Origin of the sequence: Pseudomonas sp. YY-1 (genome assembly GCF_002843095.1) — a bacterium.
Taxonomy (GTDB): Bacteria; Pseudomonadota; Gammaproteobacteria; order Pseudomonadales; family Pseudomonadaceae; genus Aquipseudomonas; species Aquipseudomonas sediminis_A.
In genome coordinates this window covers 1-57671 of the sequence record NZ_PJLX01000021.1, presented here as the reverse complement: position 1 = coordinate 57671, position 57671 = coordinate 1, and the positions used below count along the sequence as shown (strand labels likewise).

At 62.5% G+C, this 57671-nt stretch carries 42 protein-coding genes, 4 tRNA genes and 1 pseudogene (1 of these 47 running past the window's edge); 26 read left to right on the top strand and 21 right to left on the bottom strand.

What is annotated here, in order from left to right; all coding sequences use genetic code 11:
- From CXP40_RS22520 to CXP40_RS22510, 3 genes are all read right to left on the bottom strand, one after another.
- Positions 1 to 1059, bottom strand: the 5' portion of a protein-coding gene (locus CXP40_RS22520) for an osmoprotectant NAGGN system M42 family peptidase (RefSeq protein ID WP_106735543.1). Its footprint begins 141 nt before the window's first position; the window shows 1059 of its 1200 coding nt (coding positions 1-1059); its start codon is at positions 1057 to 1059; its stop codon lies off the left edge, out of view.
- Between the two features lie 62 nt (positions 1060 to 1121).
- Positions 1122 to 2861 carry an N-acetylglutaminylglutamine synthetase gene (gene ngg, locus CXP40_RS22515; protein ID WP_106735542.1) on the bottom strand — a complete coding sequence of 580 codons (1740 nt, stop codon included), beginning with the start codon at positions 2859 to 2861 and terminating at the stop codon, positions 1122 to 1124.
- Positions 2862 to 2991: 130 nt separating this feature from the next.
- Positions 2992 to 4761 (bottom strand): N-acetylglutaminylglutamine amidotransferase, encoded by a 1770-nt coding sequence (locus tag CXP40_RS22510; RefSeq protein ID WP_106735541.1) that lies wholly within the window; start codon positions 4759 to 4761, stop codon positions 2992 to 2994.
- A gap of 108 nt (positions 4762 to 4869) precedes the next feature.
- Between CXP40_RS22510 and CXP40_RS22505 the strand changes: the two genes are divergently transcribed.
- The 4 genes from CXP40_RS22505 to CXP40_RS22490 all read left to right on the top strand — a co-directional run bounded on the left by CXP40_RS22505 (position 4870) and on the right by CXP40_RS22490 (position 5861).
- Positions 4870 to 5343, top strand: coding sequence for a MarR family winged helix-turn-helix transcriptional regulator (locus CXP40_RS22505; RefSeq protein WP_106735540.1), 474 nt, complete (start codon positions 4870 to 4872; stop codon positions 5341 to 5343).
- A 145-nt stretch (positions 5344 to 5488) separates the two neighbouring features.
- Positions 5489 to 5564 (top strand) — tRNA-Val (locus tag CXP40_RS22500).
- Positions 5565 to 5599: 35 nt separating this feature from the next.
- Positions 5600 to 5676 (top strand) — tRNA-Asp (locus CXP40_RS22495).
- Positions 5677 to 5784: 108 nt separating this feature from the next.
- Positions 5785 to 5861, top strand: a tRNA-Asp gene (locus tag CXP40_RS22490).
- Between the two features lie 193 nt (positions 5862 to 6054).
- Here CXP40_RS22490 and CXP40_RS22485 read toward each other — a convergent pair.
- Positions 6055 to 7140 (bottom strand): AraC family transcriptional regulator, encoded by a 1086-nt coding sequence (locus CXP40_RS22485; protein ID WP_177429709.1) that lies wholly within the window; start codon positions 7138 to 7140, stop codon positions 6055 to 6057.
- Entirely contained in the window at positions 7137 to 8162 is a 1026-nt protein-coding gene (locus CXP40_RS22480; protein WP_106735538.1) for a carbon-nitrogen hydrolase family protein, read from the bottom strand. The genes CXP40_RS22485 and CXP40_RS22480 overlap by 4 nt, the downstream gene beginning before the upstream one ends.
- Before the next feature lie 202 nt (positions 8163 to 8364).
- On the opposite strand from CXP40_RS22480, the gene CXP40_RS22475 reads away from it, so the two are divergent.
- Both CXP40_RS22475 and CXP40_RS22465 read left to right on the top strand, forming a co-directional pair.
- Positions 8365 to 10398: an FAD-dependent oxidoreductase gene (locus CXP40_RS22475; protein ID WP_106735554.1), complete on the top strand. Its 2034-nt coding sequence runs from the start codon at positions 8365 to 8367 to the stop codon at positions 10396 to 10398.
- A gap of 203 nt (positions 10399 to 10601) precedes the next feature.
- Positions 10602 to 11033, top strand: a complete 432-nt coding sequence (locus tag CXP40_RS22465; protein WP_106735536.1) for a nuclear transport factor 2 family protein — start codon at positions 10602 to 10604, stop codon at positions 11031 to 11033.
- An 8-nt stretch (positions 11034 to 11041) separates the two neighbouring features.
- On the opposite strand, the pseudogene CXP40_RS22460 reads toward CXP40_RS22465, so the two are convergent.
- A pseudogene (locus CXP40_RS22460) lies at positions 11042 to 11329 on the bottom strand (TAXI family TRAP transporter solute-binding subunit); the annotation flags it as partial.
- 677 nt (positions 11330 to 12006) lie between these two features.
- Here CXP40_RS22460 and CXP40_RS22455 point away from each other — a divergent pair.
- The 3 genes from CXP40_RS22455 to CXP40_RS22445 are packed head-to-tail and all read left to right on the top strand — an operon-like array spanning position 12007 to position 15450.
- Entirely contained in the window at positions 12007 to 13374 is a 1368-nt protein-coding gene (locus CXP40_RS22455) for a chromosome partitioning protein ParA (RefSeq protein ID WP_106735535.1), read from the top strand.
- 2 nt (positions 13375 to 13376) lie between these two features.
- Positions 13377 to 14318, top strand: a complete 942-nt coding sequence (locus CXP40_RS22450; RefSeq protein ID WP_106735534.1) for a 1-aminocyclopropane-1-carboxylate deaminase/D-cysteine desulfhydrase — start codon at positions 13377 to 13379, stop codon at positions 14316 to 14318.
- Positions 14319 to 14340: 22 nt separating this feature from the next.
- Positions 14341 to 15450 carry a cyclic nucleotide-binding domain-containing protein gene (locus CXP40_RS22445; protein WP_106735533.1) on the top strand — a complete coding sequence of 370 codons (1110 nt, stop codon included), beginning with the start codon at positions 14341 to 14343 and terminating at the stop codon, positions 15448 to 15450.
- 80 nt (positions 15451 to 15530) lie between these two features.
- Here CXP40_RS22445 and CXP40_RS22440 read toward each other — a convergent pair whose 3' ends face one another.
- The gene (locus CXP40_RS22440) at positions 15531 to 16463 is read right to left on the bottom strand and encodes a DUF1853 family protein (protein ID WP_106735532.1); all 933 of its coding nucleotides are present in this window, start codon (positions 16461 to 16463) and stop codon (positions 15531 to 15533) included.
- 97 nt (positions 16464 to 16560) lie between these two features.
- On the opposite strand from CXP40_RS22440, the gene CXP40_RS22435 reads away from it, so the two are divergent.
- The 10 genes from CXP40_RS22435 to CXP40_RS22390 all read left to right on the top strand — a co-directional run bounded on the left by CXP40_RS22435 (position 16561) and on the right by CXP40_RS22390 (position 30825).
- Positions 16561 to 17448: an NAD(+) kinase gene (locus CXP40_RS22435; protein ID WP_106735531.1), complete on the top strand. Its 888-nt coding sequence runs from the start codon at positions 16561 to 16563 to the stop codon at positions 17446 to 17448.
- Entirely contained in the window at positions 17449 to 18423 is a 975-nt protein-coding gene (locus CXP40_RS22430; protein WP_106735530.1) for a metallophosphoesterase, read from the top strand. It abuts the gene before it with no gap.
- Complete coding sequence (locus tag CXP40_RS22425; RefSeq protein ID WP_106735529.1) at positions 18420 to 19280, top strand: rhomboid family intramembrane serine protease; 861 nt, start codon at positions 18420 to 18422, stop codon at positions 19278 to 19280. The genes CXP40_RS22430 and CXP40_RS22425 overlap by 4 nt, the downstream gene beginning before the upstream one ends.
- A gap of 89 nt (positions 19281 to 19369) precedes the next feature.
- A complete protein-coding gene (locus CXP40_RS22420) occupies positions 19370 to 19633 on the top strand; it encodes a YeaC family protein (RefSeq protein ID WP_017679055.1) in 264 nt (87 codons plus the stop codon).
- Positions 19633 to 20469, top strand: a complete 837-nt coding sequence (locus tag CXP40_RS22415; protein WP_106735528.1) for a DUF2797 domain-containing protein — start codon at positions 19633 to 19635, stop codon at positions 20467 to 20469. Before CXP40_RS22420 ends, CXP40_RS22415 begins: the two co-directional genes overlap by 1 nt.
- Before the next feature lie 51 nt (positions 20470 to 20520).
- Entirely contained in the window at positions 20521 to 23178 is a 2658-nt protein-coding gene (pepN, locus tag CXP40_RS22410; RefSeq protein ID WP_106735527.1) for an aminopeptidase N, read from the top strand.
- Positions 23179 to 23651: 473 nt separating this feature from the next.
- Complete coding sequence (locus CXP40_RS22405) at positions 23652 to 25721, top strand: DUF1302 domain-containing protein (protein ID WP_106735526.1); 2070 nt, start codon at positions 23652 to 23654, stop codon at positions 25719 to 25721.
- Positions 25722 to 25788: 67 nt separating this feature from the next.
- The gene (locus CXP40_RS22400) at positions 25789 to 27159 is read left to right on the top strand and encodes a DUF1329 domain-containing protein (RefSeq protein ID WP_045735214.1); all 1371 of its coding nucleotides are present in this window, start codon (positions 25789 to 25791) and stop codon (positions 27157 to 27159) included.
- A gap of 198 nt (positions 27160 to 27357) precedes the next feature.
- On the top strand, positions 27358 to 28452 hold the full coding sequence (locus CXP40_RS22395) for a YCF48-related protein (RefSeq protein ID WP_256579534.1): 1095 nt from the start codon (positions 27358 to 27360) through the stop codon (positions 28450 to 28452).
- An 18-nt stretch (positions 28453 to 28470) separates the two neighbouring features.
- On the top strand, positions 28471 to 30825 hold the full coding sequence (locus CXP40_RS22390) for an RND family transporter (protein WP_106735524.1): 2355 nt from the start codon (positions 28471 to 28473) through the stop codon (positions 30823 to 30825).
- A 252-nt stretch (positions 30826 to 31077) separates the two neighbouring features.
- Here CXP40_RS22390 and CXP40_RS22385 read toward each other — a convergent pair whose 3' ends face one another.
- The 10 genes from CXP40_RS22385 to CXP40_RS22340 all read right to left on the bottom strand — a co-directional run bounded on the left by CXP40_RS22385 (position 31078) and on the right by CXP40_RS22340 (position 42671).
- Positions 31078 to 32718, bottom strand: coding sequence for a BatD family protein (locus CXP40_RS22385; protein WP_106735523.1), 1641 nt, complete (start codon positions 32716 to 32718; stop codon positions 31078 to 31080).
- A complete protein-coding gene (locus CXP40_RS22380) occupies positions 32715 to 34478 on the bottom strand; it encodes a VWA domain-containing protein (protein ID WP_106735522.1) in 1764 nt (587 codons plus the stop codon). Before CXP40_RS22380 ends, CXP40_RS22385 begins: the two co-directional genes overlap by 4 nt.
- Positions 34475 to 35479 (bottom strand): VWA domain-containing protein, encoded by a 1005-nt coding sequence (locus tag CXP40_RS22375; protein ID WP_106735521.1) that lies wholly within the window; start codon positions 35477 to 35479, stop codon positions 34475 to 34477. The genes CXP40_RS22380 and CXP40_RS22375 overlap by 4 nt, the downstream gene beginning before the upstream one ends.
- Positions 35472 to 35966 (bottom strand): DUF4381 domain-containing protein, encoded by a 495-nt coding sequence (locus CXP40_RS22370; protein ID WP_106735520.1) that lies wholly within the window; start codon positions 35964 to 35966, stop codon positions 35472 to 35474. Before CXP40_RS22370 ends, CXP40_RS22375 begins: the two co-directional genes overlap by 8 nt.
- Positions 35963 to 36910: a DUF58 domain-containing protein gene (locus CXP40_RS22365; RefSeq protein ID WP_106735519.1), complete on the bottom strand. Its 948-nt coding sequence runs from the start codon at positions 36908 to 36910 to the stop codon at positions 35963 to 35965. Before CXP40_RS22365 ends, CXP40_RS22370 begins: the two co-directional genes overlap by 4 nt.
- Positions 36911 to 37097: 187 nt before the next feature.
- Positions 37098 to 38057, bottom strand: coding sequence for a MoxR family ATPase (locus CXP40_RS22360; protein WP_003460622.1), 960 nt, complete (start codon positions 38055 to 38057; stop codon positions 37098 to 37100).
- 190 nt (positions 38058 to 38247) lie between these two features.
- Positions 38248 to 39177 carry a biotin-dependent carboxyltransferase family protein gene (locus tag CXP40_RS22355; RefSeq protein WP_106735518.1) on the bottom strand — a complete coding sequence of 310 codons (930 nt, stop codon included), beginning with the start codon at positions 39175 to 39177 and terminating at the stop codon, positions 38248 to 38250.
- Positions 39174 to 39887, bottom strand: a complete 714-nt coding sequence (locus tag CXP40_RS22350) for an allophanate hydrolase subunit 1 (protein ID WP_106735517.1) — start codon at positions 39885 to 39887, stop codon at positions 39174 to 39176. Before CXP40_RS22350 ends, CXP40_RS22355 begins: the two co-directional genes overlap by 4 nt.
- Positions 39884 to 40636 carry a 5-oxoprolinase subunit PxpA gene (locus tag CXP40_RS22345; protein WP_106735516.1) on the bottom strand — a complete coding sequence of 251 codons (753 nt, stop codon included), beginning with the start codon at positions 40634 to 40636 and terminating at the stop codon, positions 39884 to 39886. The genes CXP40_RS22350 and CXP40_RS22345 overlap by 4 nt, the downstream gene beginning before the upstream one ends.
- Positions 40637 to 40787: 151 nt before the next feature.
- Positions 40788 to 42671 (bottom strand): methyl-accepting chemotaxis protein, encoded by a 1884-nt coding sequence (locus CXP40_RS22340; protein WP_106735515.1) that lies wholly within the window; start codon positions 42669 to 42671, stop codon positions 40788 to 40790.
- A 413-nt stretch (positions 42672 to 43084) separates the two neighbouring features.
- Between CXP40_RS22340 and CXP40_RS22330 the strand changes: the two genes are divergently transcribed.
- On the top strand, positions 43085 to 47926 hold the full coding sequence (locus CXP40_RS22330; protein ID WP_106735513.1) for an NAD-glutamate dehydrogenase: 4842 nt from the start codon (positions 43085 to 43087) through the stop codon (positions 47924 to 47926).
- Between the two features lie 210 nt (positions 47927 to 48136).
- Here CXP40_RS22330 and CXP40_RS22325 read toward each other — a convergent pair whose 3' ends face one another.
- Positions 48137 to 49570: a M48 family metalloprotease gene (locus CXP40_RS22325; protein ID WP_106735512.1), complete on the bottom strand. Its 1434-nt coding sequence runs from the start codon at positions 49568 to 49570 to the stop codon at positions 48137 to 48139.
- Between the two features lie 108 nt (positions 49571 to 49678).
- On the opposite strand from CXP40_RS22325, the gene CXP40_RS22320 reads away from it, so the two are divergent.
- Together CXP40_RS22320 and CXP40_RS22315 are read left to right on the top strand one after the other, a co-directional pair.
- A complete protein-coding gene (locus tag CXP40_RS22320; protein WP_106735511.1) occupies positions 49679 to 49918 on the top strand; it encodes a sulfurtransferase TusA family protein in 240 nt (79 codons plus the stop codon).
- Positions 49919 to 50032: 114 nt separating this feature from the next.
- A complete protein-coding gene (locus CXP40_RS22315) occupies positions 50033 to 51097 on the top strand; it encodes an AI-2E family transporter (RefSeq protein ID WP_106735510.1) in 1065 nt (354 codons plus the stop codon).
- Positions 51098 to 51338: 241 nt separating this feature from the next.
- Here the strand turns inward: CXP40_RS22315 and CXP40_RS22310 are convergent, their stop codons facing one another.
- Together CXP40_RS22310 and CXP40_RS22305 are read right to left on the bottom strand one after the other, a co-directional pair.
- The gene (locus CXP40_RS22310) at positions 51339 to 51812 is read right to left on the bottom strand and encodes a peroxiredoxin (RefSeq protein ID WP_106735509.1); all 474 of its coding nucleotides are present in this window, start codon (positions 51810 to 51812) and stop codon (positions 51339 to 51341) included.
- A gap of 22 nt (positions 51813 to 51834) precedes the next feature.
- Complete coding sequence (locus CXP40_RS22305; RefSeq protein WP_072425349.1) at positions 51835 to 52392, bottom strand: glycine cleavage system protein R; 558 nt, start codon at positions 52390 to 52392, stop codon at positions 51835 to 51837.
- Positions 52393 to 52639: 247 nt separating this feature from the next.
- Here CXP40_RS22305 and dapA point away from each other — a divergent pair, with 247 nt between their 5' ends.
- The 4 genes from dapA to CXP40_RS22285 all read left to right on the top strand — a co-directional run bounded on the left by dapA (position 52640) and on the right by CXP40_RS22285 (position 55850).
- A complete protein-coding gene (dapA, locus tag CXP40_RS22300; RefSeq protein ID WP_003460631.1) occupies positions 52640 to 53518 on the top strand; it encodes a 4-hydroxy-tetrahydrodipicolinate synthase in 879 nt (292 codons plus the stop codon).
- Between the two features lie 16 nt (positions 53519 to 53534).
- Positions 53535 to 54659, top strand: a complete 1125-nt coding sequence (gene bamC / locus CXP40_RS22295; RefSeq protein ID WP_106735508.1) for an outer membrane protein assembly factor BamC — start codon at positions 53535 to 53537, stop codon at positions 54657 to 54659.
- Positions 54660 to 54772: 113 nt separating this feature from the next.
- The gene (locus CXP40_RS22290) at positions 54773 to 55642 is read left to right on the top strand and encodes a phosphoribosylaminoimidazolesuccinocarboxamide synthase (RefSeq protein ID WP_072425347.1); all 870 of its coding nucleotides are present in this window, start codon (positions 54773 to 54775) and stop codon (positions 55640 to 55642) included.
- Positions 55643 to 55760: 118 nt separating this feature from the next.
- Positions 55761 to 55850: transfer RNA gene (locus CXP40_RS22285), tRNA-Ser, on the top strand.
- A 1364-nt stretch (positions 55851 to 57214) separates the two neighbouring features.
- Here CXP40_RS22285 and CXP40_RS22280 read toward each other — a convergent pair.
- Positions 57215 to 57671, bottom strand: a 457-nt coding sequence (locus CXP40_RS22280) for a recombinase family protein (RefSeq protein ID WP_177429708.1), incomplete at its 5' end; no start/stop codon positions are given.

Here is a 57671-nt window from a genome sequence, read left to right as displayed (position 1 = left end):
CGGCGGGCTCATCATGTAGGCGGTGAGCAGGCGGCTGAGGGCCTTGAGGCTGTCGATATGGGTGCGTTCATAGCCGTGAGTCGCGTCGCAGCCGAAGGCCAACAGCGCCGTGCGGATGTCATGGCCGGCGGTGACTGCCGATTGCGCGTCGCTGTGGTAGTAGCGGAACAGGTCGCGGCGTACCGGTACGTCCTGTTCGGCTGCCAGGCGCAGCAACTGACGTGACAGGTGATAGTCGTAGGGGCCGCCGGAGTCCTGCATGGCCACGCTGACGGCGTGCTCGCTGGACTGCTGGCCTGGCGCGACCGGAGCGATGTCGATGCCGACGAACTCGCTGACATCCCAGGGCAGGGCGGCAGCAGCGCCGGAGCCGACCTCTTCAGTGATGGTGAACAGCGGATGGCAGTCGATCATCGGTTGCAGGCCGTGATCACGAATCGCCTTGAGTGACGCCAGCAGGGCGGCGACGCCGGCCTTGTCGTCGAGGTGACGGGCGCTGATATGGCCGCTCTCGGAAAACTCCGGCAGCGGATCGAAGGCGACGAAATCACCCACGCAAACGCCCAAGGAATCGCAATCAGCGCGGGTGGCGCAGTAGGCGTCCAGGCGCAGTTCGACGTGATCCCAGCTTACCGGCATGGTGTCGACGGCGGTGTTGAAGGCGTGCCCCGAGGCCATCAGCGGCAGCACGCTGCCGCGAATCACGCCGTTGTCGGTGAACAGGCTGACACGGCTGCCCTCGGCGAAGCGGCTTGACCAGCAGCCTACCGGCGCCAGGCCCAGGCGGCCGTTGTCCTTGATCTCGCGGACGATGGCGCCAATGGTGTCCAAGTGCACGGACACGGCGCGGTCGAACCGCTCGTACTCGCTCTGGCGCCCGCGCAGGGTGGCGCGAATGGTGCCGCGGCGGGTCAGCTCGAAGGGGATTTCCAGCTCTTCGAGCCGTTCGGCGACGTAGCGCACGATGGTGTCGGTGAAACCGGTGGGGCTGGGAATGGCAAGCATCTCCAGCAGCACCTTCTGCATGTAGTCGAGATCGGGTTCGGGTAGTTGTTGCATGCAAGCTCCTCGGCATTCGGGTTTCCCCTCTCCCTGTGCGGGAGAGGGCCGGGGGAGAGTGGTCAGCTCGATACTTGGCTGAGCGGGAACAGCAGGTCGACGAAGCGCTCGGCGGTCGGCTGTGGCTCATGGTTGGCCAGGCCAGCGCGCTCGTTGGCTTCGATGAATACGTATTCCGGCTGATCAGCGGCGGGCACCAGCAGGTCGAGGCCAACCACGGGGATTTCCAGGGCGCGCGCGGCCTTGATGGCAGCGTCGCGCAGGGTCGGATGGAGGATTGCGGTGACGTCTTCCAGAGTCCCGCCGGTATGCAGGTTGGCAGTCTTGCGCACGGCCAGGCGCTCGCCGGCGGGCAGCACACTGTCGTAGTCGAGGCCGGCGCCATGCAGGGTGCGCAGGGTTTCGGCGTCCTTGGGGATGCGGCTTTCGCCACCGGTGGCGGCCTGGCGGCGACGGCTTTGCGCATCGATCAGCTCGCCGATGCTGTGGCGGCCATCGCCAATGATTTCGGCTGGGCGGCGGATGGCTGCGGCCACCACCTCGTAGCCGATGACCAGTACGCGCAGGTCGTGACCTTCGTGATAACTCTCCAGCAGTACGCGCTGATCGAACACGCGGGCGCGTTCGATGGCTTCCTGCACCTCGCCCGGTGTACGCAGATCCACAGCCACGCCCTGGCCTTGTTCGCCATCGACTGGTTTGACCACGACCGAGCCATGTTCAGCGAGAAAAGTGGCATTGTCCTCGGCGCTGGCGGCCAGGCGCTGGGCCGGCACGCTAAGGTCAGCGCGCGACAGGGCACGGTGGGTCAGACGCTTGTCCTGGCACAGGGTCATGCTCACGGCACTGGTCAGGTCGCACAGCGATTCGCGGCAGCGGATGCGTCGGCCACCGTGACTGAGGGTGAACAGCCCGGCCTCGGCGTCATCCACCTGCACTTCGATGCCGCGGCGCAGCGCCTCGTCGACGATGATCCGCGCGTAGGGGTTGAGCTCGGCCTGTGGGCCGGGGCCGAGGAACAGCGGCTGGTTGATGCCGTTCTTGCGCTTGAGGCTGAAGGTCTGCAGCTCGCGGAAGCCGAGCTTGGCGTAGAGCTTCTTGGCCTGCTTGTTATCGTGCAGCACCGACAGGTCGAGGTAGCTCAGGCCACGGCTCATGCCGTGCTCGATCAGGTGACGCACCAGTACTTCGCCGACACCGGGTCGGCTGCATTGCGGGTCGACCGCCAGGCACCACAGGCTGCTGCCGTTCTCCGGGTCACGGAAAGCGCGCTGGTGGTTGAGGCCCATGACACTGCCGATCACCGCGCCGCTGTCTTCGTCCTCGGCCAGCCAGTAGGTCGGGCCGCCCTCGGTGTAAGGCGTGAGCTTGGCCGGGTCGATCGGCAGCATGCCGCGGGTCTGGTACAGGCAGTTGATGGCCTGCCAGTCGGCATCGTTCTGCGCCCGGCGAATACGAAAACCACGGAAGCTGCGACGCGCCGGGCGGTAGTCGGTGAACCACAGGCGCAGCGTGTCGGATGGGTCGAGAAACAGTTGCTGCGGTGCATGCGCCAGCACCTGATGCGGGGCGGCTACGTAGAGGGCGATGTCACGTTCACCGGGCTGTTCGTCCAGCAGGGATTCGGCCAGGACAGTGGCGTCGGGGTAGGTATGGCCGATCAGCAGGCGGCCCCAGCCGCAATGAATGGCTTGTGGCTGGCTGGGCTGGCTGCTGTGATCCTCGGCCAGGCGGGCCTGCAGACGCTCGTAGGATGGTGTCTGGCCTCGCAGCAGGCGTTGGTTGAAGGCAGTGGAGCGCATGGAATAATCCCTGTCCGTGTTCACTACGTCCGGTCTTGGCCGGATCGTCATTGAGTCGCGACACATCCCGGCTTTGCCGGGCTATGACCATTGATCCTGCAGGAGCGGCCCGAGGGCCGCTCCATGTGAGTTACAGACCCTGTTCGCTCAACCACAGATTGAGCGCTGCCAGTTGCCATAGCTTGGACCCGCGCAGCGGCGTGAGCTGGCTCTGCGGGTTGGTCAGCAACTGGTCGAGCATGGTCGGGTTGAACAGGCCGCGATCCTGGCTTGGGTCGAGCAGCAGGTCGCGCACCCAACCGAGGGTGGCGCCCTCCAGATGCTTGAGTCCTGGCACGGGGAAGTAGCCTTTGGGCCGGTCGATCACCTCACTGGGGATGACCTTGCGCGCGGCTTCCTTGAGCACGTACTTGCCGCCCTCCGGCAGCTTGAACTGCGCGGGAATGCGCGCCGACAGCTCGGCCACGCGATAGTCGAGGAACGGCGTGCGCGCTTCCAGGCCCCAGGCCATGGTCATGTTATCCACCCGTTTGACCGGGTCGTCGACCAGCATCACCGTGCTGTCCAGGCGCAGGGCCTTGTCCACTGCAGCATCGGCGCCGGGCATGGCGAAGTGCTCGCGAACGAACTCGCCAGCCATGTCGCCGGTCAGCCAGGCGGGCTGCACGCAGGCCGCGTATTCGTCGTGCTCGCGGTCGAAGAAAGCGGCGCGGTAGGCGGCGAAAGCATCCTTGGCGCCATCGACCTGCGGATACCAGTGGTAGCCGGCGAACAGTTCGTCGGCGCCTTGGCCACTCTGTACCACCTTGCAGTGCTTGGCGACTTCGCGCGAGAGCAGATAGAAGGCGATGCAGTCATGGCTGACCATCGGCTCGCTCATGGCGCGGAAGGCTTGCGGCAGCTGCTCGAGAATCTCGTGCTCGCCAATGCGCAATTGATGATGGCGGGTGCCGAAATGCTGGGCGATCAGGTCCGAATACTGGAATTCGTCGCCACGTTCGCCGCCGGCATCCTGGAAGCCGATGGAGAAGGTCAGCAGGTTCTCCACACCAGCTTCGCGCAGCAGGCCGACCAGCATGCTCGAATCGACGCCACCGGAGAGCAGCACGCCGACGTCGACCGCCGCGCGCTGACGAATCTCCACCGCTTCGCGCATGGTCTGCAGTGTGCGGTCGCGCCATTCTTCAAAGCCGAAGTTCGCTTCCTCGCCTTGCGGGCCGAACTGCAGCGTCCACCAGGTGTGTTGCTCGACCTTGCCGTCGGCATCGACACGCATCCAGGTGGCTGGCGGCAGTTTCTCCACGCCCGCCAGGATGGTGCGCGGCGCGGGCACCACGGCATGGAAGTTCAAATAGTGGTTGAGGGCGACGGCATCCAGCGTCTTGGCGATGTCGCCACCTTGCAGCAGGGCTGGCAGCGACGAGGCGAAGCGCAGGCGCTCACCAGTGCGCGACAGATACAGCGGTTTGACGCCGAGGCGGTCGCGGGCGATGAACAGGTTCTGCTTGTCACGCTCCCAGACGGCGAAGGCGAACATGCCATTGAGCTTGGGCAGCAGTTTTTCGCCCCAGGCGTGATAGCCCTTGAGCAGCACCTCGGTGTCACCGCCGGAGAAGAAGTGATAGCCCAGCGCTTCCAGCTCGGCACGCAGCTCGGGGTAGTTATAGATGGCGCCGTTGAACACCATGGACAGGCCGAGATCGCTGTCGATCATCGGCTGGCCCGAGGCTTCGGCCAGATCCATGATCTTCAGCCGGCGATGGCCCAGGGCGATGGGACCCTGACTATGAAAGCCATGGGCGTCGGGTCCGCGAGGGGCCAGGTGGTGGGTGATGCGTTCGACTGCCGCCAGGTCCGCGGGGCGTCGATCAAAACGAAGTTCTCCAGCTATTCCGCACATAGTTCCTTACCGGTGTTGCCGTTGGGGAGTGGCTCGTGGTCGAGCCTTTTACACCAAAACAAAATAATGCTTTCATGTCAAAGTTTTGGTTGTCATTAATTGGTGCTTATGAGCGATAAAAAAGTTCCTGTTGAAATAGATTTGTCATCTGTCATGGCCTTCGAGATGCCCCTGTTTCAGGCGCTGCGGCGCTTGCAGCAGGCGGGGGAGGTGCACGCCAAGCGTCTGGCTCGCTTTGGCGGGCTGACGCCCATGCAGTTGATGGTGCTGCAGGTGCTGGCCAGCGAGACGCGGATGACCGCCAGCGTGCTCAGCAGCCGCGTTAGCCTGACCGCTGCGACGCTGTCCGGCATGCTCGATCGCTTGGAAGAGCGTGGTCTGTTGCAGCGCCAGCGCGATGATCAGGATCGCCGGCGCCAGTGGCTGTTGATCAGCGATGCGGGCCGTGAGCTGATCCAGCAAGCACCTTCGTTGATGCCACCGGAATTCAACCAGCGTTTTGCCGCGCTGGCCGATTGGGAGCGTCACAGCCTTACGGCCGCGCTGCTGCGCGCCGCCGAACTGTGCGGAGAGATGGAATGAGGTGGGCGATGAATCTGCCTTTTTCAGAAAAAATTCAAGCAGGGTGTTGACTTAGCATCGCCGCCTGCATAAAGTGCGCGCCTCGCTAAGGCACATNGACTTAGCATCGCCGCCTGCATAAAGTGCGCGCCTCGCTAAGGCACATGGGTGATTAGCTCAGCCGGGAGAGCATCTGCCTTACAAGCAGAGGGTCGGCGGTTCGATCCCGTCATCACCCACCATAGCCTTAGAGAGAAGGACGAAAGTCCACCGACGCGCAGCGGTAGTTCAGTCGGTTAGAATACCGGCCTGTCACGCCGGGGGTCGCGGGTTCGAGTCCCGTCCGCTGCGCCATTATTTCCCAGATCGGCACCTTGTCGATTTGAGATGGCAAAGCCCGCAAGGGCGCCATCAGATGCAACAGAGTTCCATGAGTTCTTTGGACGCAAGTCCAACCGACACGCAGCGGTAGTTCAGTCGGTTAGAATACCGGCCTGTCACGCCGGGGGTCGCGGGTTCGAGTCCCGTCCGCTGCGCCATATACGAAACCCGTCGATCGCAAGATCGACGGGTTTTTTATTGCCTGTGATCCGGGGTAATCAATCGCCCTGCGGTTTTTCGTCATCTTGTCTTCACACTGGCAACGTAGCTTGCTAACGAAAGATGAAATGCCCCAGGAGAATGCCCGATGGATGACTATCAGGAAGAACTGCTCGAGCGCGACGTCCTCAGTCAAGACATGCCCGATGTGGACGACGACGCCACCGAACTCTGAGCTTCGCCGCTGGCCCTGCGCTGTGTGCGGCGGTAGTCGCCGGGTGTTTGCCCGAGCCAGCGCTTGAAGGCGCGCTGGAAGGCTTCGGCCGAGGCGAAGCCGAGCAGGTAGGCGATCTCGCCAAAGGCCAGCTCGGTGTCACGGATATAGGCCGTGGCCAGGTCGCGGCGGGTGTCGTTGAGGATGGCGCGAAATTGCGTGCCTTCCTCGGCCAGCTTGCGCCGCAACGTCCAGCTCGGCAGGTGCAGGCTGCGCGCCACTTCCTGCAGATCCGGCTCATGGCCGTGCAGCAAGGGCCCCAGCAGCTGGATGACCTGTTCGCGCAGGCTACGCGTGCGGGTCAGCTGATCGAGCTCTCGTTCACACAGCTCCAGCAGGTGCCGCCAGGTGCCTGGGTAATGCTGTGGATTGCGCAGGGCCAGGGTTTCGCTGCTCAGGCGCAGGCGGTTGGCGCCGCTGGCGAATTCCACCGGGCAGCCGAACAGGGGCTCGTAACGCTCGCTGTAGTCGGGTGGCGGAAATTCGATTTCAACCTTGTCCGCGATGATGGGGCGGTCGACCACCTGGCTCAGGTTGCTCTGCCAGCCGGCCAGCACCGAATCCACCACGAAGCGGTTGTAGGCGTTGTAGGGGCTGATCGAATAGAAATGCAGCCAGGCGCCGCGGGCATCCTCGCTGAAGCCCGAACGGCCGCGATAGTTGGCGGCGTACAGCGGCTCGAAGCGGGTCAGGGTGCGTGCCGCTTCGCGCAGATCAGGCGCTTGCGCGGCGCAGATACCAGCCAGGCCAACCTGGCTCAGGCGGCTGTGACGGCCCATGTCCAGGCCCAGGGCGGGGTTGTTGCACAGGGCAATGGCGCTATGGCCAAGGCGCATGAAACGCGGGATCGACAGGCGCGCGCGCGGCTCGCCCAGGCGTGCTGAATCCAGACCGAACTGTTCGAGCAGCGGCTCGGGGCGCTGGCCCTGTTCGCGCAGTGCGTCGGCCAATGCCTGGGTGAAGCCGACGGAGAGATCGCCGAGGCGAACGCGTGATGCCTTCATAACCATAGATTGATCAGTTGCGCGCCATGCTCGCTGGCGCCGCGTTCGCTGCGTCCGGCATCGAAGGCGAGCGCCTGGGACTGACCGCTACGCTCCCACAATCGGCCGCGCAGATGGACTTTCAGCCCGGCGCGAATGCCATGGGTCTGCAGTTGATCACCAAACTCGGCGTCGTCCGCCTGGCTGTCCAGATCGCTGGGCATTGCCAAGAGCTCGATGGTTTCGTCGCCAGCCGTCGTTGCCTGGCGCAACTGCTGCATGTCACCGCCGAGTAGCACGCCGAGGCGGCCGGCCGGGGTCTCCAACACTTGCACGGCGCCGGTTGTTTCGGTCGTCAGCGCGCCTGCACTGAAGGCGTGGCGTTGTGGCTGGCCGAGCGGGTTGCCGGCCCGGTCGAAGACCAGGCTGACGTTGTACAGCGGCCCGCGGCCGATCTCGAGACGGCCCTGTTCTATATGAGGCTCGGGCAGAACGATGGAACCCGCCACCAGGGTGATCTGGTAATCGCGAGCCAGATCGCCAAACAGTTGCTGATAGTCACGCGCCATGCTCTTGGCCTTGGTTCGCAGCATGGCATCGTCCAGGCGCGCGTCGTCTGCGGCGCCCAGTAGCGCGCCGAGAAAATCCAGCGGGTTGGTTACCGCCAGCCAGTGCATGGCCTGGCGGCGCTCGGTGGCACGATAGAGTTCTTCTTTCTCGCCAACGGCGAGCAGCCAGGTGCCGATATGTTCCGGCAGCACGACGACGGTACGCGCGTTGAGCATGCCCTGGTCACGGGCGTGATCGAGGTAGGCGTTCAGTTTCAGGCGCAGACGGGCGAGGCTCTGGTAGTCCGCTGGGAACAGCTCCGGCTGGATGCCCAGCAGATTACCGCGCGGGCCGGGCTCGCCGATATCCAGCGCGACCTGGCTGCGCAGGTCGGACAGGTAGTGGGTGCTGGGACGCTGCTCGATCCACTGGGCGTAGCTGCCAAGGCCGGCCAGCAGTGCGAACGCGAGCAGAAGGGTGATCAGTAGGCGCATTTCGGGATGTTCGGCTTCGTTGCGGTGCAGGTTAGGTCGGTCGAGCCGTGCTGCCAAGGTGAATTGCTACTTTTGATCATTATCTTGTTAGTTTTGATCATTGAGCATGGTTGGCAGCCTCTTTATCGTCTGGCTCCATAACCGACCGCGTGACCATGAGACCGCGGCAATCCGTGAACTGCACCGCGATGTGGAGAATTCCATGACTGCTCGTTACCCGCACCTGCTGGCCCCGCTCGACCTTGGCTTCACCACGCTGAGCAACCGTACACTGATGGGCTCCATGCACACTGGTCTGGAAGAGAAGCCGGGCGGCTTCGAGCGCATGGCGGCCTATTTCGCCGAGCGCGCCCGTGGCGGTGTCGGCCTGATGGTCACCGGTGGCATCGGCCCGAACGAGGAGGGCGGCGTGTATTCCGGGGCGGCCAAGCTGAGCACGCCGGAAGAAGCCGAGAAGCACAAGGTCGTTACCCAGGCTGTGCATGAGGCCGGCGGCAAGATCTGCATGCAGATCCTCCACGCCGGGCGTTATGCCTACAGCCCCAAATCCGTGGCGCCGAGCGCCATCCAGGCACCGATCAACCCGTTCAAGCCGCGCGAACTGGACGAAGAGGGCATCGAGAAGCAGATCGCCGACTTCGTCAATTGCGCTGCGCTGGCACAGCAGGCCGGATACGACGGTGTCGAGGTGATGGGTTCGGAAGGCTACTTCATTAACCAGTTCCTAGTTGCCCACACCAACCACCGTACCGACCGCTGGGGCGGCAGCTACGAAAACCGCATGCGCCTGCCGGTGGAAATCGTCCGTCGCGTGCGCGAGGCGGTTGGGCCGAACTTCATAATCATCTATCGCCTGTCGATGCTCGATCTGGTCGAGGGCGGCAGCACCTGGGACGAGATCGTGCTGTTGGCCAAGGCTATCGAGCAGGCTGGTGCCACTATCATCAACACCGGTATCGGCTGGCACGAAGCGCGTATCCCGACCATCGCCACCAAGGTGCCGCGCGCGGCCTTCACCAAGGTCACCGCCAAGCTCAAGGGTGAGGTGTCGATCCCGTTGATCACCACCAACCGCATCAACACCCCGGAAGTGGCCGAGCAAGTGCTGGCCGAGGGCGATGCCGACATGGTGTCGATGGCGCGCCCGTTCCTCGCCGACCCGGACTTCGTCAACAAGGCCGCCGAAGGCCGCGCGGACGAGATCAACACTTGCATCGGCTGCAACCAGGCCTGCCTGGACCACACCTTCGGCGGCAAGCTGACCAGCTGCCTGGTCAATCCACGCGCCTGCCATGAGACCGAGCTGAACTACATCCCCACCACCACGGTGAAGAAGATTGCCGTGGTCGGTGCCGGCCCGGCTGGCCTGGCCGCGTCCACCGTCGCCGCCGAACGTGGCCACAGCGTGACCCTGTTCGATTCGGCCAGCGAGATCGGCGGCCAGTTCAACGTGGCCAAGCGCGTGCCGGGCAAGGAAGAGTTCTATGAAACCCTGCGCTACTTCAAGCGCAAGCTGGAAACCACCGGTGTCGATGTGCGCCTGAATACCCGCGTGGCGGTGGACGATCTGGTCAGTGGCGGCTTCGACGAAATCATCCTGGCCACCGGTATCGCGCCGCGCACGCCGGATATTCCGGGGATCGAGCATGCCAAGGTGATCAGCTACCTGGACGCGATTCTCGAGCGCAAGCCGGTCGGGCAGAAGGTCGCTGTGATCGGCGCCGGCGGTATTGGCTTCGACGTGTCCGAATTCATCACCCATCAGGGCAAGGCCACCAGCCTCGATCGCGACGAGTTCTGGAAGGAATGGGGTATCGATACCACGCTCGAGGCCCGTGGAGGCGTGGCGGGTGTCGAGGCGCATCCGCACCCGGCGGCGCGTCAGGTATTCCTGCTGCAGCGCAAGAAATCCAAGGTCGGCGACGGCCTGGGCAAGACTACCGGCTGGATTCATCGCACCGGCCTGAAGAACAAGAACGTGCAGATGCTCAACAGCGTCGAGTACGTGCAGATCGACGATGCCGGTTTGCATATCCGCATCGCTGGTGGTGAGGAGCAGGTGTTGCCGGTCGATACCGTGATCGTCTGCGCCGGCCAGGACCCGCTGCGTGAGCTGCAGGACGGTCTGGAGAGCGCTGGCCAGCGCGTGCACCTGGTCGGTGGCGCGGATGTCGCCGCCGAGCTCGACGCCAAGCGGGCGATCAACCAGGGCTCGCGTCTGGCTGCTGAGCTGTAATGGCGACGCCCCGCCTACAGACCGTTTGAAAACGTAGCGAGCGAAGGTCAGGCAAGGCAAAAAATGGCGAGAAAGCGCAGTTTACGAGTTGTAAATGAGCATTTTGAGCCGTTTTTTAACGCAGCATGGTCGAGCGCAGTAGTTTTCATACGGTCTGCTGCGAGGTGTTGGCTGTCTGGCCTGACAACAACAAGGAGAAGCCGGTGTCTCTCAATGCCCAGCTGCAACCTGCCGCTGCAGCCAGCCTCGCGCGCTGGCACCAATTCGTCGCCGCCAAGGATCTGAGCGCCTTGCCTGAGTTGCTGCACCCACAGGCGGTGTTCCGCTCACCGATGGCACACACCCCGTATCCGGGGGCGCAGGTGGTCAATATGATCCTCAATACTGTACTCAAGGTATTCGAGGACTTCGCCTATCACCGTGAACTGGCCACCGCCGATGGCCTCAATGTGGTGCTGGAGTTTTCCGCGAAGGTTGGTGGGCGCGAGTTGAAAGGAATCGACATGATTCGTTTCGACGATTCGGGGCGAATCGTCGAGTTCGAGGTGATGGTACGCCCGATGAGTGGGCTGCAGGCGCTCGGTGCCGAAATGGCCCAGCGCCTGGCGCCTTTTCTCGCTGCAGCCAAAGGCTGAACGGCGCTCTACTTGAGAACGCCGACTTCTCGGTAAAAGCGCTCGGCGCCAGGGTGCAGCGGAATCGGCAGACCACTGGTGGCTCGCTCCAGCCTAATGTCCTTGGCGGCTGGATGCGCTTCGGCCAATCGGTCGAGGTTCTCGAAGAGCAACTTGGTCATCTGATAGGCCACGGCGTCGGAAACGCTGGTCTGGCTGACCAGAACGTTGGTGATGGTCGCCGTCGTCACGTCGCTGGCCTGGCCTTTGTAGGTGCCGGCAGGGATGGTGCCCGACTGATAGGCGCTGCTGCCGATACCGCCGGTAAGGATGTTGATCGAGGTTGGATTAGCGTGAGCGTTGGGACTACTGGCCAAAATCGCGGCAGCGGCGAACAGGCCAAGGCGCTTGGCTAAGTGCATGGGAATTCTCCGTTGTTGTTATTTTTAGCTAAGGACGCGGCAGTGCTGTGCAGGCAGTCTTCTGGCGCCGGAATAGGCACTCGCGAAGCGGATTGAACGATGAGGGGTTGGCAGTGAGGTGATAGCAGAACATGGCTGACCTCTTGTCTTTTTTATCAGTCCGGCCGCGCGACAGGCGCGCGAGCTTGTACGTGCCAGAGCGGGTGACGTGCCAGGTTGTCGGATCACTGCTCTGGAGCGGATGAGCCCAATGCTATGGGCTGAAATAGGCAAAACTCCGCTTGTGAGGCAGGGTTGAAAAGCAAGAATCCGCCGATCGAGTTGTGTTGGGCAGGCTGTTACTCATCCCGGCGGACCGGACCGCTGGCAGCTTTCGTACTTTCCGGTCTGGTCACATTTTTGCGCCAAGCAGTGGCCTATTTGGGCTGGCTCGCAGAGTGAGTGCCAACCCAGTCACATTGCTGTGGTTGGGTTTTCCCCTAGACTTGCTCGAGGTATCAAGGACGATATCAGTGCAGAGTCTGCGCTGCGCTGGCACGCGACGTATTCCCGGTTGGTCCAGAGGGTCCTCAATGAGCATGCAGAACAAGCCGCAGATGGTGGAAGCCGTGATGTTCTTCAGTGAACGCGGTATCTGCAAACAGATGATGTTCCCTGAGTTCGAGGCTTTGCTCGACGGCGTGGTGAACATGCCCGAGTTCGCCGACGAACAGATGCGTGCGGTGTTCGTGGTGATCAACCCGCGCCTGCTGGTCAGGGCTGCGGTGTTCTTCTTTTTGGATTTCGACGAGGACGGTCGCCCCGACAAGGGCTGGAACATTCCTCTGCAACATCTGGCCGAGCGTGCCGGCCGTGGTCCGGATCTTGGCGCTGGGCCGATCCGCCTGGCCTGCCGCAGCCAGTGTCCGGTTTCCTGGCATCAGATGCACCTTTGGGACCCCAGCCTGGCACCTGCTCAGAATGACCTGGTGTTGCTGCGCGATGCCGTCAAGCGCAATCAGCTTGGGCTGCTGATCGAGGACGACAGTGCTCAGGCGGTGGTTGCCGAGCGTTTGCAGGTGGCCTCCGAAGATAAATGGTATGCGCCGGATCCGGCCAAGGAAGTGGCCGAGCAACTGGCACAGAAGATGGATCATGAGCATCGTGCCAAGACTGCGCAGCTGATTCAGCAGCAGCGCCTGCGCATCAGCAGTCTGACCCAGCAGCATGAAGACGAACTGGCCAAGTTCAAATTGGCCAGCGAGGAGCAGAGCAAGAATCTGCAAGCGCAGATCCATGGGCTGCATCAGGCGCTGCGCCAGCAGGAGGAACTCAACGCCAACCTCAAGGCGCAACTGGCCGCCCAGGCCGAAAGTTTCCAGGTCAGCCGTGAGGAAATGACTCAACAGCTACGCGCCCTCGAGCGTCATGGCCGTACCGAGGGCGATATCCTGCGTGCGCAGTACGATGGTGAAATGCGCGCCAAGGTCGCTGCCGCCGTGGCGGAGTACAAGGAACAGATCGCCATACGCGACGTCGAGCTGGCCTATCGCAACGAGCTGGATGCTCAGTTGCAGGAGGAGGTCGAACGCCTCAAGCGTGAGCGCGATGCATTCGCCAGTCAGGGCGGTGACCAGGTGCTGGATCGCCTGGCCAAGCTTGGTGTGGTGTTCGTGGTATACCATCCCGGCGCCGGGCACCTGACCATTCCCCTGCAGGATGTTGCCCGCTATCAGGACAATCCCATGGCCTACGCCGCTGGCAAATGCTTCGTTTCCGAAGAGCAGTATCGACACTGGTTGGCGCATTATCAGCAGCCCAGCTGCGACGCATCCTTGCCCAGCGGGGAGCGCTGCGCCATTCCCATTGACCGCGTCGATACGCCCAGCCGCTTCACCCTGGGTGATTCGAACTGCTGCGCGCGGCACAAGGCGAGCAGTCGTCTGCGCACCGTCAGCTGACCTTGCCAATACAGATTCCCATCTGGCGCCCGCGGGCGCCGCTACAACTTCTGCAACTGGACTGGCTCGCGGCTGCCGGCGTCGAGCTCGCTTGTCTGCGCCTGGATCTTGTCGACCCCCTGTTGTCCGGCAACAAGTGGTTCAAACTCGCGTCCTATCTTGAACAGGCCTCTGCGGATGGTGCGCAGGGGGTGATCAGTCTGGGTGGGGCGCACTCCAATCATTTGCATGCGCTGGCTGCGGCGGGACAGCGTTTCGGCTTCGCCAGCGTCGGTCTGTTACGTGGCGAGGTGCAGCAGACCCCGACCGTCGATGATCTGCAGCGCATGGGCATGACCCTGCACTGGCTGGGTTATGGCGGTTACCGTGCGCGGCATCAGCCAGATTTCTGGGTGCCCTGGCTCGCTAGATACCCGAATTTTCAGGTGATTGGTGAGGGCGGTCTGGGGCTTCAGGGCGCCAGTGGCTGTAGCTGTCTGGTGGCGATGGCCGAAGCGCAGTTGGCCGATATCGGCTGGTCCGATTTCGATGCCTGGTGGCTGGCTACGGGGACCGGCACTACCCTGGCCGGTTTGCTGCTGGGTGATGGTCAGCGCAGCGTATTCGGCGCGCAGGCGGTACCCAATGATCACGGCGTCGCCACTCAGGTCGCCACGTTGCTGGACGAGGCCGGGGCGTCGGCGTGGCGTTACCAACTGATCGAGGCAGCACGCGGCGGTTTTGCCCGTATCGATGAGCCGCTACGCCAGTTCATCCTGGAAACCGAGCAAGCCTGCGGTGTGCCATTGGAGCCTGTGTATACCGGCAAGGCGCTGATGGCGCTACGCGATTTCTGCGAGCAAGGTCAACTCGCACGCGGCACTCGGCTGATCTTCATTCATACTGGCGGCTTGCAAGGTCGACGGGTGTTGATGGGCGCCAGTGCCGACTACACTCAGGTCTGACCAGCGGAGCCTGGAAATCCTCATGAGCGAACCCCTTACCCCCGCACAACTGCGCAGCCTGACGCCGCTCAACGCGCTTTCCGCGCAGCAGTGGCGCGAGTTGCGTAGCCAGTTGGTGCCGCAGCCGCTGCTGGCCGGGCAACTGCTGTTTCGTCAGGGGGATCAGGCGCGCCTGACCTGCTATCTGCTGGCTGGCGAGTTGCAGTTACAGGATGCCGCGGGCAGGACGCAGACGTTGCAGGCCGGCAGCGAGATCAGCTGTCACCCGGTGTCACCCGGCCTGCCACGGTTGCATGACGCTCGCGCCTTAACCGATATCAGCGTGCTGATGATCGACAGTGTCACGCTCGATCGCCTGTTGACCTGGCGTCTGGCGCATCAGGATCTGTTATTGGCATTGCAACACAGTGGCGCCGATATCGAATGGCTGGAGCGACTGCTGGAAAACCCGCTATTTGCCAAGGTACCGCCAGCCAACGTGCAGAACATGCTGGCGCGGCTGCAGAGGGTCGAGCTGGCTGCTGGCAGTCAGGTGCTTGAAGAAGGCGCTACCGGCGATTGTTGCTACTTCCTGGAAAGTGGTCGCGCCGAGGTGATTCGCGACGCCGGCAGTGATCATCAGGTGCTGGCGGAGCTGGAGGTGGGCGCCTGTTTCGGTGAAGAAGCCCTGCTTGCTGATCGGCCACGCAATGCCACGGTGACCATGGTCGAGGCGGGCAGTGTGCTGCGCCTGGATCGTCAGGATTTCTTTGCTTTGCTCAAGGCTCCAGTCGTGGCCGAGGTGTCGCTGGGCGAGGGTGCCAGGTTGCTGACACAGGGCGCGCAGTGGCTGGATGTGCGGCTGCAGGAAGAGTACGAGAAGGCGCACGCGCCGCAAGCGCTGCATATGCCGCTGCAGCTGTTGCGCCTCAAGGCGCGCCTGCTGGATCGCTCACGTACCTACCTGTGCTATTGCGATAGCGGCAAGCGCAGCAGCAGTGCAGTGTTTCTGCTCTCGCAACTGGGTTACAGCGTTTATGCCCTGCGTGGCGGCCTGGATGCCCTGCCGGCGGTACAGCGCGACGCGCTGCTGTGTGAAAGCGGGGCAGGGTATCTGGCGCGTTCCGGCGGGCGTACCGAGCGTAGCCTTTGATTGGCGCTGGCCCTGCGGCCTATCAACGAGGTGGGTGACGCCCGCGGATTGCCGGTAGCAGCATCCCGGATTGCATCGGGCTACGACTGCGCCGGCCACTGATCGTTGACCAGAAAGATTCGTTCGACCTCTCGCCAATCCCCGGCGTGATCTTCCTCCAGGCGCACCAGCAACTGCGCCTGAGCGTCCGATCGTAACAGCTTCAGCCATTGCTGGAAGGTGTCTGCGGGCCAGGCCTCGCCAGTCTTTACCAACGCCGGTGCCAGCCAGGCCAATCGCGGCAAGGGTTGCCAGCGAGCGTCCGGTTTGGTCGCGGCGAACGTATCCCAGTCGCGCTGGCGTAGCCAACGGCCTTGGCAGTGCTCGGGCGCCGCACCGCGAGGTGATGAGCAATCACCAGGCCAGGGGTAGAACAGGTAGCCGCCGAGCCAGAAGGCGGACCGAGTATCGCCCAACTGCAGCTCGTTCAAGGTCGCGCGTGCCTCGCGGCGCGACGACAGGGGCAACTGGTGCTGCGCGAGGTGACCGAGTTTCAGGTCAAGCCGATCATGGCTGCCGGGGCCGAGCCAGTCCGCCGCGTCGCTACCGCGCGTGCCCAGGTAGAACTTCACCGCCAGCTCCAGGTGATGCTCGCCTTCCGCGTCGCGCAATAGTAGGTCCAACTCGCCCAGTGTCTGGCCGTTCTGACGGATCGGTAGGTTGGCTGCGACCACTTCTACATCCGGCGCCGCGTGCAGGGCGAACTGCCACAGCCGTTCGTAATAGAAGCCGAGGCGGCGCACCGGTTTCGTGGCCAGCCAGGCATGCAGGGCACCGGCATCGTTGTCCTGCTGCACGAGCCAGTCATTCAGTCGCTGCGGTTGCTGCGTCCAGCAACTGGCCTGTAGCGGATGACGCTGGACTTTCGTGGTCTCACCGAGCATGGGTGGCGAGAGCAGCGTCCACGCCAGGTCGCGCACGGCAGGGGTATGCAGGCTTGGCAGCGGGTCATGCATCAGGTCAGGGTCGCTCATTATCTCGAGCATAGCGCAGCAACAGCAGTGGTTTGCTGCGGCCCCGGCGTTTGGCCGATAATCTCTCTTCGTTTCTTATCTGTCTGGCGGGAGTCCCATGGAGCAATTTCGCAATGTCGGCATCATCGGGCGCCTGGGTAGCACGCGGGTGCTGGAAACCGTACGCCGCCTCAAGCGCTTTCTGATCGACCGCCACCTGCATGTGATCCTCGAGGACACCATCGCCGACCTGCTGCCGGGACACGGCCTGCAAACCTCCTCACGCAAGATGCTTGGCGAGGTCTGCGACCTGGTGATCGTCGTCGGTGGCGACGGCAGCATGCTCGGCGCAGCCCGCGCCCTGGCACGGCACAAGGTGCCGGTGCTGGGGATCAACCGTGGCAGTCTGGGTTTTCTCACCGATATTCGCCCTGATGAGCTTGAGCTCAAGGTGGCGCAGGTGCTCGAAGGCCAGTACCTGACCGAGAATCGCTTCTTGCTCGAAGCCGAGGTGCGTCGTCAGGGCGAGGCCATCGGCCAGGGCGACGCGCTCAACGACGTGGTGCTGCACCCCGGCAAGTCGACGCGGATGATCGAGTTCGAGCTGTATATCGACGGTCAATTCGTTTGCAGCCAGAAGGCCGACGGTCTGATCGTCGCCACGCCCACGGGTTCTACCGCCTATGCGCTGTCTGCTGGCGGGCCGATCATGCATCCCAAACTCGATGCCATCGTGGTGGTGCCGATGTACCCGCATACGCTGTCCAGCCGGCCCATCGTGGTCGACGGCAATAGCGAGCTGAAGGTGGTGGTGTCGGCGGACATGACCATCTATCCGCAGGTGTCCTGCGACGGCCAGAACCACTTCACCTGTGCCCCGGGCGACACCCTGCACGTGGCCAAGAAGGCGCAGAAGCTACGTCTGATCCACCCGCTGGATCACAACTACTATGAGGTCTGCCGCACCAAGCTTGGATGGGGCAGCCGCCTGGGAGGGCAGGACTGAATGTCCCTCGACCCCCATCGTGGCTATGACCTGATCGGTGATATCCACGGTTGTGCGCAAACCCTCGAACGCTTGCTTGAGCGGCTGGGTTACAGCCGCCAGGGTGGCGTGTGGTGCCATCCGACGCGCATGGTGATCTTCCTCGGTGACCTGGTCGACCGCGGCCCTGGCATTCGCGAGGCCCTGCACCTGGTGCACGATATGGTCCGCGCCGGCCAGGCGCTGTGCATCATGGGCAATCACGAGTTTTACGCGCTGGGCTGGAGCACGCCGGCACCGCCAGGCAGCGGCCGACAGTACGTGCGCGAACACAGCCCGCGCCACCAGCGCCTGATGCGCGAGACATTGGCGCAGTTCGAGGATCATCCGCAGGAGTGGCGCGAGTTCCTCCGCTGGTTCTACGAGATGCCGCTGTTCATCGATGCCGGGCGCTTCCGCTTGGTGCACGCCTGCTGGGATGATGAGTTGATCACGCCGCTCAAGGCGCAATTCCCCGATGGCTGCATCAACGAACATTTCCTGCAGGCCTCGGCCGTGCCCGGCAGCTTCGCCAACATGGCGCTTGATCGCCTGCTGCGCGGCACCGACATGCGCCTGCCGCACGGCCTGACCCTGACTAGCGGTGATGGCTTTACGCGTTCCTACTTCCGCACCAAGTTCTGGGAAGAGGACCCGAAGACCTACGGCGATATCGTCTTCCAACCCGATGCCTTGCCGGAGCTGGCGGCGCAGACGCCGTTGACCGAACTGCAGAAGGACGAATTGCTCAGGTACGGTGCGCACGAGCCATTGCTGTTCGTCGGGCACTACTGGCGGCGGGGCAAGCCGGCGCCGATCAGGCCCAATCTGGCCTGCCTGGACTACAGCGCAGTGGTCGGCGGCCGCTTGGTCGCTTATCGCCTGGATCAGGAAACACGTCTTGATGCGGGCAAGTTCGTCTGGGTCGATGTCGACCCGCAGGAGGCGCCGCGATGACGGCAGTAGAAGTGCTGCGCTTGCCGCTGGATACCGACTTGAGCGGCTTTGTTGGCCTGTTGCGGCGTTTGAACGTGCCGCACCGGGTGGCGGAAGAGGGCGGGCAGCAGGTGCTCTGGGTGCCAGATGAGCAGCTTGCCGGGCAGGTGCGCGAGCTTTACGCGCGCCATCCGCAGGGCGATGCCGGCGGAGAGTTGCCGGCAAGCCCTGCGCTGGTGCGGGACAGCTTCTTCACGCAGTTGCGGCGCAGTCCGGTTACGGCACTGGTGCTGCTGGCGACCTTCATCGTCTTTGCCGTGACCTTGGCGGGCGAGAATTTTTCCACTATCCGCTGGCTGAGCTTCGTCGATTTTCGTATCGACGGTGAGCGCATCTATCTGACCTATCTGGATGCCACTTTGGGCAGCGGTCAGTGGTGGCGCCTGATCACGCCGATGCTGATTCACTTCGGCTGGCTGCACCTGGCGATGAACAGCCTGTGGTACTGGGAGCTGGGGCGGCGGATCGAGTTTCGTCAGGGAGCCATTGGTCTGTTCGGGCTGACCTTGCTGTTCGGCCTGGCGTCGAACTTCGCCCAATACTGGTGGGCTGGGCCGTCGTTGTTCGGCGGGTTGTCTGGCGTGCTTTATGGCCTGCTCGGGCATTGCTGGATCTACCAGCGCCTGGCACCGAATCCGGCCTACCGGCTGCCGCCCGGCGTATTGGTGATGATGCTGATCTGGCTGGTTGTTTGTATGACCGGCATCTTCGAAACCCTGGGGGTTGGCGCTATCGCCAACGGCGCGCACGTCGGTGGCCTGCTCATCGGCTGCCTGACAGGGCTGCTTGGCGGTATGCTGGCCCGACGTAGCGCTTGATTCGACTTTAGACCTGTAGGGCGGGTGCAACCCGCCAGCTCTGTGTTTCGGCGGGTTTCACCCGCCCTACGATTTATCTGGAGACCTGTATGTCGTCCTTTCTCGATGCGATTGAAAACATCACCCCGGAAATCTACGAAAGCCTCAAGCTGGCCGTGGAAATCGGTAAATGGCCGGACGGCCGCAAGCTGACCCAGGAGCAGAAAGAGCTGAGCCTGCAGGCGATGATCGCCTGGGAAATGCAGAACCTGCCGGAGGAAGAGCGCACCGGTTACATGGGCCCTCAGGAATGCAGCAGCAAATCCGAGCCGGTGCCGAACCTGTTGTTCAAGTCCTCGGATACCCTGCACTGATGGGTGAATTGGGACGTGGCTCGCTGAGCAAAATGAAGGCGCACCTGGACGCACCGGTGCAATACGCTTTCCGCCTGGGCGAGGAAGAAGTACCGGTCAATCCGCTGGTGGGCAAGCACTTGCGCCTGGAATTCCTCGGCGCCATCCATTGCACGCACTGCGGGCGCAAGACCAAGACCAGCTTCAGTCAGGGCTACTGCTACCCCTGCATGCAGAAGCTGGCGCAATGCGATGTCTGCATCATGAGTCCGGAGAAGTGCCATTACGATCAAGGCACCTGCCGCGAGCCGAGCTGGGGCGAGCAGTTCTGCATGACCGATCATATCGTCTACCTGGCCAACTCCAGTGGCGTGAAGGTTGGCATCACCCGCGCCACTCAGGTGCCGACGCGCTGGATCGACCAGGGCGCGACTCAAGCGCTGCCGATTCTGCGCGTGGCCACCCGGCAGCAGTCCGGCTTCGTCGAGGATTTGCTGCGTAGCCAGGTGGCGGACAAGACCAACTGGCGTGCGCTGCTCAAGGGCGACGCCGTACCGGTCGATCTGCTGGCCATTCGCGAGCAACTGTTCGACAGTTGTGGCGCGGGCATTGCCGAGCTGCAGCAGCGTTTCGGTCTACAGGCCATCCAGCCGCTGACCGCTGCTGAGGTGCAGGCGATTCGTTATCCCATCGAGGCCTATCCCGCCAAGATCACCAGCTTCAACCTAGACAAGCAGCCGCTGGCCGAAGGTACCCTGCTCGGTATCAAGGGCCAGTACCTGATGTTCGATACCGGCGTTATCAATATCCGCAAGTACACCGCCTACCAGTTGGCCGTCCACGAGATCGCCGCCTGACACCCGATTGCCACCGGCGCCCGAGGCGCCGCAGACGAGAGGCCAAGAGCCATGCGCACCGAACAATCCAAGACCATCTACCTGAAGGACTATCAGGTTCCCGATTACCTGATCGACGAGACCCACCTGACCTTCGAGCTGTTCGAGGATCACAGCCTGGTGCACGCGCAACTGGTCATGCGTCGCAACCCTGAAGCCGGTGCCGGCTTGCCGAAGCTCGTACTGGATGGCCAGCAACTCGAGCTGCTGGAGCTCAAACTCGACGACCGCGAGCTGGGCGGGGGCGATTACAGCCTGACCGACAGCCACCTCACCCTGCAGCCGACCCAGGAGCGCTTCGTGGTCGACAGCAGTGTGCGCATTCACCCGGAGAGCAACACCGCGCTGGAGGGGCTGTACAAGTCCGGCAAGATGTTCTGCACCCAGTGCGAGGCCGAGGGCTTCCGCAAGATCACCTTCTACCTCGACCGCCCGGATGTGATGAGCAAATTCACCACCACGGTCAGTGCCGAGCAGCATGCCTATCCGGTGCTCTTGTCCAACGGCAACCCGATTGCCAGCGGCAGTGAAGAGGGTGGTCGCCACTGGGCGACCTGGGAAGACCCGTTCAAGAAGCCGGCCTATCTGTTCGCCCTGGTCGCCGGTGACCTCTGGTGCGTCGAGGACAGCTTCACCACCATGAGTAAGCGTGAAGTGGCGCTGCGCATCTACGTCGAGCCGGAGAACATCGACAAGGTGCAGCACGCTATGGACAGCCTCAAACGCTCGATGAAGTGGGACGAGGAGGTCTATGGCCGCGAGTATGACCTGGACATCTTCATGATCGTCGCGGTCAACGACTTCAATATGGGCGCCATGGAGAACAAGGGCCTCAATATCTTCAACTCCAGCTGCGTGCTGGCCAAGGCTGAGACCGCCACCGATGCCGCGCACCAGCGCGTCGAAGCAGTGGTGGCGCACGAGTACTTCCACAACTGGTCGGGTAACCGCGTGACCTGCCGCGACTGGTTTCAGCTGTCGCTCAAGGAAGGCTTCACCGTGTTCCGCGACAGCGAGTTCTCTGCCGATACCCACTCGCGCATCGTCAAACGCATCGAGGACGTGGCCTACCTGCGCACCCACCAGTTCGCCGAGGACGCGGGCCCCATGGCCCACCCGGTGCGTCCGGACGCGTACATGGAAATCTCCAACTTCTACACCCTGACCATCTACGAGAAGGGTGCCGAAGTGCTGCGCATGATCCACACCCTGCTCGGGCCGGAGTTGTTCCGCAAGGGCTCGGACCTGTACTTCGAGCGCCACGACGGCCAGGCCGTGACCTGCGACGATTTCGTCAAGGCCATGGAAGATGCCAGCGGTATCGATCTGACCCAGTTCAAGCGTTGGTACACCCAAGCGGGTACGCCGCGCCTAGACGTCAGCGAAGCTTATGATGCCGCCGCGCAGACCTACAGCCTGACCTTCCGCCAGAGCTGCCCGGCTACGCCGGGGCAGAGCGAGAAGCTGCCGTTCGTGATTCCGGTGGCGCTCGGCCTGCTCGATGCCCAGGGCGTTGAGCTGCCGCTGCGCCTGCAGGGCGAAAGCGCGTCGCAGGGTACTAGTCGAGTGTTGTCGGTGACTGAAGCTGAGCAGACCTTCACCTTCGAGGGCGTCGCCGAGAAGCCGCTGCCCTCCTTGCTGCGCGGCTTCAGTGCGCCGGTCAAGCTGCACTTCCCCTATGACCGCGATCAGCTGATGTTCCTCATGCAGCACGACAGCGACGGCTTCAATCGCTGGGAGGCTGGCCAGCAATTGTCCGTGCAGGTGCTGCAGGAGCTGATTGGCCAGCATCAGCGCGGCGAGGCTCTCAGCCTGGATCAACGCCTGGTCACCGCGCTGCGAACCCTGCTTGAAGACGAGTCGCTGGATCAGGCCATGGTCGCGGAGATGCTCTCGCTGCCGGGCGAGGCCTACCTGACCGAGATCAGCGAGGTGGCAGATGTTGAGGCCATCCACGCCGCGCGCGAATTCGCCCGCAAGGAGCTGGCTTCCGCGCTATTCGCCCCGCTGTGGGCGCGCTACCAAGCCAATCGTGAAGTCTCCAAGGCCACCCCTTACGTGGCCGAGGCGGCGCACTTCGCTCGCCGCAGTCTGCAGAACATCGCGTTGTCCTACCTCATGCTCAGCGAGAAATCCGAGGTACTGGCGGCTTGCGTCGATCAGTTCGACAACGCCGACAACATGACCGAGCGCCTGGCGGCCCTGGCCGTACTGGTCAATTCGCCATTCCAGGAAGAGCAGGGCAAGGCACTGGCCATGTTCGCCGACTTCTTCAAGGACAATCCGCTGGTCATGGATCAGTGGTTCAGCGTGCAGGCTGGTTGCCCGCTGCCGGGTGGTCTGGAGCGCGTGCATGCGTTGATGCAGCACGAGGCCTTCACCCTGAAGAACCCGAACAAGGTTCGCGCGCTGATCGGTGCCTTCGCCAACCAGAACCTGATCAACTTTCACCGCGCGGACGGGGCGGGCTACCGCTTTCTTGCCGACCAGGTGATCACCCTCAATGCGCTCAACCCGCAGATCGCTTCGCGCCTGCTGGCGCCGCTGACCCGCTGGCGCAAGTACGGTTCGGCGCGTCAGGCACTGATGAAGGCCGAGCTGGAGCGCATCCTCGCCTCTGGTGAGCTCTCCAGCGACGTCTATGAGGTGGTGAGTAAAAGCCTGGCGTAAGACGGTTTTGGCTCTACAGGAAGTGTTACCGGCCTATGGCTGGTAACACTTTTTTGTTACCCAACGAAATGTGCGGGCCGCTGGTTATGTATTTGTACGCTTAAATTCGAGTGTCGGTGCTTGACAATGAGACGCTATTTTTGGCCGCTAACCCTTGCATAACAGGGGGTGATTGGCATAAAGCGTCGGATCGTAGGACGAAGTGCGCCACTTTTTCTGGTCTTTTGGTCAGTGGCTGATCAGTCACGAAAAGAAACCACCCAGCGGCTCTCCCACGCCTGTTTGCGCTGATACAACTGTTTGAATTGGCACCATGGTTGCAATGCCGAGCAGGACTTGACCGCGTGCAAGCTCTCGCTGGTCGTTGGAACACGTCGCTACAAAATAAAAACACAAGCCGTCGCCAGTACGGCATATCGCGACCCGGATTCGGGATCGCTCAAGAGAATGATCTGTCCACGGAGTGAGTCTCGATGGAAATTAAGTCCCGCAAGCCCGTTCTACGTTTTGCCCCGGCCAAGGCCGGCTTTGCGTTCGCTGGTGTTCTGCCGTTGCTGGTCGCCGCCCAGGCTCAAGCGGTGGAGTTCAGCTTCGCCGATAACGAAATCACCGGCTCCCTCGATACCACCATCTCCTACGGCCAGCTGTGGCGCGTCCAGGGTCAGGACAAGACCAACAACGACATCAACACCAACGATGGCAACCGCAACTTCGATACCGGCCTGGTTTCCGAAGTGTTCAAGATCACTACCGATCTGGAGGCTTCTTACCAGAACTATGGCGTATTCGTTCGCGGTACCGCTTTCTATGACACCCAGATCATGGACAAGCGCAACGATTACTATGACGCCAACACTCCGGCTCAGCCGAGCCAAAGCTATCCGCGCGATAACACCTTCACACGTGAAACCCGCCACAAGGCTGGCCGTGATGCGCAGATCCTCGACGCCTACGTTTATGGCAACTGGGATGTCGGCAACATGCCGGTTTCCGGTCGTCTGGGTAAGCAGGTTTTCAACTGGGGTGAAGGTCTGTTCTACCGCAACGGCGTAAACACCACCAACCCGGTCGACGCCGCCAAGTTCCGTCTGCCAGGTTCTGAAGTGAAGGAAGTGCTGGTGCCTGTCGAGGCGCTGAGCTTCAACATCGGTTTGACAGACAATCTGTCGATGGAGACCTTCTATCAGTTCAACTGGAAAGAGACTGCCATTGATCCGGTTGGTACCTACTTCTCCGAGACCGATCTATTTGCGGATGGCGGCAATACTGCCTACTCCACTCAATCTCGATTGGTCCCTCTGGCGGGTTTGTACTCCGGTCTTAGCAATGCTGGTGTGGGTGGACTGCAGGGTGGGCGTACCGTTGATGCAAATGGCAACATCAAAGTTGCGAGTATCGGGCCCGACATCAACGCAAAGAATGATGGCCAGTTTGGTGTCGCTTTCCGTTATATCGCGGAAGAACTGAACTCCACCGAGTTTGGCTTTTACTTTGTTAACTACCATGCCAAAGAACCGACTATTTATGCGGATCTCGGAGCGTATGAAGGGCTTGATCTCGCCACCATTGTCGCTGCTGCTGGGGCTCAACTGGATCCGCTGGTTCGCCAAGGTGTTGCTGCCGAGGCCGGGATTCCCGGAGCGGCACTGGACGATATCATCGGTACAGGTGCTAGTGGTGCGACTTTGGGGAGTGCTGCATTAGAACAAGCCATATTGGATGGTTATTTGGATGCTTTATCGAATGCGTCCCAGAACGCGGCCGGTGGGTTGGCTACGGTTGATGTAGCCAACCAAGTCAACGCCCGTCGCGAGTATGCCGAAGACATCCGCATGTACGGTTTCAGCTTCAACACAACCGTAGGTAACGCTTCCGTTTTTGGTGAGCTGTCCTACCGCCCGAACCTGCCGATCGGCATTGCTGCAACCAACGATCTGCTCGGCGATTTGCTGACCCAGGCTCCTCAACTGGCTGGCGGTGGTCGTGTGAATATCGGTGGCCAGCAAGTGCAACTGGGCGATCAAATTCACAACTACACCCGCGTTGAAGCATTCAACACTTCCCTGGGTACCATTTATAACTTCGGTCCGAGCCTGGGCTTCGACTCGTTGTTCGGGATCGCCGAACTGGCCTCCGAGCACCTGCGTGGCGACAGCCTGCAGTACGAGTCCCGCAACGGTACTCGCTACTACTCGGGTCGCGGCAATACCTCTTATATAGGCAACGATGGCCGTGATAATCGCGACGACCAGGTCAACAAGAACGCCTATGGCTACACTCTGGTGCTCTCCGGCACCTGGAACGACGTTTACGCTGGCGTGAACCTGTCGCCATTCGCGGTGTTCAAGCACGATTTCGAAGGTAACTCGCACCAGACCGGCAACTTCATCGAAGGTCGCAAGGCCTACACCGTCGGTATGCGCGCCAGCTATCTGAACAGCCTGGAAGCCGAGCTCCAGTACACCGAGTTCTATGGCGCAGGCCAGAACAACGGTGCGCGTGACCGCGACAACATCGGTCTGAACGTCAAGTACTCCTTCTAATACCTATAAACAGAAATAGGTCGGGCGCTCTCGGGCGCTCGGCAATACTCTTCACGGAGAATTACCCATGCTGAACAAGCACAGGCTGATGGCCGTAGCCGTTGCACTGGCGTTTTCCGCCGGCTCCGCGCTGGCTGCCGTTTCCCCGCAGGAAGCCGCAAAACTTGGCGATACCCTGACCCCCTTCGGCGCCGAAAAAGCCGGCAACGCCGCCGGCACCATTCCGGCCTGGACCGGTGGCATCACTCAGGCGCCGGCTGGCTACACTCGCTCTGGCCAGCACCACGTCAATCCGTTCCCGGACGACAAGCCGCTGTTCACCATCACCGCGGCCAACCTTAGCCAGTACGAGGCCAACCTGACTCCCGGTCAGATCGCCATGTTCAAGGCTTATCCGGAAACCTACCAGATGCCGGTCTACCAGACCCGCCGCTCCGGCTCCGCGCCGCAGTGGGTCTATGACAACACCGCCAAGAACGCCACCAGCGCCAAGCTGGTCGATGGCGGCAACGGCTTCTCCGATGCCTACGGCGGAATCCCGTTCCCGATCCCGCAGAACGGTGTCGAGGCGCTGTGGAACCACATCGCCCGCTACCGCGGCACCTATATTGTGCGTCGCGCCTCGGAAGTGGCAGTACAGCGCAATGGCGCCTACTCGCTGGTCACTTCCCAGCAGGAAGCGCTGTTCAAGTACTACCTGCAGAACGGCTCCTTCGCCGACCTGAACAACATCATGTTCTACTACCTGTCCTTCACCACCAGCCCGGCGCGTCTGGCCGGTGGTGCGGTACTGGTTCACGAGACTCTGGATCAGGTCAAGGAACCCCGTCAGGCCTGGGGTTACAACGCCGGTCAGCGCCGCGTGCGTCGTGCGCCGAACCTGGCCTACGACACCCCGATCGCCGCTGCTGACGGTCTGCGTACCGCCGACGACACCGACATGTTCAACGGTGCTCCGGATCGCTATGACTGGAAACTGGTGGGCAAGAAGGAAATCTACATCCCGTACAACAACTATAAGGTCACCAGCCCCGAGGTTAAGTACAAGGATCTGCTGCAGGTTGGTCACCTCAACCCGGCGCTGACCCGTAACGAGCTGCACCGCGTATGGGTGGTCGAGGGCACGCTGAAGTCCGGCGCCCGCCATATCTACTCCAAGCGCACCCTGTTCCTCGACGAGGACAGCTGGCAAGCCGCGGTGGTGGATCAGTACGACGGCCGTGGTGAGTTGTGGCGCGTATCCATCGCCTACCTGAAGAACTACTACGACCTGCCGACCACCTGGTCCGCGCTCGATGTGTTCCATGACCTGCAGGCGCGTCGTTATCACGTGCAGAACCTGGACAACGAAGAGAGCAATACCATCGACTTCACCCAGGCCACTCCGGACGACGGCTACTTCAAGCCAGCAGCCCTGCGTCGCCGCGGTACGCGATAATAGTCGTGTAGTCTCACGCGAAGGCCGCTACAGTAGTAGCGGCCTTTTCGTATCAGCTTGATGGATAGGCTTCTATCACGCGGGTTTTGCCTTAACAAAACATAACGTCGCGCCAATTGTCAGGGCTTTCCGAAGCTCGCTAGGATGAGCGGCCTGCTAATCAGCAGTACCGCCTATAACAAGAAAGGGGGAAGGTATATGAGTGAGCCCGTCATGCGGCGCACCCAGTCCGGTCTGGCGCCCATCCTGGCGCGCAAATCGGCGCTCCGTGTCCATTCGCCGCTGGCTAAAGCGCTCTCGCTGTGCAGTGTGCTTTCCATTCTGGCTTTCGCTGCCGCACCCTTGCAGGCCGAGACCTCGGCTGCGGCTGATGCCGGCTTCGCCATCGAGTCGCCCAAGGCCGTGCACAGCCTGTTGCTCGATGTGGTCAACACCGGCGAGCGCCTGGTTGCCGTTGGCGACCGTGGCCACATTCTCTATTCCAACGACCAGGGGCAAAGCTGGCAGCAGGCCAAGGTGCCGACTCGCCAGATGCTGACCTCCCTGTTCTTCGTCAATGCGCAGCATGGTTGGGTCGTCGGTCACGATGCGCAGATCCTCGCGACCACCGATGGCGGCCTGACCTGGACCAAGCAGTACGAAGACCTCGAACGCGAGGCGCCGCTGCTGGATATCTGGTTCAAGGATCTTGAGACCGGCTACGCCGTGGGCGCTTATGGCGCGCTGCTGGAAACCAACGATGGTGGCCAGAACTGGGAAGACGTCAGCGATCGTCTCGACAACGAAGACGCCTATCACCTCAATGCCATTGCCGCTGTGAAGGACTCGGGCCTGTTTATCGTCGGTGAGCTGGGCCAGATGTTCCGCTCCGCTGACTGGGGCCAGACCTGGGAACGCATCGAGGATCTGCCCTACGAGGGTTCGCTGTTCGGCGTGCTCGGCACCGACCAGTCGGCCACCTTGCTGGCCTACGGCCTGCGCGGCCACCTGTTCCGTTCCACCGACTTCGGTGATAGCTGGCAGCAGGTCAAACTCAATACGCCGAACAATGGTCCGCTGGAGTTCGGTCTGGCCGATGGCGCGCTGCTCAATGATGGCAACGTCGCTGTGGTAGGGCACGGTGGCACCGTGTTGCGCAGCAAGGATCACGGTCAGACTTTCGGCCTGATCAACCGTCCCGACCGCCTTTCGCTGGCCGGGATAGCTGCACTGGATAACGGCAACCTGATCCTGGTGGGGCAGGGCGGCGTTCACCTCGCCGCCTCGACTGGCGCCGATCTGGGCCAACAATAACAAGCCGGGAGCCTTTGCATGACCAAGCACCAACAACAGCCTGCTTCCTTCCTTGAACGGCTGATTTTCAACAATCGCCCGGCGGTGATCCTGATCTGCCTGCTGATCAGCATCTTCCTGTTCTATCAGGCTGCCCAGGTACGCCCGCAGACCAGTTTCGAGAAGATGATTCCGCTGGGGCACCCCTATATTCAGAAGATGCTCGAACACCGTAATGACCTGGCCAACCTGGGTAACACGGTGCGCATCTCGGTGGAAGCCACCGATGGTGACATCTTCAGCAAGGAATACATGGAAACGCTGCGGCAGATCAATGACGAGGCGTTCTACATTCCTGGCGTCGACCGCTCCGGTCTGAAGTCGCTGTGGAGTCCGAGCGTGCGCTGGACCGAAGTGACCGAAGAGGGCTTCGCCGGCGGCGAAGTGATCCCGCAGACCTACGACGGTTCTGCAGACAGCCTTGAGGATCTGCGTAGCAACATCCTCAAGTCCGGTCAGATCGGTCGCCTGGTGGCGAACAACTTCAAGTCCAGCATCGTCGATATTCCGCTGCTCGAGTCCTACCCGGACCCGAATGATCAGAGCAAGCTGATCAAGCTGGACTACCAGAAGTTCTCTCACGAGCTTGAAGACAAGATTCGCCAGAAGTACGAGGCGCAGAATCCCAACGTCAAGGTGCATATCATCGGCTTCGCCAAGAAGGTCGGTGATCTCATCGATGGCCTGATCGGTGTGGCGCTGTTCTTTGCCGTGGCCATTGGCATCACCTTCGTGCTGCTGCTGTGGTTCACCCACTGCGTCAAGAGCACCTTAGCGGTGCTGGTCACCACGCTGGTCGCGGTGATCTGGCAGCTGGGCTTGCTGCACACCCTGGGCTTCGGTCTCGATCCCTATTCGATGCTGGTGCCATTCCTGGTATTTGCCATCGGCATCTCCCATGGCGTGCAGAAGATCAACGGCATCGCCATGGCATCGGGTGAGGCGACCGATGCACTCTCCGCCGCGCGCATGGCGTTCCGCCAACTGTTCATCCCGGGGCTGGTGGCGCTGCTGTCCGACGCAGTTGGCTTCGTTACCCTGCTGCTGATCGATATCGGCGTGATCCGCGAACTGGCCATCGGCGCATCGATGGGTGTGGCGGTGATCATCCTCACCAACCTGATCCTGCTGCCGGTCGTGATTTCCTATATCGGTATCGGCAACCGTGCGGTGAAGAAGAGCCGCGAGGAGGCTGCCAAGGATCATCCGGTCTGGCGCGCCATTTCCAACTTCGCCCATCCGATGGTGGCACCGATCTCCGTTGTCGTTGCCGTGGTGGCGCTGGCTGGTGGTGTCTGGTACGGGCAGAACCTGAAGATCGGCGACCTCGATCAGGGCGCGCCGGAACTGCATCCGGACTCGCGCTACAACCTGGACAATGACTTCGTCATCCGCAACTACTCGACCAGTTCCGACGTGCTGGTAGTCATGATCAAGACCGGCCCCGAAGGCTGCTCTACCTATGACAGCCTGGCCGCCATGGACGAGCTGATGTGGAAGATGGAGAACACCGAGGGCGTGCAGTCGGCCATCTCCATGGTCACCGTGTCCAAGCAGGTGATCAAGGGCATGAACGAGGGCAACCTGAAATGGGAAACCCTGTCGCGTAACCAGGACGTACTGAACAACTCCATTGCCCGTGCCGAAGGCCTGTACAACGCCGACTGCTCGGTGGCGCCGGTGCTGGTGTTCCTCGAAGACCACAAGGCCGAGACCCTGTCGCGCGCCGTGGCTGCGGCTGAAGAGTTCTCTGCGCAGCACACCACTGACGACCTTCAGGTGGTACTGGCTGCCGGTAACGCCGGTATCGAAGCCGCGACCAACGAGGTAATCGCCGAGTCCGAGACCACCATGCTGATCGCCGTTTACGCGGCGGTGAGCATCATGTGTCTGCTGACCTTCCGCTCGCTGGCTGCGACCCTCTGCGTGATCCTGCCACTGGTGTTGACCTCGGTGCTGGGCAACGCGCTGATGGCCTTCATGGGTATCGGTGTGAAGGTCGCCACGCTGCCGGTGATCGCATTGGGTGTGGGTATCGGTGTCGACTATGGCATCTACATCTACAGCCGTCTGGAGACCTACCTGCGTCAGGGCATGCCGCTGCAGGAAGCCTACTACGAGACACTGAAGTCTACCGGTAAGGCGGTACTGTTCACCGGCGTCTGCCTGGCGATCGGTGTGGCGACCTGGATCTTCTCGGCGATCAAGTTCCAGGCAGACATGGGCTTGATGCTGACCTTCATGTTCCTGTGGAACATGATCGGTGCGATCTGGCTGCTACCGGCTCTGGCTCGCTTCCTGATCAATACCGAGAAAATGCGCGCCAAGGCTTGATGCCTATCGCGTAGAACGAAAACCGCGGCCCTTGGGCCGCGGTTTTTTTATGGGCTATCGGTATGTTTCCGCTGTGCGCTTTGTAGGAGCCAGTTTGCTGGCGATCATTGCAGCCATAGGGTGTATCGCCGGCAAGCCGGCTCCTACAGTTCTGTGGGGCCACTGCAATCCGTAGGCGCCAGCCACGTTGGCGTTGTCGCCGTGATCCGAACGCGCTGCGTGGGGTTCGCTTCGATGCCCGCGAGAGCAGTGCTAGCGCGGATACAGCGGCGGCAGCGCGCTGCTTTCCTGCGGCGCTGCGCTTGGCTCCTGTGCGGCGGGCAGGTTGCGAATTGCCTTCCACAGCTCCTCGCCTTGCCACTGTTGGCCAACTTCGCTGTACAGCGCGCCATTAAGACCGTCCAGGGCGTCCGACAGCGGCACGTAGCGTGCGGCCATATCGGCGAGGGTTTCCGGTTGCTGACGGGCCCAGGCGTCGAGTGCATGGCGCGTGGCCTGGGCATCGCCGGCCTGGCAGGCCCGCTTGATGTCGTCGAGCAGCGTGCGCGGGCTGGGGCCGCTCTGTGCCGCGCGCTGGATCGCCGGTTGCCGGCGGGCATGCCACCACAAACCGAAGCCGAGCAGCGTGGTTACGCTCAATAGCGCGCAGGCCAACTGCCAGGGCCACAGGTCCGGCCCCTCGATCACCTGGGTCGTCACCATCGGTGTATTGGGTTGTTCATCGTTCTGCAGCTGCGGGTTTGCCGCGACCTGCAACGTGCGGGCGGAGAGGGTGGTGCGCTCCAGTGTGTCGGTCTGGGTGTTCCACCACAGCACTTCCAGAGGCGGCAGGTCGAAACTGCCGCTGCGATTAGGCACCAGCGCCTCGCGTTCCTCGCGGGTGCCGATGATGCCCGTTTCGCTCTTCTGGTCGTTCATCTGCGGCTGATCCGGGTAGCGACGCAGGCCGTCGACCTGGGTCGCCGGTAATGGCGGCAACTGGGCGCTGGAAAGTCCGTCGACCTTGAGAATCAGGCGGCGGGTCAGGGAGTCGCCGACCTGGCTCTGCTCCGGTTGCGGGTTCCAGGTTTCCGCCAGGCCCAGCGCACGCGCCGGCAGCCAGGGCGCATCGGCCGGGTAGTCGGCCGGCTTGGGTTTGACCTGCAACGGAATGTCGGGGGACTTGACCCGTGAGACCTTGCCGGTGCGTGGCCCGAATGGCAGGAAGTCGGTATTGCGCGAGCGGTCGACCAGGGTGGCGCTGAAGGTCTGCCCGGGAATCACCAGCTCGCCGCTGCGCTGCGGATAGATGGCGTACTGCAGTTCGATCACGCCGTGCAGCACGCCGCCTATGCTCTTTTCGTAAGTGCGCGGTTCGCCCAGTTGTTCGACGCGGGCATCGGGCAGCCGCAGCGGCGTCAGGCTGCTGTCGTCGTACATGGACACCGAGTGGTAGATGCGCAGGGTCAGCACCGCCTGAGCCTGGACGTAGACGTTGTCCTGATCGAGGCTGGCATCGATGAATACCGGTGCCAGTTGTTCGCCATCGCCGGCGCTGACAGCTGCCTCGACATTCAGCGTGATCGGCAGGGTTTCGGCGTCTTCAAGGCGGATTGCCGGGATTGTCACCTCGCCGTTGCGGCGCGGCTGCAGGGTGAGGATCCAGCGAGTGCTGGCGCGCGGTGCATCGCCGATGCTGCTCAGGCGGTTGACCTGACGACTGCCAAGTACCTCGAAGTCTTTCTCCAGCGGGCTCAGGTCGGGCCGACCAAAGCGGGTCGGGTCAGTCGACTCCAGCGTCAGTACCACCGTTTCGCCTTCGCTCAGGCGAGTGCGGTCGACGCTGGCGAAAAAGGCTTCGGCATGGGCCTGCCCCGCGAGCACTAGAAGAAGCAGGAAGACCAGACGCTTCATCGGTTCGAGTCCTGACGTTGTTGCTGTTCATACCAGAATTTGCGCCGCAGCAGCTCCGCCGGGTCGTCCGGGATCTGCCGCAGCCATTGTTCCAGCGCTTGCCGACGTTCTGCCGCGGTGCCCAGGTCGGCTTCCGTGCGGGGTTGCTCAACGGGCTCGGCATCGTCTGGGGAGGCACTGTCGGTGTGGCTGTCGGGTTGGCTGTCGTCCCCGGTGCCATTCGCGCTGCCCTGTACTGCGCTGCTCTCGCTGTTTTCACCGCTACTGCTCGGCTGGGTAGGCTGTGCAGCGGTGCTGTCGGCGGGCTGGCCGGCCGTGGATTCCTTCGGCTCCGCCTGATCGTCGTCGGGTGCTTGCTGCTCGGCCGAGTCACCCTCGCCGGATTGCTGCTGATTCTCGCGTTGGCGCAGCGCTTCTTCCACCAGGGCCTTGTTGTGCTGCGCGGCCGCCAGCTCCGGTTGGCGTTCCAGGGCCTGCTCATAGGCATCCAGCGCCGCTTCCAGTTCACCGGCCTTGGCCAGGGCGTTACCGCGATTGTAGTGATCGATGGCGCTGTCGCCCTTGGCGAAACGCTCTGCGGCGGCAGAGTAATCCTCGGCTTCATAGAGAGCCTTGCCTTGCCACTGCGGATCGACGAAGCGTTGGGCGGCTTCGTCAGGGCGTTGTGCTTCCAGCAGGCGCTGGCCCTGCTGATCGCGGCGCAGCCAGAGGTCGTCGAATTCGAAGGCCTGGCTGTTTTGTGGCGGCAGCATCAGCAGCAGTGGCAGGCAGAACAGCCAGCCGCGGCGCCCGGCACAGGCGGCCAGCATTAGCAGTGGCAGCAGCAGCCAGTAGCCCTGGTCGATATGGCTGTCGAGCAAGGTCGGCTCACCTGCCGCGCGCATGGCCTGTGGGCCATCGAGCAGGCCCAGGCGGCGCAGGTCGTCGTCGTCCAGGCGGATCGTCGCATAGCGACCGCCATGGGCCTCGGCGGTTTCCCGCAGGCCGCGTGCATCCAGGCGTGGGATCAGGATGGCGCCGCGCGAGTCCTTGAGAAAGCTACCGTCCTCTTGCACCACTGGCGCGCCTTCGCGACTACCCACGCCAAGCACCAGCAGCGGTACCGAGCGTTTCTCCAGTGCCTGCTGGATGCCGCTGCGTTCCTCATCATCGAGGGCGCTGGTGATCAGTAGCAGGCGGCCCTGGCCCAGTTGCGCCTGGTCGAGCAGTTGCAGCGCGCGCGCGACGGCCAGATCGGCGCGTCGGCCCGGCTCCGGCATCAGCGAGGGTTTCAGCGCTTCGAGCAGGTTGCGGCTGGTGGCCAGGTCATCGGACAGCGGCACCAGGCTGTGTGCGCTGCCGGCGTAAACGATGATTGCTGTCTGCGCGTCGCGACGGGCTTCGAGCAGGTCGAGCAGCTTGCGTCGGGTCTGTTCCAGACGGTTGGGGCGGCCGTCTGTTGCGAGCATCTGCGGCGTCAGTTCGAGCAGGATCAACAGTGGGTCGGCAGGCTTCTGGTTGCTCTGCTCAACGCGCTGCCAACTGGGGCCGAGTAGCGCCAGTACCGCCAGCAGCCAGGCCAGGCCGAGTGCCAGCCAGGGCAGCTTGCTGGAGCGGCCGCTGCCACCCTTGAGCAGCGCCTGATGGAATACAGGGGGTAGCAGCAGTTGCCAACGCCCGCTCTGGCGCTCGCGATGCCACAGGCGCCAGAGCAACCAGGCCAGCAAGGGCGCGGCCAGCAGCCACAATGGGCGCAGCCATTCCGGCCAGAGCAGGCTCATGCACGCCTCCTGAGTCGCTGTAGCAGGTCAGGCCAGAGCACCTGGCCAACCAGCAGCAGCGAGCCCAGCAGCGCCAGCGCCAGTGGCCAGGCATAGAGGGCCTGGGCCGGGCGGGCGAGGGTGGGTTGCTGGGCGACGGGCTCGAGGCGGTCGAGGGTCTGTTCGATCTGGGTCAGCTCGGCCTGATTGCGTGCGCGGAAATACTCACCGCCCGTGACGTCCGTGATCGCGCGCAGGCTGGTTTCGTCCAGATCCAACGCGCTGAAGCCGAAGCTGCCGAATGCACCGCTTTGCTGTGGGTCTGCGCCGATGCCGATGGCATAGATACGCACACCTTCATCGGCGGCCAGTTGTGCAGCCACCATCGGGTCGATTTCGCCGCCGTTGTTGGCGCCGTCGGTGATCAGCACCAGCACGCGACTTTGCGCCGGACGTTGGCGCAGGCGCTTGACTGCCAGGCCGATGGCGTCGCCGATGGCAGTGTTCTTGCCAGCGATGCCGATCAGCGCCTCGTCCAGCCAGGTGCGTACGGTGTGGCGGTCGAAGGTCAACGGCGCCTGCAGATAGGCCTGGCTGCCGAACAGGATCAGGCCAACGCGATCGCCACGGCGACCTTCGATGAAATCGCCGAGCAGGCGTTTGACCAGCTCCAGGCGGCTGATTGGCTCGTCATCCCACTGCATGTCGGCGTAATCCATGGAACCGGAGACATCCACGGCGAGCAGCAAATCGCGGCCGCTGGCCGGCAGCGGTAGCGGTTCGCCGACCCACTGCGGCCGGCCAGCGGCGCACAACAACAGGCACCAGAGCAGCACTAGTGGCGCTTGCTGGCGCCAGCTGGGCAGAGCAGCATGGGCGCGACGCCCGCTCAGGGCCTGCAACTCGTCGAGAAAGCCGACGCGCAGCGCCGCATCACCGCTGTCGGCCGGCGGTAGCAGCACGCGCAGTAGCCAGGGCAGCGGCGCGAGCAGAAAGACCCAGGGCCAGGCGAACTCAAACATGCTTGCGAATCCAGGTGGCGATGGCCTGATCGAGCTCCACTATGGCCTTGTCGCTCAGCGTGCACTGCGGTCTGTAGCTACCGTCGACGAGTATCATCCAGCGGGTCAGACCCGCCGCCGGACAGCGGTTATCGAGAAACGCCAGCCAGGCGCGGCTGCTCAGGGTGTGGCTGGCACTCTCGGGATAGCGTTCGCGGCACAGGCGCTTGAGCAGGGCGTTGAGCTGCTGCAGCCAGGGGCCGGCCGGGGCGCCGTCGAACGGCTTGCTCAGACGCGACAGTTCGTCGAGCGCAGCCTGGCGCAGTGGGTCGAGTGTTTGCTGCGTGACCACCTTTGGCGGACGGCGTTGCCAATTGCGCAGCAAGCGCCACAGGCCCCATGCCAGCAGTGGCAAGAGCACAGCCAGCAACCACCAGCCGGGTGCTGGTGGCCACCAGGGCACGGGCGCTGGATCGATCAGCGGCTGCAACTGGTCGATGGGATTCATAGGGATTTTCTCGCGTGCAGGCTGCTGAGCTGCTCCTGCAATTGCTCGACCAGTTCGAACTGCGTGCTCAGCGGCAGCAGCGGCACGCCCAGCTTTTGTGCCAGGCGTTGCCAGCGTGCCTCACGGGCCTGGGCCTGTGTGCGATAAGCCTGGCGCAGGTCGCCGTTGTGGCTGTCGAGCTCCAGCTGAGCGCCGTTCTGGGTGAAACGCAGCAGGCCGGCGGCCGGCAAGGCGTGGTCGAGCGGATCGGACAGTGGCAGCAGCAACAGGTCCGTGTGGCGTGCGAGCAAGGTGAGTTGCTGTTCGGCGTTGTCGCTGAGGGCACGTTCGTCGCAGAGCACGATTACCAGGCTGCCCGGGCGCAGCACCTCGCGGGCGCGACGCAGGGCCAGGCCAAAATTGTCGCGGCTGGTGTTGGCCTGGCTTTCCGGACCGAGCGCCTGGTTGGCGCGGGCCAGCAGGTTGAGCAGTTGCAGCAGGCTCTGCTTGCTGCGCCGCGGCTTGACCTCGTGATGCTCGTTGTCGGCGAACACCAGGCCACCGATACGATCGTTGTGACCCAGCGCGGCCCAGCCGATCAGCGCAGCGGCGCGAGCGGCCAGCACCGACTTGAAGCATTGGCCGGAGCCAAAGAACAGGCGCTGGCTCTGCTCGCTGATGATGAAGATGGGGCGCTCGCGTTCCTCATGGAACAGCTTGGTGTGCGGCTCCTGGGTGCGTGCGGTGACGCGCCAGTCGATGGTGCGTACATCGTCGCCCGGCTGGTAGACGCGCACCTGGTCGAAGTCCACGCCACGGCCGCGCAGCTTGGAGTGATGCAGGCCGATCAGCGGGCTGCGCCGGGCAGGGGTGGAGAACAGCGGCACCTCATGCACCTTGTGGCGCATGTCGATCAGCTCGCCGAGGGTGATATGGATGCCGGGTGCCGGGGTTGGGCTGGACATATCGATCTCACGCCATCCTGCCGTGCTCCCTCGCCCATTTATGGGCGAGGGCTGGGGAGAGGGTGGGGCGTTTCGCTGCCCTCTCCCCTGACCACTCGGCTTTGGCATCCTGCGTCGCTCTACCTCCTGCATCCATGCAGTCGTCTCCCGCAAGCGGGAGAGGGGAGACAAGCGCGCAATATGGCATTCAGGCCACCGCCACCACGTCGAGGATGCGCTGGATCACGCGGTCCTGATCGACCCCCGAGGCTTCCGCTTCGAAGGACAGGATGATGCGGTGGCGTAGCACGTCGAACAGCACCGCCTGGATATCTTCCGGGCTGACGAAGTCGCGCCCGGCCAGCCAGGCATGAGCGCGTGCGCAACGGTCGAGGGCGATGGAACCGCGCGGGCTGGCGCCGTAAGCGATCCAGTCGGCCAGCTCGGCGTCGAACTTGGCCGGGGTGCGGCTGGCCATGACCAGTTGCACCAGGTATTCCTCCACGGCATCGGCCATGTACAGGCCAAGAATTTCCTTGCGTGCGGCGAACACGGCCTGCTGGCTGACTCGGTGCTCGGGCTTGGCCTCACCATTGAGCGCATCGCCGCGGGCCTGGGCGAGGATCTTGCGCTCCACGGCCGCGTCGGGAAAACCGATCTTCACATGCATAAGGAAGCGGTCGAGTTGCGCTTCCGGCAACGGGTAGGTGCCTTCCTGCTCGATGGGGTTCTGCGTGGCCATGACCAGAAACAGCGGCGACAGATCGTAGGTCGAGCGTCCGACCGAGACCTGGCGCTCGGCCATGGCTTCGAGCAGCGCCGACTGCACCTTGGCCGGAGCGCGGTTGATCTCGTCGGCCAGCACCAGGTTGTGGAAGATCGGCCCCTGCTGGAACACGAAGCTGCCAGTTTCCGGGCGGTAGATCTCGGTGCCGGTGATGTCTGCTGGCAGCAGATCCGGGGTGAACTGGATGCGATGGAACTCGCCCTCGATGCCTTCGGCCAGCTCCTTGATCGCCTTTGTCTTGGCCAGACCAGGGGCGCCTTCGACCAGCAGATGGCCATCAGCGAGCAGGGCGATCAGCAAACGCTCGATGAGCTTTTCCTGGCCGAGGATCTGAGTGGAGAGAAATTGGCGTAACGCGACCAGCGCTTCACGGTGTTCCATCGTAGGGCTCTTCTGGCGGATGGGCGGGGCTTTGATTGCCGCGCGTGCAGACCGCCGACTTTAATGCATTTGCGGCTTCAGCCGCTATCTGCGGCGCTGTTCATGAACAGTCTGGCAACAGAAATGAGAGGCTGATCGCCAGCGCCGCAATGACCCGCCATTGCCGCAGGTGGGCCATTGCTACGCGTCGCTATTGCCACTGCGCGAGGAGTTGACGCTGGGCGAGGAGGGCGCTGTCCTGCGTGGTGGGCACAAGGTGTACGGTCTGCCCTGGCAGGCATTGCGCCAGCCGAGCCACGGCCTGTGGCGTCAGCGCACCCAGGCGCGGGTAGCCACCGATGGTCTGGCGATCATTGAGCAGGATGATCGGCTGGCCGTCCGGTGGCACCTGTACGGCGCCCAAAGGGATGCCTTCGGAGATCATTGAGCCCCGCTGGCATTGCAGCTGCGGACCGTTCAGGCGAATGCCCATGCGGTCGGCGCGTTGGTCGATCAGCCATTCACTGTTGAAGGCGTCGAACAGGCTCTGCCCGCGAAAGTCGCCAATTTGCGCGCCCAGCACCAGTTGCAGGCGAGGCGCTGCCTGGTATTCGGGAATGAATTCGGCGGGCATCTGCCGCGTTGCGCCAGTGGCAGCGGTCCAGCCCAGCGAGTCGCCGACAGCAATGGTACGGCCATCGCCCAGCAGGCCGCCAAGCCCTTCGCGCAGCATAGTGGCGCAACTGCCGAGCACCAAGGGTGCCTGGAATCCACCCGGCGCAGCCAGGTAGGCACGCGCGCCCTGGCGCGGCTGGGCGAAGCTCAGGCGCTGGCCTTCGCGCACTGCGAAGTTGCGCCACGGTGTTAGCGGCTGGTCGTCCAGCCGTGCACCGAGGTCGGCACCGGTTAGCGCCAGGGTGGCGTCGCGGCTGCATTCGAACTCGGCATTGCCCAGAGTGATCTCCACCACAGCGGCAGTCAGCGGGTTGCCCAGCAGCCAGTTGGCCCAGCGATGGGCGATCCAGTCCAGGGCGCCGCACTGGGTCACGCCGAGGTGGCGTACGCCGAAGCGGCCAGCATCCTGCAGTTGAATGAAAGGGCTGCTGCGCAATACGCGCAGGCCGCCATCGATAGCGCTCATTGGCTGGCCTCCAGCGGGCTGTCGTCACCACCCAGGCGGATGAATTCGGCGCGCTCGATGGGCACGAAACGCACCTGATCACCGGGTTGCAGCAGGCTATAGCCTTCGATGTCGCTGCCGAACAGGCGGCTTGGCGTGCGCCCGATCAGATTCCAGCCGCCGGGCGAAACCACCGGGTAGGCGGCCGTCTGCCGTTCGGCGATGCCGACGCTGCCGGCGGCGATGCGCTTGCGCGGTGTGCTCAGGCGCGGCGCGGCGAGGATTTTCTCGACCAGGCCCATGAAGGCGAAGCCGGGGGCGAAACCCAGGGCGAATACCTGATAGGCATGGCCGCTGTGCCGGGCGATCACCTCGGCTTCGCTGAGCCCGCTACGGCGGGCCAGCAGTTGCAGCTCCGGGCCGACGCTGCGGTCGTACCAGGTGGGCAACTGGTGTTCGCGACCGCCTTGCAGATCGGCAGGCTGCAAGCCATCGAGTGCTTCAGCGACCTTCGCTCGCGCCTGCTCGCTGTCGAGCTGGCACAGGTCGTAGTGCAGCAACAGCGTGGTGTAGGAGGGGACGAGGTCGATCAGTGCGTCGCCGAACACTTCCTGCAGGCGCGTGCGTGCGGCCAGCATCCACGGCATGTTGGCTTCATCGATAAAGTCGAACAGGCGCAGGATCACACTATCGATGCCGGCGACTTCCAGCCGGGCGTTGGGCGCCTTCATGCCTGAACCAGGCTGTCGAAGGCCTGGCGGATGCGTTGCACGGCAGCCACCGAACTGGCGTTGTCGCCATGCACGCACAGCGTCTGCGCGGCCAGGTGCAGTGCGCTGCCGTCGCTGGCCTGCAGGGCCTCGCCACGCGCCAGGGTGACTGCCTGGCTGACGATCACCTCGCTGTCGTGATGCACGGCACCCGGTAGGCTGCGGCTGACCAGGAAACCGGCGGCGTCGTAGGCGCGGTCGGCGAAGGCTTCGAACCACAGGGTCAGGCCGAATTCGTCGCCCAGTGCCTGGGCTGCGCTGTTGTCACGGGTGCACATCAGCATCAGCGGCAACTGGCGGTCGTACTTGGCCACGGCGCTCATCACCGCGCGCAGGGTGGCGGGCTTGCGCATCATGTCCTGATACAGCGCGCCGTGAGGTTTGACGTAGCTGACACGGGTGCCCTGGCTGCGGCAAATGCCTTCCAGTGCACCGATCTGGTAGAGCATCAGGTCTTCGACTTCCTGCGGCGTGCAGTCCATCGAGCGGCGGCCGAAACCGACCAGATCCTGGTAAGCGGTGTGTGCACCGATGCGTACATCGTGGGTCACGGCCAGGGCCACGGTCTTGCGCATCACGCTGGGGTCGGAGGCGTGGAAGCCGCAGGCGATGTTGGCGCAGTCGATATAGGGCATGACCTCGGCGTCCAGGCCCAGGGTCCAGGCGCCGAAGCTTTCGCCGATGTCACAGTTCAGAAGCAGATCGTTCACGCGGGAGCTCCTCAGGCAGGCAGCGATAGGCCGGTGCTGGCACGGCTTGCGACGGCCGTAGCCGTCATCCATGGCGGTCATTTTTCAACGACCTGCCTGAGGCGTCCAACTAATTAAAACGTGCACCCTATATAGGAAAAGTCGATGGGGCTCAGGCCAGTCGGAACTGACTGGCGCTGCGTCCCAATGCATCGACCTGAGACGACAGCCCCTCGGTATGGCCGCCCAGGGTATGGCGCAGGTCCTTGCTTTGCCCGGTATGCACGTTGATGGTTTCCATCTTGTCGGCGATGTCTTCGGTGGTGGTGGACACTTCCTCGATGGCCACCACGACCTGGTTCATCTCGCCGGTCAGGCGCTCCATCGCCGAGGTGATGGAGCTAATGGCGTCAGCTACCTGAGCGGCATGTCGCTCGCTGTCGGCGGCCAGGTTCAGGCCATTGCTCATCAACTGGTGCATGTGACGGGTCTGCTGCTGGAACTCGCCGACGATGGCGCTGATGTCGGTGGTTGCCGAGACCGTCTTCTGCGCCAGCGAGCGCACCTCATCGGCCACCACCGAGAAGCCGCGGCCGGCGCCACCCGCTCTTGCCGCCTCGATGGCCGCGTTGAGAGCGAGCAGGTTGGTCTGGTCGGCGAGGCTGTTGATCACATCGACGATGCCGTTGACCCTTGCGCTGCTTTGGCCGAGAGCATCGACCTGGCTGTGGGTGTCCTGAATCAGCTGCGCCAGGCGACTCATGCTGTCGACGCTGGCAGCGATTACCTTGCCGCCATCGCGCGCGGCATCGTAAGCGCTGGTGGTGGCGGTGCCGACTTCGGCGGTGCGTTGCGCCATGTCGTTGAGGGTGGCGCTGATCTGATGTGAGGCCGAGGCAGCCTGCTCGGTCTGTATCTCCACCTGGGTGCTGTTGTCGCCCAATTGGCGCATGGCATCGCCCAGGTAATGGTGCAGGCGGCTCAGCTCGCCGTTGGCGCGCACCACTTCGGCAACGATGCCGCCGATGCCCTGGATCATGCGGTTGGCGGATTCGGCCAACTGGTTGAATTCGTCACGCGGGTTGCTGCCTACCGGCAGCTTGCCGGTGAGATCGCCGGAAGCGACCTGAGTGAGCAACTGGGCGGCATTGCGCAGGCGGGTGACCAGCGTGCGCGACGCCTGCAGCAGGGTGAAGCAGAGCAGGGCAGCAACGGCAAGGAAGCTCAGCCCCATCATCCACAGTGCCGACAGGCGCGCCTGTTCGGCTTCCTGCGTGCGGCGCAATAACAGGCCGCTCTGCAGTGCTTGCGCTTGCTCGTCAATGCGCGTCTGCAATTGCTCGCCGAGTTGGCGCAGGCGCTGATTGGTCGCGTTGATGCGCTTGATGTTGCCGTGGATATCAGTGAACGCCTGGGCATAGCCCTGCACGTTCTTGCCGATCGGCGTGTCTTGCCATTCGAGATCCGCGATTTGCTCCTGCAGTTTGCCGATGGCCGTCAGAGCAATCTGGGCGAACGCTGGATCGAATGTCGACAGATAATCACGCTGGCTGCTCAGGGCACTGGTAATGAAGGGTTTGATCAGGTCGAAACTGATCGCCTCCAACGCCTTGCCTTTTTCCGTCAGTGTTTTGCGTTGGCCCTCGAAAGGTGTCAGCCCCAGGGTCTGATTGAGGCTCAGCCACTGGCGCTGTTGTGCCAGTTCCTCAAGCAGCACGGCCTGGATCTGCTGGGCGTGTTGCAAGGTGGCGTCATCTTCTAGGGCCTGCGCTTGTGTTAACAGTTGTCCGACAAGATCTTGCAATTCACCAAGGCCGTCATTGAACGCTTGCTGCAGGTCGGGGGTGATCTGCTGGCGCAACGCGTTCTGTTGCCACCAGTGGTTCATCAACTGAGTGCTGGCGCTGACATAGGCGGCTGCCTGTTCCCTTGCCTGTAATGCACTGCTGACGCTATGGCTGGCCCACAGAGAAGCGGCCGCCATCAAGACCAGGCTGATCAGGGTGAGCGCGATAAGGGCTCGGAATTTTTGTTGCCAGGACAGTAAAAAGCTCACGATAACGCCTCGCCATCTTCTTCAGGATGATTCTCAGGAGTCGGCAAGTTGTCATACAACTTGAAGAAAAGTCTATGGCTAACGTGGCCTTTTACATTCGGCTCAAGTTTGAGTGCGCATTCGCCTCCCGTCGAAGGCCTGCTGAGGATGGGGGCCTTCAGCTTGCGCAGGGCTCCATCGGCAATGCACCGTGTCGATGCAGCCTTGAAAGAAAATGTCGCAGCGCCGCAAGCGGTTGCAGGCCATCCCTCGTTAAGCTCGCTGGTTATGTGTGACCCGTCGGTCGCGCTCTTCACGCCAGTCCGCATGCGACTCGCAAGTGTCATTGTCGCTTCATGGACTAACGTTGAACTAACACCTCACGGCAGCGATCCAGACCTCCTGTCGAGCCACTAGCCCAATGGAGCAAAACCATGGCGTTCTTTACGGCGGCCAGCAAAGCCGACTTCCAGCACCAACTGCAAGCGGCCCTGGCACAACACGTGAGTGAGCGGGCGCTGCCACAAGTAGCCCTTTTCGCCGAACAGTTCTTCGGCATCATCGCCCTTGAAGAGTTGACCCAGCGGCGCCTGTCTGACCTGGTCGGCTGCACCCTGTCGGCCTGGCGCATGCTCGAGCAGTTCGATCACGCCAAGCCGCAGGTACGCGCGTTCAACCCCGATTACGAGAAGCATGGCTGGCAGTCCACCCACACCGCGGTGGAAATCCTCCATGGTGACATCCCGTTCCTGGTCGACTCGGTGCGCATGGAACTGAACCGCCATGGCTACAGCATCCACACGCTGCAGAACAGCGTGTTCAGCGTACGCCGTGACCAGAATGGTCAGTTGCTGGAAATCCTGCCGCGCGGCACCCAGGGTGAGGGCGTGCTGCAGGAAGCGCTGATGTTTCTGGAGATCGATCGCTGCTCCAGCGCTGCCGAGCTGAAAACTCTGGAGAAGGCCATTCACGAGGTATTTGGTGACGTGCGTATGAGCGTCGCCGACTTCCAGCCGATGAAGGCCAAGGCACGTGAACTGCTGGCCTGGCTGGATCGCGCCAAGCTCAAGGTGGACAAGACCGAGCTGGACGAAATCAAGGTCTACCTGAACTGGTTGCTGGACAACCATTTCACCTTCCTCGGCTATGAAGAGTTCACTGTCGCGCCGACCGCCGACGGCGGCACTATGGTCTACGACGAGAAATCCCTGCTGGGTCTGTCCAAGCGCCTGCGCACCGGATTGTCCGCCGAGGAACTGCATATCGAGCCGGAGGCGGTGGCCTATCTGCGCGAACCGCAACTGCTGTCCTTCGCCAAGGCTGCGGTGCCGAGCCGGGTGCACCGTCCGGCCTACCCGGATTTCGTCTCCATCCGCGAGCTCGATGCCAAAGGCAACGTGGTCAAGGAATGCCGCTTCATGGGCTTGTACACCTCGGCGGTGTACGCCGAGAGCGTATGGAACATCCCCTACATTCGCCGCAAGGTGGACGTGATCAAACAGCGTTCCGGCTTCGACAGCAGCGCCCACCTCGGCAAGGAACTGGCCCAGGTGCTGGAAGTGCTGCCGCGTGACGACCTGTTCCAGACCCCGGTGGACGACCTGTTCAGCACGGCGCTTTCCATCGTGCAGATTCAGGAGCGCAACAAGATCCGCGTGTTCCTGCGTCGCGATCCCTACGGCCGCTTCTGCTACTGCCTGGCCTACGTGCCGCGCGACGTGTACTCCACCGAGACCCGGATGAAGATCCAGCAGGTGCTGATGGAGCGCCTGCAGGCCACCGACTGCGAGTTCTGGACCTTCTTCTCCGAGTCGGTGCTGGCGCGTGTGCAGTTCATCCTGCGCGTCGATCCGAAGAACAAGACCCAGATCGACCCCGTGCGTCTGGAGAAGGAAGTCATCCAGGCCTGCCGTTCGTGGAAGGACGACTACGCCAGCCTGATGGTGGAAAGCCTCGGCGAAGCCCAGGGCACCAGCGTACTGGCCGAATTCCCCGGTGGCTTCCCGGCCGGTTACCGCGAGCGTTTCGCCCCGCACTCGGCGGTGGTGGACATGCAGCACCTGCTCAGCCTGAGCAACGACAAGCCGTTGGTGATGAGCTTCTACCAGCCGCTGGCGCAGGGCGACCAGCAACTGCACTGCAAGCTGTATCACGCCGATACGCCGTTGCCGTTATCCGACGTGCTGCCGATTCTGGAGAACCTCGGCCTGCGTGTGCTCGGTGAGTTCCCCTACAAGCTGCGCCGTGCCGATGGCCGCGAGTTCTGGATTCACGACTTCGCATTCACCTATGCCGAAGGTCTGGACGTCGACATCCAGCAGCTCAACGACACCCTGCAGGATGCCTTCATCAACATCGTCGGTGGCTCTGCTGAGAACGATGCCTTCAACCGCCTGGTGCTGACCGCCGCCATGCCCTGGCGCGACGTGGCGCTGCTGCGTGCCTATGCGCGTTACCTCAAGCAGATCCGCCTGGGTTTCTCGCTGAGCTACATCGCCGCCACCCTGGTCAACCACGCCGATATTGCCAAGGAACTGGTGCGCCTGTTCCGCACCCGTTTCTATCTGGCGCGCAAGCTCACCGCCGAGGATCTGGAAGACAAGCAGCAGAAGCTCGAGCAGGCCATCCTGGCTGCGCTGGACAACGTCGCCGTGCTCAACGAAGACCGCATCCTGCGTCGCTACCTGGACCTGATCAAAGCCACCCTGCGCACCAACTTCTTCCAGGCCGATGCCAGCGGCGCGGCCAAGTCCTACTTCAGCTTCAAACTCAGCCCACGGCTGATTCCGGATATTCCGCGCCCGGTGCCGAAGTTCGAAATCTTCGTCTACAGCCCGCGCGTCGAGGGTGTGCACCTGCGCTTCGGCGACGTCGCCCGTGGCGGCCTGCGCTGGTCGGATCGCGAAGAGGACTTCCGTACCGAAGTGCTCGGCCTGGTCAAGGCGCAGCAGGTGAAGAACGCGGTGATCGTACCGATGGGCGCCAAGGGTGGTTTCGTGCCGCGCAGGATGCCGGTCGGTGGTTCGCGTGACGAGGTGATGGCCGAGGGCATCGCCTGCTACCGCATCTTCATCAGCGGCCTGCTGGATATCACCGACAACCTCAAGGAAGGCGCGGTGGTGCCGCCGCAGAACGTGGTACGCCACGACGCCGACGACCCCTATCTGGTAGTGGCGGCGGACAAGGGCACCGCGACCTTCTCCGACATCGCCAACGGTATCGCCGCCGAATACGACTTCTGGCTCGGTGACGCCTTCGCCTCTGGCGGCTCGGCCGGCTACGACCATAAGGGCATGGGCATCACCGCCAAGGGTGGCTGGGTTTCGGTGCAGCGTCACTTCCGTGAGCGCGGCATTGACGTGCAGAAGGACGACGTCACCGTGATCGGCATCGGCGACATGGCCGGCGATGTGTTCGGCAACGGCATGCTGCTGTCGGAAAGCCTGCAACTGGTAGCGGCCTTCAACCACATGCATATCTTCATCGACCCGAACCCGGACGCCGCCAAGAGCTTCGTCGAGCGCAAGCGCCTGTTCGAGCTGCCGCGTTCGAGCTGGGCCGATTACGACGTCAAGCTGATTTCCGATGGCGGTGGCATCTTCCTGCGCAGCGCCAAGAGCATCGCCATCACCCCGCAGATGAAGGCGCGCTTCGACATCGCGGCCGATAAGCTGGCGCCCACCGAGCTGCTCAACGCGCTGCTAAAGGCCCCGGTCGATCTGCTGTGGAACGGCGGCATCGGTACCTACGTCAAATCCAGTAAGGAAAGCCACGGCGACGTCGGCGACAAGGCCAACGACGCCCTGCGCGTGGACGGTCGTGAACTGCGCGCCAAGGTGGTGGGCGAGGGCGGCAACCTGGGCATGACCCAGCTCGGCCGTGTCGAGTTCGGCCTGCATGGCGGCGCCAGCAACACCGACTTCATCGACAACGCCGGTGGTGTGGACTGCTCCGACCACGAGGTGAACATCAAGATCCTGCTCGGCGAGATCGTCTCCGCTGGTGACATGACCGAGAAGCAGCGCAACAAGCTGCTGGCCGAGATGACCGACGATGTGTCCGAGTTGGTCCTGGGCAACAACTACAAGCAGACCCAGGCTCTGTCGCTGGCCGAGCGCCGCGCCCGCGAGCGTGTTGGCGAGTACAAGCGCCTGATGAATGCGCTGGAAAGCGCCGGCAAACTTGACCGCGCCCTGGAGTTCCTGCCGTCGGACGAGGAGCTGAACGAACGCGCCACCAACGGCCAGGGCCTGACCCGGCCGGAGCTGTCGGTGCTGATCTCCTACAGCAAGATCGACCTCAAGGAGTCGCTGCTCAAGTCCCTGGTACCGGACGACGAGTACCTGGCGCGCGAGATGGAAACCGCCTTCCCGGCGATCCTCACCGAGAAGTTCGGCGACGCCATGCGCCGTCATCGCCTCAAACGCGAAATCGTCAGCACGCAGATCGCCAACGACCTGGTCAACCATATGGGCATCACCTTCGTGCAGCGCCTGAAGGAGTCCACCGGCATGAGCGCGGCCAACGTCGCCGGCGCCTACGTGATAGTGCGTGATCTGTTCCGCCTGCCGCACTGGTGGGCGCAGATCGAGGCGCTGGACTACAAGGTGCCGGCCGAGCTGCAACTGCAGCTGATGGACGAACTGATGCGTCTGGGCCGTCGTGCCACCCGCTGGTTCCTGCGCAGCCGTCGCAACGAGCTGGATGCCGCGCGCGACGTGGCGCATTTCGCACCGCGCATCGAGGCGCTGGTCGGCCGTCTGGACGAACTGCTCGAAGGCCCGGCCCGCGAACAGTGGCTGGCGCGTTACCAGAGCTTCGTCGAAGCCGGCACGCCGGAAGAGCTGGCGCGTGTGGTCGCCGGCACCAGCCACCTGTACACCCTGCTGCCGATCATCGAAGCGGCGGACGTCACCGGCAAGGACACCAGCGAAGTGGCGACGGCCTACTTCGCCGTTGGCGGCTCGCTGGAGCTGTCCTGGTACCTGCAACAGATCACCAACCTGCCGGTAGAGAACAACTGGCAAGCGTTGGCCCGCGAAGCCTTCCGTGATGATCTGGACTGGCAGCAGCGTGCGATCACCGTGTCGGTGCTGCAGATGGTTGATGGGCCGCAGGAGATCGAAGCGCGCGTGGCCTTGTGGCTCGACCAGCACCAACGCCTGGTTGACCGCTGGAAGGCGATGCTGGCCGAGCTGCGTTCGGCGACCGGCACCGACTACGCCATGTACGCGGTGGCCAACCGCGAGCTGATGGACCTGGCGCAAAGCGCCTGAGCCGTCCGCTGAAATAAAAGAGCCCCGCCAAGTGCGGGGCTCTTTCTTTGTGTGGCGCTGTATTCACAGGCTGACGTAGACCGGATGAAATCCGGGGAATTTTGCCGCTATTGTCCCGGATTGCATCCGGGCTACCACACCGTTATCGGTGAATGCAGCGCACCCTACGAGATGGAGTAGGGTGCGCCGTGCGCACCGAGATACTCCCGATCAGCGCAGCATCTGTTCGACCAGGCGTTTTTCTTCGGAAAGCTCGCGTTGACGGGCATCGATGCGCGAAGCCAGCTGGAAGTTGTTGCTGGCGCGGCGCTTGGCGAAATCCAGCTGTTCGATGGCCTGGTTGTAATCGCCGACCAGGGCAAAGAACTCTGCGCGTGCCTGGTGCAGGCCGATGGTGTTACCGCTCAGGCCACGCACCTCGGCGACCTGGTACCAGACGTCCGGGTCCTTGGCGCGAGTCTTGAGCAGATTGTCCAGCGCGCGCTCGGCATCAGGGATGCGTCGCTGCTTGAGCAGCAGGTCGACACGGGCCTGCTGCAACGGGTAATTGCTCGGGTAGAGGGCGAACATGCGCTCCTGACGACGCTCGGCAGCGTCCAGCCGGTTGGCCGCCATATCCAGCTCGATCTGCGCCAGGTTGTAGGTGATGTCGTCCGGGCTTTTGCTCAGCAGCGGCGCCAGGGTTTCAACGGCTTCAGCGAGCTGACCGGTTTTCATCTGCGCCAGGACCAGGCCGTAGCGCGCGGCATCGATGCGCGGGTTCTCGTCGAGCATGGCGCGAAAGCGCTTGGCAGCAACGCCCGGCGTCTCTTCGTAGGTCAGCTGTACGCGGGCGCGCATCAGTTGGTAGCGCAGGCTGTCTTCGCGGCCCGTGGCGGGGTACTGCTCGGCGCGGTTGCGGGTATCGGCGATACGCGATTCCGACACCGGGTGAGTCAGCAGGAATTCCGGCGGCTTGGCGTCGTAACGGTACTGACGCATCAGCCGTTCGAACATCAGCGGCATGGCGCGTGGGTCGTAGCCGGCCTTTTCCAGGTTGACCAGGCCAATGCGGTCGGCCTCCTGTTCGTTCTGCCGGGAGAAACGCCGTTGTTCCTGAATGGCGGCGGCCTGGGTCGACATGATGGTGGCGATACCCGCATCACCGGCACCTGCCGCAGCGGCGACGATACCGGCAAGCATGGCGGCCATCAGTGGCAACTGCATGCGTTGCTGCGCTTCGACGCCACGAGCGAAGTGGCGCTGCGACAAGTGCGCCAGTTCGTGGGCCATGACCGAGGCGTACTCGGCTTCGGTCTGGGCGTAGAGGAACAGACCGCCGTTGACCCCGACGATCCCACCAGGGGCGGCGAAGGCGTTGAGTTGCGGGCTGTTGAGCAACACGAACTCCAGGCGGCGATCCTGCAGCTGGCTGGTTTCCGACAGGCGATAGACGCTGGACTCGACGAAATCCTTGAGTTGCGGGTCGTCCAGTTGCGAAACCTGGCCACGCAGCAGGCCGAGCCAGGCACGGCCGAGCTGGTGTTCTTGCTGGGGCGAGACGATCGAGGAGCTGGCGTCGCCTAGCGACGGCAGATCACTGGCACCCGTATGGGCGGCGAACAGGCAGGCCAGCGTCAGCAGGGTGGGGCGCAGAAAAGTCATGCACTCAGGGCTCTTGGGAGGCAAAGGCGTTACTGTAGCCGGCCAGCTACCGCGCTGGCCAGGGTTGTGGCGGCTTGGGTATCCTAGCCGACCTATCAGGAGTAGATGATGACAGACGTACCGGCTTTCGATGCTGAACTCGATGCCTGCGGGCTGAATTGCCCGCTGCCTTTGCTCAAGGCCAAGCTCGAGCTCAATCGCCTGGCCAGTGGCGCCGTGCTCAAGGTCAGCGCCACTGACGCCGGCTCGCAGCGCGACTTTCGTGCCTTCGCCAGCCTGGCCGGGCATGCGCTGCTGCATGAAGAGCTCGATGAAGGCGTTTACCGCTATTGGCTGCGCAAGGCCTGAACAGCTGTTGCAGCTTGAAACATATCCCAGTGGCCATTCATGCGCGGCGTGCGCCATTTTTCATATGGCGGGCGTAGTGAAAGAACCGGCATTTCTCTGCGTTAAGGAATTCTGATGGTCAAGGTTATTCGCGACTGGTTGCATCGCTATTTCTCCGATGAGCAGGCGGTGGTGCTTGCGGTACTGCTGGTGCTGGGTTTTGCACTGGTACTGACCCTGGGAGGGATGCTCGCGCCTGTGCTGACTGGCCTGGTGCTGGCCTTTCTCATGCAGGGGGTGGTCAACGGCCTGGAGCGTCTGAAGATGCCGCAGGTGCTGGCCGTCTGGCTGGTGTTCACCCTGTTCATGGGCGGCCTGACGGTGTTCCTGCTGGTGCTGATGCCGCTGCTCTGGCAACAGTTGAGCACGCTGTTCAATGAGCTGCCGCGTATGGCGGCCGAATGGCAATCGGTGTTCCTGCTGCTGCCGGAGCGTTATCCGAACCTGATTACTGACGCGCAGGTCGTGCAACTTATCGACAGCATGCGCGGTGAAGCTGGCAAATTCGGCCAGTGGGCGCTGTCATTCTCCCTGTCCAGCCTGCCGATGCTGGTCAGCGTGATGATCTATCTGGTGCTGGTGCCGATCCTGGTGTTCTTCTTCCTCAAGGACCGCGAGCAGATCGGCCAGTGGTTCCGCAGCTACCTGCCGCGTGAGCGCGCCCTGATCACGCAGGTGGCGCAGGAGATGAATCAGCAGATCGCCAACTACATCCGTGGCAAGTTCATCGAGATCATCATCTGCGGCGTGGCCACCTACATCGCTTTCGCTTACATGGGCCTCAACTATGCGGCGCTGCTGGCTTTGCTGGTTGGCCTGTCGGTGGTGGTGCCTTATATCGGCGCGGTGGTGGTGACCGTGCCGGTGGCGTTGATCGGTCTGTTCCAGTGGGGCTGGAGCGATCAGTTCCTCTACCTGATGGTGGTATACGGCATCATCCAGGCGCTCGACGGCAACGTCTTGGTGCCGCTGCTGTTCTCCGAGGCCGTCAACCTGCATCCGGTGGCGATCATCTGCGCGGTGCTGCTGTTCGGCGGGCTGTGGGGCTTCTGGGGCGTGTTCTTCGCCATTCCGCTGGCCACCCTGTTCAAGGCTGTGATCAACGCCTGGCCGCGTACCGAGCCGGTGTCTGCCGAATAAGGCGTCGATGGCAAAGGCCAGGCTTGGGTTCCGGCGCGGCTTTTCGTAGGAGCCCCTCCCCGGGGCGAAGCTTTTCGATTGCGCGCCGCTCATGTTCGCGGCGGGGCGACGCTCCTACAAATGCGACGCGGAGCTGCTTGACTGAGCACCGGGTTATGCACCGCTCAAACCAGGCTACCTCCCAACAAAAACGCCGCGACGGCCATTGGCCGTCGCGGCGTTTCATTTGCAGGGCAGGGGCTCAGCCTTTGTTCAGGGCTTCGGCGGCTGCCAGCACTTTGTCGACATGGCCGGCTACCTTGAGGTTGCGCCACTCTTCACGCAGCACGCCGTCCTCGTCGATCAGGAAGGTGCTGCGCACGATGCCCATGTATTCCTTGCCGTAGTTCTTCTTCAGCTGGTACACGCCGAACTGGTCGCACAGCTGATGTTCTTCGTCGCTGATCAGCTCGAAAGGGAACGCCTGCTTGCTCTTGAAGCTTTCGTGCTTCTTCAGGCTGTCCATCGACACGCCGAAGATCAGCGTGTTGGCCGCCTTGAACTGCTCGAAGCGAGCACTGAAGTCCATCCCCTCGGTGGTGCAGCCCGGGGTCGCGTCCTTCGGGTAGAAATACAGCACGACCTGCTGGCCCTTGAGGGCGGACAGCTTTACCTGCTGGCCACTGGTGGCCTCGGCCTGGAAGTCGGCAACGGCTTTGTCGAGTTCAACGGGCATGGATACTCCTTGCATGCTGCTATCAGGGATTCTGTGGGCGCCAAGGTTCGATCAAGGCATCAAGATTCAGCGCATCGGCAAAATCCAGGAACTGATCGCGCAGCCAGCTGATCTGCGTGCCAGCCGGCAGCGTCACGGTCAGGGTGGCGTTGAGCATGGTGCCGCCGGTCTGCGGCGCCTGATAGGTGTCGCAGGTCAGGGCTTCCAGCTCGACGCGGTGGTCGATGAAGAACTGGCACAGCTCGTTGAGAATGTCCGGGCGGTACACGGCGCTGACATAGGCCACATAAGGCAGTGCCTGCGGGCGCACCTCGGCGGCGGCGCTGCGCGCCAGGTCCACGCTGAAATCATGCTTCTTGGCCAGCAGCGGCAGGCTCGACTCCAGGCGCGCCAGTGCATCCCAGCTACCGGACACCTGCAACACCAGGGCGCTGAATTCACCGTGACGGCTCAGGCGAGTGCTGATCACCGCGCAACGGTTCTCATGGCTGGTGCGGCTGAGCAGATTGGTCAGGGCCATGGCATCGCGGCCGAGAGCGCTGATGACGAGGAATTGTTCGCGAACGGGGGGGGTGGACATGCAGCCTTCCTAAAGCGATGAACGGTCCGCGCGTGAGAAGCCGCAGACCAAAGACAGCAGGTTAGCGAAAAGCACCGCCGAGGGGAATGGCGAAGCCTTGTGCATCGGACGACGGCCTGCGCCGATAGCCGGTCGCGGAAAAACGCAGGTCGTGTGCAAACGACCTGATAAGCCCGTGTCCGTTGCTTGTGCCGGATTGGTGGCACCAGTACCATTACGGCTCAAATTTTCCGGCAGGAGCGGTTGCATGATTGCGGGCAGTATGGTGGCACTGGTCACGCCCATGGATGCGCAGGGTGGTCTGGATTGGGAGGCCCTGAGCAAATTGGTGGATTTCCACCTGCAAGAGGGCACCAATGCCATCGTCGCGGTCGGTACCACTGGTGAGTCCGCCACGCTGGAAGTGCCCGAGCACATCGAAGTGATCAAACGTGTGGTCAAGCAGGTTGCCGGTCGTATCCCGGTGATCGCCGGCACCGGTGGCAACTCCACCCGTGAATCGGTCGAGCTGACCCGTGCCGCGCAGGAAGTCGGCGCCGACGCCGCCCTGCTGGTTACCCCGTACTACAACAAGCCGACCCAGGAAGGCCTGTACCTGCATTTCCGCCACATCGCCGAAGCCGTCTCGATCCCGCAGATTCTCTACAACGTGCCGGGCCGTACCGTGTGCGACATGCTGCCGGAGACCGTCGAGCGCCTGTCGAAGATCGACAACATCATCGGCATCAAGGAAGCCACCGGCGACCTGCAGCGCGCCCAGGACGTACTGGATCGCGTCAGCAAGGACTTCCTCGTCTACTCCGGTGACGACGCCACCGCTGTCGAGCTGATGCTGCTGGGCGGCAAGGGCAACATCTCCGTCACCGCCAACGTTGCGCCGCGTGCCATGAGCGACTTGTGCGCCGCCGCCATGCGTGGCGAGGCTGCTATCGCCCGTGCCATCAACGACCGTCTGATGCCGCTGCACAAGGCACTGTTCCTCGAATCCAACCCGATTCCGGTGAAATGGGCGCTGCACGAAATGGGCCTGATGGGCGACGGTATTCGTCTGCCGCTGACCTGGCTCAGCCCGCGCTGTCACGAACCGCTGCGCCAGGCCATGCGCCAGTGCGGTGTATTGGCTTAACTCAAGGATTCTACGCATGAAGCGACTGGCCGGATTTTCCGCCCTTGCTCTGATCATCTCCAGCACCAGCGGTTGTGGCTGGCTCTGGGGTGAAAATGGCTACTTCCGTGATCGCGGCAGCGACTACCTGGAAGCGCGCCAGACTGCACCGATGCAACTGCCGGCCGATGTCCAGGCCAAGCGCCTCGACCCGCTGCTGCCGGTGCCCGCTCAGATTGACAGCACCACCGCTACCCCCGCTGAATTCGAAGTGCCGCGCCCGCAAGGCCTGCAGGTACGTGCCGATGAACGTGAATTCACCCTGCAGCGCAGTGGTGATTCGCGTTGGGTCGTGGCCCAGCGCGTGCCGGCCGAAGTCTGGCCGCTGGCGCGTCAGTTCTTCGAAGACAACGGCTTCCGCATCGCCAGCGAGCGTCCGCAGGTCGGTGAGTTCACCACCGCCTGGCAGCGTTTCGATGATCTCTCCGCAGGTATGGCGCGTAGCCTGAGCAGCCGCGTAACCGGCGTTGCGGCGGATGCCGAAACCCGCGTGCGCGTGCGCATCGAGCCAGGCGTGCAGCGCAACACCAGTGAAGTCTTCGTCAGCAGCGCCGAGCGTCCTGCCGGCAGCACCGCCGATGTCGATTTCGCCGCCCGTAGCAGCAATGCCAGCAGTCTTGAAGCTGCACTGCTCGACGAAATGCTGGTGAGCATGGCTCGTGGCGTGGAGCAGGGCGGTTCGGTATCGCTGCTTGCCGCACGCGACTATGACGCGCCCAGCCGCGTCAGTCTGAGCGAAGACGGCAACGGCAACCCGGTGCTCAACCTCGGCGCCGATTTCGACCGCGCCTGGTCCGGCGTCGGCCGTTCGCTGGAGCTCGGCAACGTGCGCGTCGACGACCTCAACCGCAGCCTTGGCCTGTACTACATCAACATGGCCGAAGGCGCTCAGATTAACGAAGAGAAGCCAGGCTTCTTCGGTCGCCTGTTCGGCAGTGCGCCGAGCAAGGAAGAGATCGAAGCCCGCGCCGAGCGCTATCAGGTGCGCCTGACCCCGGTTGGCGATGGCGTCCAGGTCACCGTGGAAAAAGACCTCAACACCATTGCCCCGGCCGACGTATCGCGCCGCGTGCTGAGCCTGATCCAGGATAATCTCGGCTGACCGGCGCCAGCAGGCCGTTGAAAAACTGCCTGCAGCGCGCCCCAGCCGTTAATCGATGGGCGAAACCCGCAAAGGTTTCGCCTGTTTTGTTTGCCAGAAACGGAAATGCCGACATGAGCACACCCACCACCCTGAGCCTGAAGAAGATCTACTCGGGCAAGGTCCGCGACCTCTACGAAATCGACGACAAGCGCATGCTGATGGTGGCCACCGATCGTCTGTCGGCATTCGACGTCATCCTCGAACAACCGATTCCGGAGAAGGGCAAGATCCTCACCGCCATCTCCAACTTCTGGTTCGACAAGCTGGCTGGCGTGGTGCCCAACCACTTTACCGGTGACAAGGTCGAGGACGTCGTCTCCGCCGCCGAGCTACCACTGGTCGAAGGCCGTGCGGTGGTTGCCAAGCGCCTCAAGCCGGTCGCCGTGGAAGCCATCGTGCGCGGCTACATCGTCGGCTCCGGCTGGAAGGAATACCAGAAGAGCGGCACCGTCTGCGGCATCGCCTTGCCGGCAGGCCTGAAGGAAGCGGCCAAACTGCCGCAACCGATCTTCACTCCCTCGACCAAGGCCGCCGTGGGCGATCATGACGAGAACATCAGCTTCGAGCAGTGCGAAGCCATCATCGGCGCCGAACTGGCTGCCCAGGTGCGCGATACGGCGATCAAGCTTTACACCACGGCTGTCGAGTACGCCGCTACCCGCGGCATCATCATCGCCGACACCAAGTTCGAATTCGGCCTGGACGAAGACGGCACCCTGACCCTCATGGACGAAGTGCTGACCCCGGACTCCAGCCGCTTCTGGCCGGCCGATAGCTACGCCGAAGGCAGCAACCCGCCGAGCTTCGACAAGCAGTTCGTGCGCGACTGGCTGGAATCCACCGGCTGGAACAAGCAAGCCCCGGCCCCGGCCGTACCGGCAGACGTCGCGCAGAAAACCGCCGACAAGTACCGCGAAGCGCTGACCCGCCTGACCGCTTGAGCCTTGCGAGAGAAGGCCGGGCAGCCCCCGGCTTTTTCACAAGCGCCTGATAGAACACGAAAAATTTTCAAAATAAGCTTCGCCAAAGCGCATTCAGCTGTTATGATTCGCGCCGCTTGGGAAGATGCCGGAGTGGTCGAACGGGACGGATTCGAAATCCGTTGTGTCAGCAATGGCACCTAGGGTTCAAATCCCTATCTTCCCGCCATACATAGTAAAGCCCTGTAAATCAATGGTTTACGGGGCTTTTTCTTTTCCGGTTATACCACCCTTTCCCCCGATATTTTCTGAGATCAAGACTGCGCAACGCAGTGATTCCCGACCTGTAATTCTCCCTATCCTCCCACATACGGTGTGTTCATCGGCTGCGCCGTGCTCTGTGCAATTTGGCTGGTCATTGCTGTTACTATGCGCTCACTGCCGAACGTGACCAGTTCTAGAGGTATTAGATTTGTTTACTGGAAGCGGTGGTTTACCAGCGTCAAAAATGCTGTGTAACCGTACAGTAAAAAGAGCTTGAAAGTCGCACAGGATGCAGGGACAATTTTTGGTGGCAGCATTTTTTGTGCCAATAAAAAAGCCCTGACCCTTGCGGGCCAGAGCTTTACTTGAAGCGGTCAAAGAGACGGGCCTAGGAAACTCAATCTCAGAGACTGCACAACCTTCACCCGACTAGGAGCAAAAGGGGCACGAGATTCTAAGGATTGCTACAACCTCGTACAACCTTTTTAGGCCGTTATCGGCCGAAAGGTCAATAGGAAAGCGAGAAAATCAAGCGTCCCGCTACCGGTCGGGCTATCTCTAGGAGAAGCCCCATGACCTCGCGTCATCGCCGTCGCCGGCCTCGCTGGCACCCTCACTCACGTATCAAGACTGTTCACGTGAATCCCTATACCCGTTTCCGCTTTGGGCGTTGGGAGAGCGTTTGTGAACACTGGCGTAGCCCGCCAGGGACACAGCTGGCTTTCGAGTTCTGAGTTAGGGAGGGGCAGGAAACTGCCCCTTTTCACATCCTGACCAAATCTGCGGACTATCACCTTAGCTTGACAGTTGGGGCGGGTGGCCCCGTTCTTTTCCCGCAAAATCGACAAATCCGACAGAGAAAATCCCAGCTTGTCAGGGCTGGGGGGCTGTAGGCTCTGTGATTGACAGAACGCCTCTTGATGGCCTATTGATATCTGCGATTCATATCACGCAGCTAAGGACAGACAGAGGCACTATGGCTAACAATTCTTTTCGACCAAAGAAATTTGAAGATCATGAGATCGTAGGCCCTGACGGTTACGTTGTAGGGCATGTGCGCGTAAAGCCGAGTGGTATCTTGTGGTCACCCAAGAATGGCAAGGGTTACTACGGGGTTTCTTTGGAAGCGTTCGCTGCTTTTATGGAGGCGAACGGAACAAAGCAGACTAAGTAGCGCTTGACGCTTTCTGACAGAGCCTGTCGAGGGGTGACAGGTTCTGTTCCTAGGTTAAAAAATCAGGGAGAGGCGCTGCATTACCCGGCTTGCTTGGATAGGCGACCAGCTCCCACCCCTTGCAGTCGGGATCGATCTAGCGTTGAGGCAATCTGCTACGCCCTGGTAGGTTTTGGTGCCACGCAATACACAAAGCTCCACGGTATCGCGGATGCTCTCTGCGAAGGATTCAGCGCGACGCTTAGTAGCCCCCCACCCTTTGCTTGGCTGGCCTTTGTACGGCCTTTGGCAAGCGAAGCAGCACGATTGATAACCTTCTGTTGAGACACAGCGTCACCAGCTACAGCACGATCAGAAAGCTTCTGTAGAGCCTCTTTGGTACGTTGGCTGATAAATTCCCGTTCCTGCTGGGCAAGCATTGCGTAAAGGTGGAGCTCTAGGGTTTTGGCTCCTGGCATCGTGGCTACCTTAAAGTCAGCTCGCTTCATCAAGCCTGCAATGTGTTCAACGTCGCGGCTGAGACGGTCAAGCTTGGCCACCACTACCGGCAACCCGTGTGCGAACGCTTTCGATGCTTCCGGGTGTTGGCGCTGATGGAAAATTGACCCACCC

Bases quoted from the DNA above. Each gene is read 5' to 3' on its own strand.
- ngg (WP_106735542.1), bottom strand. From the start codon at position 2,861: ATGCGCTCCACTGCCTTCAACCAACGCCTGCTGCGAGGCCAGACACCA.
- CXP40_RS22510 (WP_106735541.1), bottom strand. From the start codon at position 4,761: ATGTGCGGAATAGCTGGAGAACTTCGTTTTGATCGACGCCCCGCGGAC.
- CXP40_RS22505 (WP_106735540.1), top strand. From the start codon at position 4,870: ATGAGCGATAAAAAAGTTCCTGTTGAAATAGATTTGTCATCTGTCATG.
- CXP40_RS22485 (WP_177429709.1), bottom strand. From the start codon at position 7,140: ATGAAGGCATCACGCGTTCGCCTCGGCGATCTCTCCGTCGGCTTCACC.
- CXP40_RS22480 (WP_106735538.1), bottom strand. From the start codon at position 8,162: ATGCGCCTACTGATCACCCTTCTGCTCGCGTTCGCACTGCTGGCCGGC.
- CXP40_RS22475 (WP_106735554.1), top strand. From the start codon at position 8,365: ATGACTGCTCGTTACCCGCACCTGCTGGCCCCGCTCGACCTTGGCTTC.
- CXP40_RS22455 (WP_106735535.1), top strand. From the start codon at position 12,007: ATGAGCATGCAGAACAAGCCGCAGATGGTGGAAGCCGTGATGTTCTTC.
- CXP40_RS22445 (WP_106735533.1), top strand. From the start codon at position 14,341: ATGAGCGAACCCCTTACCCCCGCACAACTGCGCAGCCTGACGCCGCTC.
- CXP40_RS22440 (WP_106735532.1), bottom strand. From the start codon at position 16,463: ATGAGCGACCCTGACCTGATGCATGACCCGCTGCCAAGCCTGCATACC.
- CXP40_RS22435 (WP_106735531.1), top strand. From the start codon at position 16,561: ATGGAGCAATTTCGCAATGTCGGCATCATCGGGCGCCTGGGTAGCACG.
- CXP40_RS22430 (WP_106735530.1), top strand. From the start codon at position 17,449: ATGTCCCTCGACCCCCATCGTGGCTATGACCTGATCGGTGATATCCAC.
- CXP40_RS22425 (WP_106735529.1), top strand. From the start codon at position 18,420: ATGACGGCAGTAGAAGTGCTGCGCTTGCCGCTGGATACCGACTTGAGC.
- CXP40_RS22420 (WP_017679055.1), top strand. From the start codon at position 19,370: ATGTCGTCCTTTCTCGATGCGATTGAAAACATCACCCCGGAAATCTAC.
- CXP40_RS22415 (WP_106735528.1), top strand. From the start codon at position 19,633: ATGGGTGAATTGGGACGTGGCTCGCTGAGCAAAATGAAGGCGCACCTG.
- pepN (WP_106735527.1), top strand. From the start codon at position 20,521: ATGCGCACCGAACAATCCAAGACCATCTACCTGAAGGACTATCAGGTT.
- CXP40_RS22405 (WP_106735526.1), top strand. From the start codon at position 23,652: ATGGAAATTAAGTCCCGCAAGCCCGTTCTACGTTTTGCCCCGGCCAAG.
- CXP40_RS22400 (WP_045735214.1), top strand. From the start codon at position 25,789: ATGCTGAACAAGCACAGGCTGATGGCCGTAGCCGTTGCACTGGCGTTT.
- CXP40_RS22395 (WP_256579534.1), top strand. From the start codon at position 27,358: ATGAGTGAGCCCGTCATGCGGCGCACCCAGTCCGGTCTGGCGCCCATC.
- CXP40_RS22390 (WP_106735524.1), top strand. From the start codon at position 28,471: ATGACCAAGCACCAACAACAGCCTGCTTCCTTCCTTGAACGGCTGATT.
- CXP40_RS22385 (WP_106735523.1), bottom strand. From the start codon at position 32,718: ATGAAGCGTCTGGTCTTCCTGCTTCTTCTAGTGCTCGCGGGGCAGGCC.
- CXP40_RS22380 (WP_106735522.1), bottom strand. From the start codon at position 34,478: ATGAGCCTGCTCTGGCCGGAATGGCTGCGCCCATTGTGGCTGCTGGCC.
- CXP40_RS22375 (WP_106735521.1), bottom strand. From the start codon at position 35,479: ATGTTTGAGTTCGCCTGGCCCTGGGTCTTTCTGCTCGCGCCGCTGCCC.
- CXP40_RS22370 (WP_106735520.1), bottom strand. From the start codon at position 35,966: ATGAATCCCATCGACCAGTTGCAGCCGCTGATCGATCCAGCGCCCGTG.
- CXP40_RS22365 (WP_106735519.1), bottom strand. From the start codon at position 36,910: ATGTCCAGCCCAACCCCGGCACCCGGCATCCATATCACCCTCGGCGAG.
- CXP40_RS22360 (WP_003460622.1), bottom strand. From the start codon at position 38,057: ATGGAACACCGTGAAGCGCTGGTCGCGTTACGCCAATTTCTCTCCACT.
- CXP40_RS22355 (WP_106735518.1), bottom strand. From the start codon at position 39,177: ATGAGCGCTATCGATGGCGGCCTGCGCGTATTGCGCAGCAGCCCTTTC.
- CXP40_RS22350 (WP_106735517.1), bottom strand. From the start codon at position 39,887: ATGAAGGCGCCCAACGCCCGGCTGGAAGTCGCCGGCATCGATAGTGTG.
- CXP40_RS22330 (WP_106735513.1), top strand. From the start codon at position 43,085: ATGGCGTTCTTTACGGCGGCCAGCAAAGCCGACTTCCAGCACCAACTG.
- CXP40_RS22325 (WP_106735512.1), bottom strand. From the start codon at position 49,570: ATGACTTTTCTGCGCCCCACCCTGCTGACGCTGGCCTGCCTGTTCGCC.
- CXP40_RS22320 (WP_106735511.1), top strand. From the start codon at position 49,679: ATGACAGACGTACCGGCTTTCGATGCTGAACTCGATGCCTGCGGGCTG.
- CXP40_RS22315 (WP_106735510.1), top strand. From the start codon at position 50,033: ATGGTCAAGGTTATTCGCGACTGGTTGCATCGCTATTTCTCCGATGAG.
- CXP40_RS22310 (WP_106735509.1), bottom strand. From the start codon at position 51,812: ATGCCCGTTGAACTCGACAAAGCCGTTGCCGACTTCCAGGCCGAGGCC.
- CXP40_RS22305 (WP_072425349.1), bottom strand. From the start codon at position 52,392: ATGTCCACCCCCCCCGTTCGCGAACAATTCCTCGTCATCAGCGCTCTC.
- dapA (WP_003460631.1), top strand. From the start codon at position 52,640: ATGATTGCGGGCAGTATGGTGGCACTGGTCACGCCCATGGATGCGCAG.
- bamC (WP_106735508.1), top strand. From the start codon at position 53,535: ATGAAGCGACTGGCCGGATTTTCCGCCCTTGCTCTGATCATCTCCAGC.
- CXP40_RS22290 (WP_072425347.1), top strand. From the start codon at position 54,773: ATGAGCACACCCACCACCCTGAGCCTGAAGAAGATCTACTCGGGCAAG.